General features: G+C 67.7%; 58 protein-coding genes and 1 pseudogene (2 of these 59 cut by a window edge). 40 read left to right on the forward strand and 19 right to left on the reverse strand.

All coding sequences use genetic code 11. The annotated features are described in order from the left end of the window. Positions 1-587: the 5' portion of a serine hydrolase domain-containing protein gene (locus CWC60_RS07375; protein ID WP_109793335.1), read on the reverse strand. 577 nt of this gene lie to the left of the window's left edge; only the first 587 of its 1164 coding nucleotides appear in the window; its start codon is at positions 585-587; its stop codon lies beyond the left edge, outside the window. A 22-nt stretch (positions 588-609) separates the two neighbouring features. Further along, a complete protein-coding gene (locus CWC60_RS23530) occupies positions 610-885 on the reverse strand; it encodes a DUF3572 domain-containing protein (protein WP_164516422.1) in 276 nt (91 codons plus the stop codon). Between the two features lie 170 nt (positions 886-1055). Here CWC60_RS23530 and CWC60_RS07385 point away from each other — a divergent pair, with 170 nt between their 5' ends. Further along, positions 1056-1421: a response regulator gene (locus CWC60_RS07385; RefSeq protein ID WP_109793337.1), complete on the forward strand. Its 366-nt coding sequence runs from the start codon at positions 1056-1058 to the stop codon at positions 1419-1421. 12 nt (positions 1422-1433) lie between these two features. Next, positions 1434-2795 (forward strand): PleD family two-component system response regulator, encoded by a 1362-nt coding sequence (locus tag CWC60_RS07390; protein WP_109793338.1) that lies wholly within the window; start codon positions 1434-1436, stop codon positions 2793-2795. A 76-nt stretch (positions 2796-2871) separates the two neighbouring features. Here the strand turns inward: CWC60_RS07390 and CWC60_RS07395 are convergent, their stop codons facing one another. The 4 genes from CWC60_RS07395 to erpA all read right to left on the reverse strand — a co-directional run bounded on the left by CWC60_RS07395 (position 2872) and on the right by erpA (position 4941). After that, positions 2872-3402 carry a CarD family transcriptional regulator gene (locus CWC60_RS07395; RefSeq protein ID WP_109793425.1) on the reverse strand — a complete coding sequence of 177 codons (531 nt, stop codon included), beginning with the start codon at positions 3400-3402 and terminating at the stop codon, positions 2872-2874. Positions 3403-3742: 340 nt separating this feature from the next. Further along, complete coding sequence (gene fdxA, locus CWC60_RS07400; protein WP_109793339.1) at positions 3743-4081, reverse strand: ferredoxin FdxA; 339 nt, start codon at positions 4079-4081, stop codon at positions 3743-3745. A gap of 55 nt (positions 4082-4136) precedes the next feature. Continuing rightward, positions 4137-4589, reverse strand: coding sequence for a tellurite resistance TerB family protein (locus CWC60_RS07405; RefSeq protein WP_109793340.1), 453 nt, complete (start codon positions 4587-4589; stop codon positions 4137-4139). A gap of 10 nt (positions 4590-4599) precedes the next feature. Next, complete coding sequence (gene erpA / locus CWC60_RS07410) at positions 4600-4941, reverse strand: iron-sulfur cluster insertion protein ErpA (RefSeq protein WP_109793426.1); 342 nt, start codon at positions 4939-4941, stop codon at positions 4600-4602. Between the two features lie 164 nt (positions 4942-5105). Between erpA and argS the strand changes: the two genes are divergently transcribed. From argS to CWC60_RS07485, 15 genes are all read left to right on the forward strand, one after another. Then, on the forward strand, positions 5106-6851 hold the full coding sequence (argS, locus tag CWC60_RS07415; protein WP_109793341.1) for an arginine--tRNA ligase: 1746 nt from the start codon (positions 5106-5108) through the stop codon (positions 6849-6851). Beyond that, positions 6851-7687, forward strand: coding sequence for an SPOR domain-containing protein (locus CWC60_RS07420; protein ID WP_109793342.1), 837 nt, complete (start codon positions 6851-6853; stop codon positions 7685-7687). The genes argS and CWC60_RS07420 overlap by 1 nt, the downstream gene beginning before the upstream one ends. 4 nt (positions 7688-7691) lie before the next feature. Then, a complete protein-coding gene (gene nagZ, locus CWC60_RS07425) occupies positions 7692-8696 on the forward strand; it encodes a beta-N-acetylhexosaminidase (protein WP_109793343.1) in 1005 nt (334 codons plus the stop codon). 45 nt (positions 8697-8741) lie between these two features. Continuing rightward, on the forward strand, positions 8742-9527 hold the full coding sequence (locus tag CWC60_RS07430) for a segregation and condensation protein A (RefSeq protein ID WP_109793344.1): 786 nt from the start codon (positions 8742-8744) through the stop codon (positions 9525-9527). Continuing rightward, positions 9524-10102, forward strand: coding sequence for an SMC-Scp complex subunit ScpB (scpB, locus tag CWC60_RS07435; protein WP_109793345.1), 579 nt, complete (start codon positions 9524-9526; stop codon positions 10100-10102). The genes CWC60_RS07430 and scpB overlap by 4 nt, the downstream gene beginning before the upstream one ends. A gap of 78 nt (positions 10103-10180) precedes the next feature. Beyond that, positions 10181-11221 (forward strand): ABC transporter ATP-binding protein, encoded by a 1041-nt coding sequence (locus CWC60_RS07440; RefSeq protein WP_109793346.1) that lies wholly within the window; start codon positions 10181-10183, stop codon positions 11219-11221. Positions 11222-11305: 84 nt separating this feature from the next. Then, complete coding sequence (locus CWC60_RS07445; protein ID WP_109793347.1) at positions 11306-11527, forward strand: twin-arginine translocase TatA/TatE family subunit; 222 nt, start codon at positions 11306-11308, stop codon at positions 11525-11527. Positions 11528-11579: 52 nt separating this feature from the next. Next, on the forward strand, positions 11580-12008 hold the full coding sequence (gene tatB / locus CWC60_RS07450; protein ID WP_109793348.1) for a Sec-independent protein translocase protein TatB: 429 nt from the start codon (positions 11580-11582) through the stop codon (positions 12006-12008). Positions 12009-12011: 3 nt separating this feature from the next. Continuing rightward, positions 12012-12833: a twin-arginine translocase subunit TatC gene (tatC, locus tag CWC60_RS07455; protein ID WP_109793349.1), complete on the forward strand. Its 822-nt coding sequence runs from the start codon at positions 12012-12014 to the stop codon at positions 12831-12833. A 71-nt stretch (positions 12834-12904) separates the two neighbouring features. Then, a complete protein-coding gene (gene serS / locus CWC60_RS07460) occupies positions 12905-14185 on the forward strand; it encodes a serine--tRNA ligase (protein WP_109793350.1) in 1281 nt (426 codons plus the stop codon). A 10-nt stretch (positions 14186-14195) separates the two neighbouring features. Beyond that, positions 14196-14951, forward strand: a complete 756-nt coding sequence (gene surE / locus CWC60_RS07465) for a 5'/3'-nucleotidase SurE (RefSeq protein ID WP_109793351.1) — start codon at positions 14196-14198, stop codon at positions 14949-14951. A 9-nt stretch (positions 14952-14960) separates the two neighbouring features. Further along, complete coding sequence (locus tag CWC60_RS07470; protein WP_109793352.1) at positions 14961-15608, forward strand: protein-L-isoaspartate(D-aspartate) O-methyltransferase; 648 nt, start codon at positions 14961-14963, stop codon at positions 15606-15608. A 43-nt stretch (positions 15609-15651) separates the two neighbouring features. Further along, positions 15652-16662: a M23 family metallopeptidase gene (locus CWC60_RS07475; RefSeq protein WP_109793353.1), complete on the forward strand. Its 1011-nt coding sequence runs from the start codon at positions 15652-15654 to the stop codon at positions 16660-16662. Further along, positions 16659-17150, forward strand: coding sequence for a GNAT family N-acetyltransferase (locus tag CWC60_RS07480; protein WP_206419812.1), 492 nt, complete (start codon positions 16659-16661; stop codon positions 17148-17150). Before CWC60_RS07475 ends, CWC60_RS07480 begins: the two co-directional genes overlap by 4 nt. A gap of 80 nt (positions 17151-17230) precedes the next feature. Then, a complete protein-coding gene (locus CWC60_RS07485; protein ID WP_109793354.1) occupies positions 17231-17629 on the forward strand; it encodes an LIC_13387 family protein in 399 nt (132 codons plus the stop codon). Here the strand turns inward: CWC60_RS07485 and CWC60_RS07490 are convergent. Together CWC60_RS07490 and aroA are read right to left on the reverse strand one after the other, a co-directional pair. Continuing rightward, positions 17626-18486: an ATP-binding protein gene (locus CWC60_RS07490; protein WP_109793355.1), complete on the reverse strand. Its 861-nt coding sequence runs from the start codon at positions 18484-18486 to the stop codon at positions 17626-17628. The two genes, CWC60_RS07485 and CWC60_RS07490, sit on opposite strands and share 4 nt — an antisense overlap. Positions 18487-18503: 17 nt before the next feature. After that, positions 18504-19835, reverse strand: a complete 1332-nt coding sequence (aroA, locus tag CWC60_RS07495; RefSeq protein ID WP_109793356.1) for a 3-phosphoshikimate 1-carboxyvinyltransferase — start codon at positions 19833-19835, stop codon at positions 18504-18506. Between the two features lie 189 nt (positions 19836-20024). Here aroA and CWC60_RS07500 point away from each other — a divergent pair, with 189 nt between their 5' ends. Both CWC60_RS07500 and CWC60_RS07505 read left to right on the forward strand, forming a co-directional pair. Next, entirely contained in the window at positions 20025-20495 is a 471-nt protein-coding gene (locus CWC60_RS07500; RefSeq protein ID WP_109793357.1) for an Hsp20 family protein, read from the forward strand. After that, positions 20488-20706 (forward strand): DUF1150 family protein, encoded by a 219-nt coding sequence (locus tag CWC60_RS07505; RefSeq protein WP_109793358.1) that lies wholly within the window; start codon positions 20488-20490, stop codon positions 20704-20706. The genes CWC60_RS07500 and CWC60_RS07505 overlap by 8 nt, the downstream gene beginning before the upstream one ends. A gap of 45 nt (positions 20707-20751) precedes the next feature. Here CWC60_RS07505 and CWC60_RS07510 read toward each other — a convergent pair whose 3' ends face one another. The 5 genes from CWC60_RS07510 to CWC60_RS07530 form a co-directional block, all read right to left on the reverse strand. Beyond that, entirely contained in the window at positions 20752-21249 is a 498-nt protein-coding gene (locus CWC60_RS07510) for a PAS domain-containing protein (protein WP_109793359.1), read from the reverse strand. Between the two features lie 131 nt (positions 21250-21380). Continuing rightward, complete coding sequence (locus CWC60_RS07515) at positions 21381-23813, reverse strand: GcvT family protein (RefSeq protein WP_109793360.1); 2433 nt, start codon at positions 23811-23813, stop codon at positions 21381-21383. 16 nt (positions 23814-23829) lie between these two features. Further along, positions 23830-25413 carry a trimethylamine methyltransferase family protein gene (locus CWC60_RS07520; protein WP_109793361.1) on the reverse strand — a complete coding sequence of 528 codons (1584 nt, stop codon included), beginning with the start codon at positions 25411-25413 and terminating at the stop codon, positions 23830-23832. Between the two features lie 149 nt (positions 25414-25562). Next, positions 25563-27182 (reverse strand): acyl-CoA carboxylase subunit beta, encoded by a 1620-nt coding sequence (locus CWC60_RS07525; protein WP_109793362.1) that lies wholly within the window; start codon positions 27180-27182, stop codon positions 25563-25565. Positions 27183-27198: 16 nt separating this feature from the next. Next, a complete protein-coding gene (locus tag CWC60_RS07530) occupies positions 27199-28071 on the reverse strand; it encodes an SDR family oxidoreductase (RefSeq protein ID WP_109793363.1) in 873 nt (290 codons plus the stop codon). 66 nt (positions 28072-28137) lie between these two features. Here CWC60_RS07530 and CWC60_RS07535 point away from each other — a divergent pair, with 66 nt between their 5' ends. Then, positions 28138-28944, forward strand: a complete 807-nt coding sequence (locus CWC60_RS07535) for an enoyl-CoA hydratase/isomerase family protein (protein ID WP_109793364.1) — start codon at positions 28138-28140, stop codon at positions 28942-28944. Between the two features lie 74 nt (positions 28945-29018). Here the strand turns inward: CWC60_RS07535 and CWC60_RS07540 are convergent, their stop codons facing one another. Continuing rightward, on the reverse strand, positions 29019-29642 hold the full coding sequence (locus CWC60_RS07540) for a glutathione S-transferase family protein (RefSeq protein WP_109793365.1): 624 nt from the start codon (positions 29640-29642) through the stop codon (positions 29019-29021). A 134-nt stretch (positions 29643-29776) separates the two neighbouring features. Between CWC60_RS07540 and CWC60_RS07545 the strand changes: the two genes are divergently transcribed. The 4 genes from CWC60_RS07545 (at position 29777) to CWC60_RS07560 (ending at position 34347) form a co-directional block, all read left to right on the forward strand. Continuing rightward, a complete protein-coding gene (locus CWC60_RS07545; RefSeq protein WP_164516423.1) occupies positions 29777-30151 on the forward strand; it encodes an STAS domain-containing protein in 375 nt (124 codons plus the stop codon). Positions 30152-30155: 4 nt separating this feature from the next. After that, positions 30156-31106: an MBL fold metallo-hydrolase gene (locus CWC60_RS07550; protein ID WP_109793367.1), complete on the forward strand. Its 951-nt coding sequence runs from the start codon at positions 30156-30158 to the stop codon at positions 31104-31106. A gap of 5 nt (positions 31107-31111) precedes the next feature. After that, positions 31112-33265 carry a CHASE2 domain-containing protein gene (locus CWC60_RS07555; protein WP_109793368.1) on the forward strand — a complete coding sequence of 718 codons (2154 nt, stop codon included), beginning with the start codon at positions 31112-31114 and terminating at the stop codon, positions 33263-33265. Between the two features lie 68 nt (positions 33266-33333). After that, entirely contained in the window at positions 33334-34347 is a 1014-nt protein-coding gene (locus CWC60_RS07560) for an NADP-dependent oxidoreductase (RefSeq protein ID WP_109793369.1), read from the forward strand. Between the two features lie 162 nt (positions 34348-34509). On the opposite strand, the gene CWC60_RS07565 is transcribed toward CWC60_RS07560, so the two are convergent. From CWC60_RS07565 to CWC60_RS07585, 5 genes are all read right to left on the reverse strand, one after another. Further along, positions 34510-35937 (reverse strand): aldehyde dehydrogenase family protein, encoded by a 1428-nt coding sequence (locus CWC60_RS07565; protein WP_109793370.1) that lies wholly within the window; start codon positions 35935-35937, stop codon positions 34510-34512. A gap of 176 nt (positions 35938-36113) precedes the next feature. Continuing rightward, entirely contained in the window at positions 36114-36665 is a 552-nt protein-coding gene (locus CWC60_RS23870) for a 2OG-Fe(II) oxygenase (protein WP_206419813.1), read from the reverse strand. Between the two features lie 137 nt (positions 36666-36802). Further along, a complete protein-coding gene (phbB, locus tag CWC60_RS07575) occupies positions 36803-37525 on the reverse strand; it encodes an acetoacetyl-CoA reductase (protein WP_109793371.1) in 723 nt (240 codons plus the stop codon). A gap of 106 nt (positions 37526-37631) precedes the next feature. Next, positions 37632-38807 (reverse strand): acetyl-CoA C-acetyltransferase, encoded by a 1176-nt coding sequence (locus CWC60_RS07580; RefSeq protein WP_109793372.1) that lies wholly within the window; start codon positions 38805-38807, stop codon positions 37632-37634. A gap of 174 nt (positions 38808-38981) precedes the next feature. Further along, entirely contained in the window at positions 38982-40145 is a 1164-nt protein-coding gene (locus CWC60_RS07585; protein WP_206419814.1) for an alpha/beta fold hydrolase, read from the reverse strand. Between the two features lie 28 nt (positions 40146-40173). On the opposite strand from CWC60_RS07585, the gene CWC60_RS23535 reads away from it, so the two are divergent. The 16 genes and pseudogenes from CWC60_RS23535 to CWC60_RS07660 all read left to right on the forward strand — a co-directional run. After that, positions 40174-40509 carry a hypothetical protein gene (locus tag CWC60_RS23535; RefSeq protein ID WP_164516394.1) on the forward strand — a complete coding sequence of 112 codons (336 nt, stop codon included), beginning with the start codon at positions 40174-40176 and terminating at the stop codon, positions 40507-40509. Then, positions 40490-41086, forward strand: coding sequence for a polyhydroxyalkanoate synthesis repressor PhaR (gene phaR / locus CWC60_RS07590; RefSeq protein WP_109793429.1), 597 nt, complete (start codon positions 40490-40492; stop codon positions 41084-41086). The genes CWC60_RS23535 and phaR overlap by 20 nt, the downstream gene beginning before the upstream one ends. A 114-nt stretch (positions 41087-41200) precedes the next feature. Continuing rightward, complete coding sequence (locus CWC60_RS07595; RefSeq protein ID WP_109793374.1) at positions 41201-42820, forward strand: FumA C-terminus/TtdB family hydratase beta subunit; 1620 nt, start codon at positions 41201-41203, stop codon at positions 42818-42820. A 221-nt stretch (positions 42821-43041) separates the two neighbouring features. Then, complete coding sequence (locus CWC60_RS07600) at positions 43042-43704, forward strand: cytochrome c3 family protein (protein ID WP_109793375.1); 663 nt, start codon at positions 43042-43044, stop codon at positions 43702-43704. Continuing rightward, a complete protein-coding gene (locus CWC60_RS07605) occupies positions 43701-46658 on the forward strand; it encodes a 4Fe-4S dicluster domain-containing protein (protein WP_109793376.1) in 2958 nt (985 codons plus the stop codon). The genes CWC60_RS07600 and CWC60_RS07605 overlap by 4 nt, the downstream gene beginning before the upstream one ends. Continuing rightward, positions 46651-47973: an NrfD/PsrC family molybdoenzyme membrane anchor subunit gene (nrfD, locus tag CWC60_RS07610; protein ID WP_109793377.1), complete on the forward strand. Its 1323-nt coding sequence runs from the start codon at positions 46651-46653 to the stop codon at positions 47971-47973. The genes CWC60_RS07605 and nrfD overlap by 8 nt, the downstream gene beginning before the upstream one ends. Next, positions 47970-48503, forward strand: coding sequence for a DUF3341 domain-containing protein (locus CWC60_RS07615; RefSeq protein WP_109793378.1), 534 nt, complete (start codon positions 47970-47972; stop codon positions 48501-48503). Before nrfD ends, CWC60_RS07615 begins: the two co-directional genes overlap by 4 nt. Next, positions 48500-49048 carry a c-type cytochrome gene (locus CWC60_RS07620; protein ID WP_109793379.1) on the forward strand — a complete coding sequence of 183 codons (549 nt, stop codon included), beginning with the start codon at positions 48500-48502 and terminating at the stop codon, positions 49046-49048. Before CWC60_RS07615 ends, CWC60_RS07620 begins: the two co-directional genes overlap by 4 nt. Continuing rightward, the gene (locus CWC60_RS07625; protein WP_109793380.1) at positions 49045-50115 is read left to right on the forward strand and encodes a hypothetical protein; all 1071 of its coding nucleotides are present in this window, start codon (positions 49045-49047) and stop codon (positions 50113-50115) included. Before CWC60_RS07620 ends, CWC60_RS07625 begins: the two co-directional genes overlap by 4 nt. Continuing rightward, positions 50112-50471, forward strand: a complete 360-nt coding sequence (locus CWC60_RS07630) for a hypothetical protein (RefSeq protein WP_109793381.1) — start codon at positions 50112-50114, stop codon at positions 50469-50471. The genes CWC60_RS07625 and CWC60_RS07630 overlap by 4 nt, the downstream gene beginning before the upstream one ends. Further along, a complete protein-coding gene (locus CWC60_RS07635) occupies positions 50468-51277 on the forward strand; it encodes an SCO family protein (protein WP_109793382.1) in 810 nt (269 codons plus the stop codon). The genes CWC60_RS07630 and CWC60_RS07635 overlap by 4 nt, the downstream gene beginning before the upstream one ends. Beyond that, a complete protein-coding gene (gene coxB / locus CWC60_RS07640) occupies positions 51274-52260 on the forward strand; it encodes a cytochrome c oxidase subunit II (protein WP_109793383.1) in 987 nt (328 codons plus the stop codon). Before CWC60_RS07635 ends, coxB begins: the two co-directional genes overlap by 4 nt. Then, positions 52257-53886 (forward strand): annotated as a pseudogene (locus tag CWC60_RS07645) (cytochrome c oxidase subunit I). The gene coxB and the pseudogene CWC60_RS07645 overlap by 4 nt, the downstream one beginning before the upstream one ends. A gap of 103 nt (positions 53887-53989) precedes the next feature. After that, on the forward strand, positions 53990-54535 hold the full coding sequence (locus CWC60_RS07650) for a cytochrome c oxidase subunit 3 (protein ID WP_206419817.1): 546 nt from the start codon (positions 53990-53992) through the stop codon (positions 54533-54535). A 3-nt stretch (positions 54536-54538) separates the two neighbouring features. Then, positions 54539-54820 carry a cytochrome C oxidase subunit IV family protein gene (locus tag CWC60_RS07655; RefSeq protein ID WP_109793385.1) on the forward strand — a complete coding sequence of 94 codons (282 nt, stop codon included), beginning with the start codon at positions 54539-54541 and terminating at the stop codon, positions 54818-54820. A 90-nt stretch (positions 54821-54910) separates the two neighbouring features. Beyond that, positions 54911-55419: the 5' end (the start) of an FMN-binding glutamate synthase family protein gene (locus CWC60_RS07660; RefSeq protein WP_206419818.1), read on the forward strand. It continues 1147 nt past the right edge of the window; the window shows 509 of its 1656 coding nt (coding positions 1-509); the start codon lies at positions 54911-54913; its stop codon lies beyond the right edge, outside the window.

Consider the following 55419-nt stretch of genomic DNA (forward strand, 5'->3'; position numbering starts at 1 on the left):
AGGTTGGCCGCCATGAAGGCGCCGAGGCTCATGCCGCTCGCTTCCTCGACCATGACGCCGGCCCAGTCGATTCCGATGCCGTACTGCCAGTCCGTCCCGGGATCGAAGACCAGCGGCATGCGCAGCGAATCGAGCCTGTCCGATCCGTCGCGTTCGCGCATCTGGTTGAAGCGCTTAAGGCCGGCGTTCCAGAAGGTGTAGCCGAAGCCGGAACTGTGGGTGAGCAGGTGGCGCAGCGTGATCTCCCGCGCGGGCGGCCGCAGGCGCGGGGCGCCGTCCGGGCCAAAGCCCTCCAGCACCTGCGCCTCGCCAAGCCAGGGCGCGAGGGTGCGGGCCGGCGCGTCGAGGTCCAGTTCGCCGCGTTCGACCAGTTGCATCGCCGCGGCTGCCGCCATGGGCTTGGTCATGGAAGCGATCCACATCACCGTGTCGGCGGTCATGGGATCGCCGGAGCCCAGCGCCCGTTCGCCGAACTCGCCGGTGTAGAAATTACTCCGGGCGTCGGTCGCCATCGCCACCACGCCGGGCACGACACCGTCCGCCACCCCTTCCGCTAGCAGGCGATCCGCGTCCCGCTGCAACGCCATGAGCCGTCTCCCCGAATTCCGCTCAGTAGTCTTCCGTCGCCGCGCCTGGCAGCGCCTGCCGCGCCTTCGCCGGCGTTTCGGGCGAATGGCCACACGCTTCGCAGAACGCCAGCAGCAGCGATTCGTCGGACAATACGAAGTCCAGCACGCCGGCCTGCGTCTCCGGTTCGCCGGCGGCGCGGCGAAGCTGGTCGGGGCTGACGCCGGCGAACTGGATGAAACGGAGCAGCGCAGCCTCTTCCGCCGCGATGTAAGCCAGCGCTTCAAGCGCCACGACACTCGCCTGATCCTGTTTCACCGCCGCTCCGCCGGTTATTAACGGTTGCTTTACAGCCTGAGCCACATCATCCCGCCCGACGACGGATATCACCAGATACACGTCCGATGGCCGGTCCGTCGACGGTTCCCATCGGCGTGCGCCAGCGCTAGTGTGATCAGCATAGTGGCAGAAGGCCACCAGGGGTAGAGATGACCAAGACCGTCCTCATCGTCGAAGACAACGATCTCAACATGAAACTGTTCCACGATCTGCTCGATGCCCACGGGTATGCGACGGTTCGGACCAAGGACGGCATGGAGGCGTTGAAGCTGGCTCGGGAGCATCATCCCGACCTGATTCTCATGGACATCCAGCTTCCCGAGGTTTCGGGGCTGGAGGTGACCAAGTGGATCAAGGAGGATGATGACCTGCAGAGCATCCCGGTCATTGCCGTGACCGCCTTTGCGATGAAGGGCGACGAGGAGAAGATCCGCGAAGGCGGGTGCGAAGCCTATATCTCGAAGCCGATTTCGGTTGGTACCTTCATCGACACCGTCAAGCAGTTCCTCGGATAGGAGGGAAGGCGGATGTCCGCCCGCGTACTGGTCGTCGACGACGTCGCGCCAAATATCCGCATTCTCGAGGCGAAGCTTTCGAGCGAGTACTACAACGTCCTGACCGCGATGAACGGTCCGGAAGCGCTGGAATCGGTCGAGCGTGACAATCCGGACATCATCCTTCTCGATGTCATGATGCCGGAGATGGACGGCTTCGAGGTCTGCCGCCGGCTCAAGGCGAATCCCGACGTTTCCCACATTCCGGTGGTGATGGTCACTGCGCTCTCCGACGTCTCCGACCGGGTGCAGGGCCTGGAGGCCGGGGCAGACGATTTCCTGACCAAACCCGTCAACGACCTGGCGCTGTTCTCGCGCGTGCGCTCGCTGGTCCGGCTGAAGATGACCATGGACGAACTGAAGCTGCGCCGTCAGACCGGCGAACGCTTCGGCCAGCGTCAGACCGAGGCGGAGATGGAGGTCGACGGCGCGCAGGTCCTGGTCATCGACGACAACGCTTCCGACGCCCGCCTGATCGGCCGCCACATGGGCGAGCGCTTCCACATGACCTACGAAGCCGACCCGGAAAAGGCGATGGCGCTCGCGAACTCCAATCCGCCCGAGCTGATCATCCTGTCGCTGGACCATCGCGGCGCCGATCCGCTCAGGCTGACCGCCGGCATTCGCAATCAGCCGAATTCGCGCCAGACTCCGATCCTGCTGGTGGGCGAGGAGAGCGACGTGCAGCGTGTCGCCAAGGCGCTGGAACTGGGCGTCAACGACTACATCCTGCGCCCCATCGACGCCAACGAACTGCTGGCCCGCGCCAAGACCCAGATCCGCCGCAAGCGTTATCAGGACATGCTGCGCCAGAACGTCGAGGATTCCATCGCCCTGGCGATGACCGATCCGCTGACGGGGCTGCACAACCGGCGCTATTTCGACCAGCACCTCGACACGGCCCTGGAGCGGCAGCGTGCCGCAGCCAAGCCGTTCTCGCTGATCATGCTGGACATCGACCACTTCAAGCACATCAACGACACCCACGGTCATCCGGCCGGCGACCGCATTCTGGAGGAGTTCGCCCGGCGGCTGGAACGCGATATCCGCGGCTTCGACCTGGCGGCGCGCTATGGCGGCGAGGAATTCGTGGTCATGCTGCCTGACGCCGACGCGCCCCTGGCGGAGAAAGTGGCCGAGCGCCTGCGCGGCAATGTCGAGGCCGTGCCGTTCGAGACCGGCGAGGCGGTGGGCAAGGTCGAGATCACCTGTTCGATCGGCGTCACCACGGTCTGCGAGGGCGACGACCGGACCAGCGTGCTCAAACGCGCGGACGAATGCCTCTACAAGGCGAAGGCCGGCGGCCGCAACCGCGTCGTCGTCGCCGCGGCCTGACGGCGGCCGGCGCCGCACACGAAAAGGGCCGGCGCGGCGGCCAGCCCCTTTCCGAACCGTAGCTGCATCCGGTGCGTCAGGCCGCCAGCAGCTTGTTCAGCCTGTTCTGCGCATCTTCGTGGCCGATCTTCTCGACCGCCGCCAGTTCCCGGATCAGCCGCTCCTTCGCCGCCTCGTAGATCTGGCGTTCGGAATAGGACTGATCGGGCTGATCCTCGTTGCGGTGGAGATCGCGCACCACTTCGGCGATGGAAACCGGGTCGCCCGAGTTGATCTTGGCCTCGTATTCCTGAGCGCGGCGCGACCACATGGTGCGCTTCACCCGGGCGCGGCCCTTCAGGGTGTCGAGCGCCTGCTTCATGATCTTGTTGGACGCCAGCGGACGCATGCCCGTGGCCTCGGCCTTGGTGATCGGGACGCGCAGCGTCATTTTTTCGTGCGGGAAGTCGATGACGAACAGCTTCAGCGAGAAGCCGGAGATCTCCTGCTCCTCGATGGCCGTTATCTTGCCCACGCCATGGGAGGGATAGACGACATAGTCGTTGGCCGCGTACTCGCTGCGGGCCTTCTTCTTCTTCACAGCGGAATTCGCCTTCTTATCGCTCATCGTGATCTTCACCGTCCTTCGTATCGGTCCGCCTGGAATGGCGGGCGCTCGTTCATCAATGCAGACGACAACGCCTGCACGCGCCCGAACGGGAGCGCTGCCCTCCTCATCGCCGCCTGGCAATGTCCGGATTCCGGGATGACCGTCAAAAGAGGTCGGCGTTTGACATGAAAAGACGGGCCGCGTACCGCCACCCGTCAATCATGTCGGGGACAGCCGGACCAGCAACAGGCCCTCGTCAACCAGACAGCGATATATATAGCACAAAGATGACGGTTTTCCTACCCGAATCTTCCGATGCGGGCAGGACGGCGGCGGCGCGGCGCGGGATGCGGGGCGGTCAGTTCCCCTTGCCCGGGGCCTCGCTGAAGTGCTTCTCGAACTTGTTCTCGACGTCCCGCCACTCGTCCGCGTCGGGCGGAGACTCGCCCTTGCGGGTGATGTTGGGCCACTTCTCGGAGAAATCCCGGTTGAGCTCCAGCCACTTGTCGGATTCCGGGTCGGTGTCGGGAATGATCGCCTCGATCGGGCATTCGGGCTCGCACACGCCGCAGTCGATGCACTCGTCCGGATGGATCACCAGCATGTTCTCGCCCTCGTAGAAACAATCCACCGGGCACACTTCGACACAGTCCTGAAACTTGCACATGATGCAGTTTTCCGTGACGACGTAGGGCATCAGCCGTATCTCCCCAACTTGAGCGAATTCACGCGGCGGATGCCGCTTGGCATGACTAGCCGAGCCGCGCCAGCACCCTCTGCCGCGCCTCGCCATTCTCGCGATCGGAAACATAGATGAGGCCTCCGACGCGGCGCAACAGATTGGCTTCATAGGCATGCAGATCGCCGTCCGCAAGCACGACTTCCCACAGCATTTCCATAATCTCGATCCGCTGCGGCGGCGGAAGCTGCTTGATGGCGCGCGTGAAGCGGGAAATCTCCACCGCGTCGCCATGCGCCTGCTCGGCGGCGTCCATCAGCGCGCCGACCTCCTCGTCGGAAAGGTCGAAATAGCGGCCCAGCGCGGCCTCGATCGCCCGCCGCTCATCGGGCGAGAAATCGCCGTCCAGATGCGCAGCCTCGACCAGCAGGGTGGCGGCGCCGAGCCGGGTCTCGTCGGGGCCGTCGCCGGGCCGGTCTTCCTCGGTCAGCCGGTTGAACCAGCCTGCGATGCGATTGAGCGCCACGAGCTGAGGGTCACATCACCGAAAAGGACGTGCCGCAGCCGCAGCTCGCGGTGGCGTTCGGATTGCGCACCTGGAAGGAGGAGCCGATCATCTCCTCCACATAGTCGAATTCCGAGCCCTTGAGGTATTCGATCGAAACGGAATCGACCAGCACGGTAACGCCGTCCTTTTCGATCACCAGATCGTCCTCGGCCACGTCCTGGTCGAAACGGAAGTCGTACTGGAAGCCCGAACAGCCGCCGCCCAGCACCTGGACGCGCAGCTTGAGCGCCGGATTGCCCTCGGACTCGATCAACTGCGCCACCTTGGCGGCGGCGGCGTCGGTCACGGTGAAGGTCGTGTTCTGGTTCATCATGTCCGTCAACGGAGTAGGGTTTCGTTGTTGCTTCCTGATGCGCCCGGATTTAGACCGCTGGCCGAGATTGTCAATCGGCCGGCAGGGCGCACGGGTGCCGCCGTTGGCCGCCCGCGCCCGAATTCTATAGTCTGCGGCCCCGTCAGATCGAGCGATTCGCAATGAACATCTTCGAGCAGTTCCGAGAGATGATCCGGGAGGTCGTGCACGCCTGTGGCGCACTGCCCGCCGGCATCGACAGCAGCGTCGTCGGCGTGGAGCCGCCGCGTGACGCCGCCCATGGCGATCTGGCGAGCAACGCGGCGATGGCCCTGGCGCGTCAGGCGGGCATGAAGCCCCGCGACATCGCCGAGGCGCTGAAACCCGGCATCGCGGCGCTGGCCGGCGTCGAGAGTGTGGAGATCGCCGGACCCGGCTTCATCAACATCCGCCTCGATCAGGGTTTCTGGCAGGCGCGGCTGCAGGAGATCCTGCGCCGCGGCCAAGCGTTCGGCGACAGCGAGATGGGCGCCGGGCGGGCGATCAATGTGGAGTACGTCTCGGCCAATCCGACCGGTCCGCTGCATGTCGGCCACGCCCGCGGAGCGGTGTTCGGCGACGCGCTGGCCGGTCTGCTCGACAAGGCCGGGTTCGACGTCACCCGCGAATACTACATCAATGACGCCGGCAACCAGATCGACGCGCTCGCGCGGTCGCTCCACCACCGCTACCGCGAGGCGCTGGGCGTTGACGCGGGCGAGATGCCGGAGGGCCTCTATCCCGGCGACTATCTGATCGAACCGGCCCGGGAACTGGCGGAGCGCGACCAGGACCGCTGGCTCGACCTGCCCGAAAGCGAGTGGCTGGCCCCGCTGAGGAGCTTCGCCGTGGAGCGGATGATGGCGCTGATCCGCGACGATCTCGCCGCCATCGGCATCAAGCAGGAGATCTTCACGTCGGAGCTCAGCCTGCACCGGGACGGCCGTATCCAGGACGTGGTCGACGAACTGGAGAGCCGCGACCAGGTCTACACGGGCGTGCTGGAACCGCCCAAGGGCAAGACGCCGGAAGACTGGGAACCCCGGCCGCAACTGCTGTTCCGGGCGACCGACTGGGGCGACGACGTGGACCGGCCGCTCAGGAAGTCGAACGGTGACTGGACCTATTTCGCCGCCGACATCGCCTATCATCTCGACAAGTACCGTCGCGGCTTCGCCGACATGATCGATGTCTTTGGCGCCGATCACGGGGGCTATGTGAAGCGCATGGTGGCGGCGACGCGGGCCGTGACCAATGACCGGGGGCGGCTGACCATAAAGCTCTGCCAGCTGGTTCATCTCTACGAAAACGGCGAACCGGCGAAGATGTCGAAACGCGCGGGAACCTTCATCACGCTGCGCGACGTGGTCGACCGCGTCGGCCGGGACGCCGTGCGCTTCATGCTGCTGACCCGCAAGAACGAAGCGCCGCTGGACTTCGATTTCGCGAAGGTCATGGAGCAGTCGCGGGACAACCCGGTATTCTACGTGCAGTATGCCCACGCCCGCTGCTGCTCGGTGTTCCGCAACGCCGAACAGGAGATCGCCGGCCTCGATCTGTCGCGGGAGGCGCTGATCGCCGCCGACCTCGCGCCGCTCACCCATCCCGAGGAATTGGCGCTGATCAGGCTGATGGCGGCGTGGCCGCGCACGATCGAACAGGCCGCGGAAGCCTCCGAACCCCATCGGCTCGCCTTCTACCTGCATGATCTGGCTTCGGCGTTCCACGGTTACTGGACCAAGGGGCGCGACGCGGACGAGCTGCGGTTCATCCAGCCCGGCGATCCCGCACTGACCCTGGCGCGGCTGGCCATGGTGGAGGGCGTCAGGACGGTGTTGCGCAGCGGTCTCGGCGTGCTTGGCGTGACGCCGGTGGAGGAGATGCGCTGATGGCCCGCCAGGCGGAGGGCCAGGGCCGGTGGCGGCTGATCGCGGGCTTCGTCCTGCTGATCGCCGTCATGGCCTTCGCCCTCGTCGCCTGGTTCGGTGTCCGGGACGATGGGGACGCGCAGACCGCGGCCGGCGGTCAGGCCGTTCCGATCGTCCGCGCGCCGGATGGTCCTGACCGGGAGAAGCCGGAGGATCCCGGCGGCGTCGATGTTCCGGACAGGGACAAGCAGGTCTACGACACCTTCAAGCCTGCGGCGGAGCGCGGCGAGGCGAGGGTGGAGCGGCTGCTCCCCGCCGTCGAGGCGCCGCTTGCCGAGCCGGAGCCGGAGCCAGAGCCGGAGCCGCAGCCCGCACCGGTCGCGGACACGGCTACGGTCACGGCGCAGGAGGCCGCGCCTGGCGATGCCGGTCCGGAGAGCGCCGAACCTGCGGTCGTGGTCGAAGAACGCCCCGCCGCACCCGCGCTGGAGGAGAAGGAGGTTGCCGACCGTCCGGCGCCGCCGCCGGCCCGGCCCGAACCGGCCGCGAAAGCCGAGCCGAAGCCAGCGCCGCAAGCTTCTGCGGCTGCCCCGGCGGCGGATGCGGACGGCCCCTGGCAGGTGCAGATCGCCGCGTTGCGTGAAGAGGCGGACGCCACGGCCACCTGGCAAAGGGTCCAGGGCCGTCACGAAGCGCTGCTGGGCGACCTGCGGCCCACGGTCACCCGCGTCGACACCGGGGCCAATGGCGTCTTCTACCGCCTGCGCACCGGCAGTTTCGCCTCCAGGGAGGCGGCGCTGGCGTTCTGCGCCCGGCTGAAGGACAGCGGGCAGGACTGTCTTGCGGTGAAGCGGTGACGCCTTGATCCCCGCCGTCTTCGGCATTGCCGGAACCGAACTGAAACCGGAGGAGGCCGCCTTTCTGGCCGATCACAGACCCCTGGGCGTGATCCTGTTCCGCCGCAACGTGGACAATCCCGATCAGGTCCGGCGGCTGACAGACGCGGTGCGCGGCGCGCTGGACGCTGCGGGTCCCTGTCTCTGGGTGGATCAGGAAGGCGGACGCGTCCAGCGCCTGTCGCCGCCGCACTGGGAGGCGCTGCCTTCGGCCCGCCGGATCGGACAGGCGTTCGACCGCGACCCGCAGGACGGCGAGTATGCGGCCTGGCTGCTGGGCCGGATCATCGCCGACCAGGCGGCGGCCGCGGGCTTCGACATTGTCTGCGCGCCGGTGCTCGACCTCGCGCAGACGGGCGGACACGACGTCATCGGCGACCGCGCCTTTCATGCGGACCCGGAGGTCGTCGCGTTGCTGGGCAGGGCCATGGCCGACGGCCTGGCGGCGGGCGGGATCCTGGCCGTCAGCAAGCATTGGCCGGGGCATGGCCGGGCCTGGGTGGACAGCCATCTGGAACTGCCCGTGGTCGAAACCGAGCCGGTGTTGCTGGAAGCCACGGATTTCGCTGCCTTCCGCCGGGCGGCCGACTGCGCGCCGATCGCCATGACCGCCCATATCCGCTATCCGGCGATCGACCCGGACCTGCCGGCCACCCTGTCGACGCAGATCGTCGAAGGGATCATCCGCGGCTGGTGCGGTTTCGACGGCTTTCTCGTCTCCGACGACATCGACATGAAGGCGCTGGACGGCGCGCCGGGCGACCTTGCGCGTGCGGCCCTGTCGGCGGGGTGCGACGCGGTGCTGCAATGCTCCGGCGACTTCGCCGTGATGACTGCCGTGGCCGAGGCGATCGGCGGATTCTCGCCGGCCGCCGTGGAGCGCTGGAGCCGGCTCTCGGCCGCGCGGCAGGCGCCTGACTCCGTGGACCGTGCGCAATTGCTGGCCGAACTGGGTGAAGCCCTCGTCTGAAGCTGCGATAATGACGTTCCGGCGAATCACACGGACCCGACCGCGATGAACCAGAGCGCAGCCGATTTCGAGGAGGACGCCCCGCGCGAGGCCCCCGGTCAGCGGCTCGTCGTCGATCTGGGCGCCTATGAGGGACCGCTCGACCTGCTGCTCGATCTGGCCCGCGACCAGAAGGTCGATCTCGCCCGGATCTCCATGCTCGCGCTGGCGGAGCAGTATCTCGACTATGTCGAGAAAGCCCGCGAACTGCGCCTGGAACTCGCGGCAGACTACCTCGTGATGGCCGCCTGGCTGGCCTATCTGAAATCGCGCCTGCTGATTCCGGATCCGGAGCCCGAGGATGAGCCCTCCGCGCAGGAGATGGCGGCCCGGCTCAACTGGCAGCTTCGGCGCCTTCAGGCCATGCGGCAGGCCGCCGCCAGACTGCTTGAACGCGCCCGCGAGGGCCAGGATTTCCATCGCCGCGGCGCGCCGGAGGGCATCCGGGTCCAGCGCAGTTCGGCATGGACCTGCGACTACTACGACCTTCTGAAAGCCTATTCGGTCCACCTGGAGGCCAGGGGCGACAGCGAGCCGCTGCGTATCCGCCGCGACAAGGTGATCAGCGTGGAGATGGCTCTGGAACGCATGCGCAAGCTGCTCGGCGCGTTGCCCGAATGGTCCAGCCTGCAGGCCTTTCTGCCGCCGGCCATCGCCCATCCCTTCACCCGCCGGTCGGCGACCGCGTCGACCCTGCTGGCGGCGCTGGAACTGGCCAAGCAGGGCGACATCGAGATCCGGCAGGGCCGCAGTTTCGGACCCATCTACATCCGGCGCCGGGACAAGGCATGAGCGTCGACCGCGACCATGTCCGCGTGGTCGAGGCGCTGCTCTTCGCCGCCGCGGAGCCTCTGGATCTGGCGACCATCCAGCGCCGGTTGCCCGAAGGGGTGGACCCGACCGTGGTGCTCGCCGCGCTGGCCGAGGACTACCGGGGGCGTGGCGTGGAGCCTGTCCAGGTCAACGGCAAGTGGCTGTTCCGCACCGCACCGGACCTTGCCGATGCCCTGGCCGAGCACCGGGTGACGCCGAAGAAGCTCTCCCGCGCCGCCGTGGAGACGTTGGCCATCATCGCCTACCATCAGCCCGTCACCCGCGCAGAGATCGAGGAACTGCGCGGCGTCGCGGTCTCCAAGGGCACCATGGACGTGCTGATGGAGACCGGCTGGGTGCGCCCGCGCGGCCGGCGGCAGACGCCGGGGCGTCCGCTGACCTATGGCACCTCCGACGAGTTCCTGATCCATTTCGGGCTCGCCAGCCTGAACGACCTGCCGGGCATCGACGAACTCAAGGCTACCGGTCTGCTTTCGGCGGAGCCGCGCGATCCCGGCCTGTTCGATGACGGCGGAGACGACGGCGCCGCTTGAGACACGCGCCAATTGCGCCGCTGACCGAGACGGACTATCACCGCCGCTCGACGATCTTCACCCGCAGGGGCCTTTCGCTTGGCCAAGCTCCGCTTCTCCGACGTGACCCACCGGTTCGGCCCGCTGAAGGCCGTCGACGGGCTGTCGCTCGACCTTGCCGAGGGTGAGATACTCTGCCTGCTGGGGCCCTCGGGCTGCGGCAAGACGACCAGCCTGCGGCTGGCCGCCGGCCTCGAAGAACTGCAGGCGGGCCGGATCGAGATCGACGGCCGCGTGGTCGCCGAGCCCGGCCGGGCCTTGCCGCCCGAACAGCGTCGCGTCGGCATGGTCTTTCAGGATTACGCGCTGTTCCCTCATCTCACCGTCGCTGGCAACGTCGCCTTCGGCCTGAAGCACATGACTGCGGGCAACCGGCAGGAACGGGCGATGGCGATGCTGGCCAGGGTCGGGCTGACCGGCCGCGCGGACGTCTATCCCCACCAGCTCTCGGGCGGCGAGCAGCAGAGGGTCGCCCTGGCGCGCGCGCTGGCGCCGGAACCGCGGCTGATGCTGATGGACGAGCCCTTTGCCAATCTTGACGTCACGCTGCGCAATTCGGTGCGCGACGAGACGCTCTCCCTGCTGAAGGGCCTGGGCGCCACCGTGCTGCTGGTCACGCACGATCCGGAGGAGGCCATGCGCATGGCCGAACGTATCGCGGTGATGCAGGCGGGCCGGCTGGTCCAGGTGGGACCGGCGGAGGAAGTCTACCTGCGGCCGGCGGATCCGTTCATGGCGCGCTTCTTCGGGCCGGTCAACGAGATCCCGGCGAACGTGGAGGACGGCATCGCGGCGACGCCGCTCGGGTCGTTCCCGGCCGCCGGGGCGGCGGAAGGCCGGGCGCTTGCGGTGATCCGCCCGGAGGCCATGGTGCTCGACGCGGACGGTGCGGGTGACGGTGTGGAGGCGGCGGTGACCGATATCCGTCTGATCGGCGCCTACTGGCGGGTCGCCCTGGAGACGGAAGCCGGGCTGCAGCTGAGGGCCCGCACAACGGAGCGTCCGCCGGGGACCGGCGAGCGAATTCGCGTCACCGTTGACCCGCAGAGGCTGATTCTTTTTCCTGAAAGGGCCATATAGCTCTATAAGGGACCGAACCCCTTGGCGGCGGCGCGTCCATGACGCCGGCCCGCCGCCGGAACCGCAAGTGATGGAGTTTCATCTATGGGTACTTTCAGCATCTGGCACTGGCTGATCGTTCTGGCCGTGGTGCTGCTGCTGTTCGGCGGTCGAGGCAAGATTTCCAGCATCCTCGGCGACGTCGGCAAGGGCATCAAGAGCTTCAAGAAGGGCATCAGCGAAGAAGAGGCCCAGAACAAGGAAGACGCCACGGCGAACGCCAACGCCAAGGTGACCGAGGACAAGGACAAGGCAACCTCGTCCTGACAACGCGTCCCGGGCGCGCCGCTGCGGCGCGCCAACCGACAGGCTTATCCTGATGCTTGATCTCGGATGGTCCGAGCTTCTGGTGGTTGCCGTTCTGACGGTCCTGATCTTCGGGCCGAAGGAACTGCCGACCGTGCTGCGCACCGTCTCCCAGCTTCTCAGCAAGGCGCGAGGCGTCGCCCGCGATTTTCAGCGGACGATGGACGACGTGGCGCGCGAGGCCGAACTGGACAAGCTGAAGAAGGACATCACGGACAGCACGCGGCCGGAGAGCCTGCTGGACCCCTCGGGCAGCGACGACGGCATGTTCGACAGTCCCTTCGCCGAACCACGTGCGACGCCGAAGAAGCCGGCCGACGGCAAGGACCGGGACGTCTCCGAGGGACAGGGCGAGGCCGCGGCCTCCCAGGAACCGCCGGACGCGCTGGAGACGGGGTCCGGACCCCGGACCGAACCCAAGACCGCCGGAAAGGCCGGCTGATCCATGACCGATGCGGCCAACAGCCCCGACGGCGGCGACGCCTATGACGAGGTATCGGACAACAAGCAGCCGCTGATGCAGCACCTGGTGGAGTTGCGCAACCGGCTGATGTACTCGGTCGCGGCGATCATCGTCGCCTTCATCTTCTGCTTCTACTTCGCCGAAGCGATCTACGCCTTCCTGATGCAGCCGCTGGTCGACCTGGTGGGTGCGGAAAAGGGCCGGCGGATGATCTTCACCGCCCTGCACGAGGCCTTCTTCACCTACATCAAGGTGGCCTTCTGGGCGGCGTTCATGCTCGCCTTCCCGATCATCGCCAGCCAGATCTACATGTTCGTGGCGCCCGGGCTCTACCGCAACGAGAAGAAGGCCTTCGCCCCCTTCCTTGTGGCGACTCCGATCCTGTTCCTGATCGGCGGCTCCATGGTCTACTTCCTGGTCATGCCCATGGCGTGGCAGTTCTTCCTGTCCTTCGAGGCGCCGTCGGGCGATTCGTCGCTGGCGATCCAGCTGGAGCCCAAGGTGGGCGAGTATCTTTCGCTGGTGATGAAACTGATCTTCGCCTTCGGGCTCTGCTTCCAGCTCCCGGTCCTGCTGACCCTGCTGGCGCGCGTCGGCCTGGCCACGGCGGCGGGGATGCGGGCGAAGCGGAAATACGCCATCGTCGGCGTCTTCGTGGTCGCCGCGATCATCACGCCGCCGGACCCCATCAGCCAGATCACGCTCGCCATTCCGATCATCATTCTCTACGAACTCTCGATCCTCTGCGCCGTCGTCGTGGAACGGAAACGCACCCGCGCCGAGGCCGAGGAAGAGGACGGCTGACCGGGTGGACGCCGGCCGGACCGGGGCCTATAACCCGGCCAGTCTCAACTCCCTGAAACGACAGTCCCGCCATGCATGACATTCGCTGGATTCGCGACAATCCGGAGGCCTTCGACCGCGGCGTCGCCGCGCGCGGCCTCGACATCCGCGCCGCCGACCTGATCGCGATCTACGAGGCCCGCCTGGCGGTCCAGCAGGAGTTGCAGGCCAGGCAGGCCGAGCGCAATGCGGCCGCAAAGCAGATCGGCAAGGCCAAGGGCTCGGGCGACGAGGCGGAGGCCCAGCGGCTGATGCAGGCGACCGCCGACCTGAAAGCGGCGGTCCAGGGGCTGGAGGAGCAGGACCGCCAGCGTGCCGCCGAACTGGATGAGCGCCTGGCCGGCATACCGAACCTGCCGGCGGCGGACGTGCCCGTCGGTGCCGACGAGGGCGCCAACAAGCTCGTGCGGCAGGTCGGCGAACGCCCCGAATTCGGCTTCGAACCGAAGGAGCACTACGAGATCGGCGAGGGGCTCGGCCTGATGGACTTCGACGCCGCGGCCGCCATTTCGGGTTCGCGCTTCGTGGTGCTGCGCGGCCAGCTTGCCCGGCTGGAGCGCGCCATCGCCAATTTCTTCATCGACTGCCAGACGGAGGAATTCGGCTACACCGAGATCAATCCGCCGCTGCTGGTCCGCGACGAAGCGGCCTTCGGCACCGGCCAGCTTCCGAAATTCTCCGAAGACCTGTTCCGGACCGAGAACGGCTTCTGGCTGATTCCGACCGCCGAACTGCCGCTCACCAACCTGGTGCGGGAGCAGATCCTGGCGCCGGAGGAACTGCCCGTCCGCGTGGCCGCGCTGACGCCCTGCTTCCGCTCGGAGGCGGGGGCGGCTGGACGCGACACCCGCGGCATGATTCGCCAGCACCAGTTCTCGAAGGTGGAAATGGTCTGCGTTACAACGGACGACCGCTCCGACGAGGAACTGGAGCGCATGACCGGCTGCGCAGAGACCCTGCTGCAGCGGCTGGGACTGGCCTATCAGGTGATGCTGCTGTCCAGCGGCGACATGGGCGCGGCGGCGCGCAAGACCTACGACCTGGAAGTCTGGCTGCCCGGACAGGGCCGCTATCGCGAGATTTCGTCGTGCTCCAACTGCGGCGACTATCAGGCCCGGCGGATGAACGCCCGCTATCGCCCCGAGGGCGAGAAGCGGACCCGCTTCGTCCATACGCTCAATGGCTCGGGGCTGGCGGTCGGGCGGACCCTGATCGCAGTGTTGGAGAACTACCAGCAGGAAGACGGGACCGTCCGCGTGCCGGAGGTCCTGAAGCCCTATATGGGCGGCGTCGACGTGATCGGCGGCAAGTGAAGGCGAACCCATGAAGATCCTGCTGACCAATGACGACGGCATTCACGCGCCCGGCCTGAAGACGCTGGAGAATATCGCGCGGGAGCTGACCGACGACATCTGGATCGTCGCGCCGGCGCACGAGCAGAGCGGCGCGGGCCATTCGCTCAGCCTGACCAATCCGCTGCGCATGCAGAAGCTGGACGACCGCCGCTTCGCGGTTGCCGGCACGCCGACCGACTGCGTGATGATGGCACTTCGCAAGGTGGTCCAGGGCGTGCCCGACCTGGTGCTTTCCGGAGTCAACCGCGGCGCCAATCTGGCCGAGGACGTGACCTATTCGGGCACTGTCGCCGCGGCGATGGAGGCGACGCTGTTGGGCGTGCCCTCGATCGCGCTCAGCCAGGTCGGCTATTTCGGCCAGGACATCCGCTGGCAGACGGCGGAACGCCATGCGCCGGACATCATCCGCAAGCTGGTCGACAAGGGCTGGCCGGCCGACGTGCTGATGAACGTCAACTTTCCCGACGTCGAGCCCGACGATGTGAAGGGGGTTCACGTGGTCCCCCATGGCCGGCGCGATCAGTCCGACATCACCATCGACGCCCGTGTCGACGGGCGCAACGTGCCCTATTTCTGGATCGGCCTGCGCCGCCAGCGGCATCTGCCCGAGCCGGGCACGGACATCGGGGTGATCTGGCGCGAAGGCATCTCGGTGACGCCCATCAGCCTCGACCTCACCGATCCCCGGTCCCTGGCAGAGATGGGCCGGGTGTTCGGGGACTGAGCGCCGATCATGGGCGATGCCGACCGCAAGATCAGGCTGATCATGGAACTGCGCCGGGAGGGCATCACGGATGCGGCAGTGCTCGGCGCGATCGAGAAGGTGCCGCGGGAGAAGTTCATCGATCCCGCGCTGCGCCACCAGGCCTATGACAACATGCCCCTGCCGATCCGTCAGGGACAGACCATCAGCCAGCCCTATGTCGTCGCCTTCATGACCGAGAAGCTGAAGCTGGGCCATCGCATGAAGGTGCTGGAGATCGGCACGGGCTCGGGCTACCAGGCCGCGGTGCTGGCGCAGATATGCCGGCGCGTCTACACGATCGAACGCCACCGAGGGCTCTATCTCGAGGCGCGCCGGGTTCTGGAGGAACTCGGGCTGCACAACGTCGTCACCCTGCATGGCGACGGCATGAAGGGCTGGCCCGCCCAGGCCCCCTTCGACCGGATTCTGGTCACGGCCGCCGCCTTCGGCGAGCCACCGAAGGCGCTGATCGATCAGCTCGCGCCCGGCGGCATGATGCTGATCCCGGTGGGCGACAGCTCGACCAGCCAGCAGATCGTGCGCGTGACGAAGGGCGAGAACGGCGAGATCTCCCGGGAGAACATCCTGCCGGTGCGTTTCGTGCCGCTGGTCTCGGGCCTGCCCGGCGAGAGCTGAGGGTTTTCTTGTGCGCCGGGTGGGCCGCCCGTACCTTCCGCCCATGGTGATTCGCCTCGGCCTGTTGCTCGCCCTGTTTGCCGCAGCCGCCTGCGGGCCGCGCACCACGCCCGCGCCGGTGCACGACGCCAACAGCAATCTGGGCGGGGTCGTGCTGGTGCGGCAGGGCGACACCGCCTGGGGCATTGCCCGGAAGACCGGCGTGCCGGTACGCGATCTGATCGAGGCGAATGGCCTCCAGCCGCCCTATACCCTGCACATCGGTCAGCGCCTGTTCGTGCCGGATCTGCGCCTGCACCGTGTCGAGACGGGCGAATCGCTCTCGACCATCGCCGAACGCTATGACGTGGGCCGTTACGAACTGGCGCGGCTGAACGAGATCGGGCCGCCGCATCGCGTCCATCCGCGCCAGATCCTGCGTATTCCGGGGGGATCCCGTGTCGAACCGGCGATCCGTGTTGCGCGGGCCGTCGCGCCGCCGCCGCTGCCGCCGCCAAGGCCGCGGGATTTCGACCCCCGCCCGGCCAGCAGCGTTCAGGTGGCCGAGTTGCCGTCGCGGCCGCCCGAGGCGCAGCCCTCGGTCACGACCTCGCCGGCGGCCGGCCGCACGGATGTCGCCACGGCCCCGCGCCCGCCCGCCACGCCGCCGGCTCCGCCGGGTCTCATCTGGCCCGTTAGCGGTCGCGTGATCTCCGGTTTCGGCCCGAAACCGGGCGGCCTCCACAATGACGGCGTCAACATCGCCGCGCCGCGCGGCGCGCGCGTGATCGCGGCCGAAAGCGGCACGGTGGTCTATGCCGGCAACGAGCTGCGCGGCTTCGGCAACCTGATCCTGATCCGCCACGGCGACGGTCTGACCACCGCCTACGCCCATCTCGACGACATGCTGGTGGAGCGCGGGCGCAAGGTCTCGCGCGGCGATCCGATCGCCACCGTCGGCACATCGGGCGGGGTCAATCCGGCGCAACTCCATTTCGAGATCCGCAAGGGCCGCAAGGCCCTCGATCCCCGCAAGGAACTGGGATCCCTGCCCGTGGCCGCCTCGGCGTCGTGAATCCGACGCTGCGCACGCCCGGACCCGAGAACCATGCGGCGATCCGGCGTGTCCACCTGGAGGCTTTCCCCACGGCGGCGGAGGCCGACCTGGTCGAACGGCTGCGGCTGGATGGCGACGCCGCGATCGAACTTGTCGCCGACCGGGCCGGCGACGTGATCGGTCACGTCATGCTCTCCCGGATGCGCGCGGCGTTCCCCGCTCTGGGTCTCGGTCCGGTCGGCATATTGGCGGCGCATCGCGGCCAGGGAGTCGCGGACCGGCTGATCCGGAAAGCGCTGCGCAGGGCCCGGGAGGGCGGATGGCGGGCCGTCTTCGTGCTGGGTGATCCGGCCTATTATTGCCGCTTCGGCTTCCGGGCCGAACTCGCCGCCGGCTTCGACTGCGCCTGGTCGGGCCCCTATCTGATGGCCCTGCCGCTCGAGGGAACGATGCCGGCCACGACGGGGCGGATCGACTACGCGCCCGCGTTCGCGGAACTCGGCTAGAAGGCTCGCCATTCTTGGCGATAGCGCCATTATCGATCGGGCGTCGGCGGTTGTGCCGCGCAGTTTCCGGAAGTGAGCCGATGGATATCCTCTTCTTCCTCGCCGCGGGGATCTACGCGGCGCTGGGCGGGCTGCACCTGCTCTACGCCCTGAACGACATCGTGCGTGGCCCGAAATACTTCCGCCCCCGGGACCGGGCGCTGCTGGAAGGCATGCAGCAGACGACGACCGCGATCGTGCCGAAGGGGCATGATTTCTGGCGCAACATCCTGGGCTTTCACCTGAGCCACAGCCTGGGCGCAATGTTGTTCGCCCTGTTGATCGTGCTTGCCGCCGGTGACGCGACGCCGTGGCTTGAATATCCCGCATTGGCGGTCAGCGCGCTCTACACGCTGATCGCCTGGCGCTTCTGGTTCAGCGTGCCGCTGATCGGCTGCGCCCTGGCGACCGTTCTGCTGGCCGCCGCTCTGGCATTCTAGTCGAGCGGCTTGCCCTGCCGGCCGGCCAGATCCTGGATGTACTGCCAGGCGACGCGGCCCGACCGCGCGCCGCGCGTGGTCGCCCATTCCACCGCCTCGGCGCGGAGGGTTTCGTCGTCGATCTCCAGTCCGTAGCTGTCGCAATAGCCGCGGACCATCTCCAGGTAGTCCTGCTGGCTGCAGGAATGGAAGCCGAGCCAGAGACCGAAGCGGTCCGAGAGCGAGACTTTCTCCTCCACCGCCTCGGAGGGGTTGATCGCCGTCGAGCGTTCGTTTTCGACCATGTCGCGGGGCATCAGGTGGCGGCGGTTGGAGGTCGCGTAGAAGATCACGTTCGCCGGGCGGCCCTCGATACCGCCTTCCAGCACCGCCTTCAGCGACTTGTAGGCGGTGTCGTCGTGGTCGAAGGAGAGATCGTCGCAGAACAGGATGAAGCGCCGGTCGGGATGGTCCTTCAGCACGCCGAGCAGGCGGGGCAGGGAGGCAATGTCCTCGCGGTGGATCTCGATCAGGACCAGACGGCCGCCGGTCTCTGCATTGACGGCCGCGTGCGCGGCCTTGACCAGCGAACTCTTGCCCATGCCGCGCGCGCCCCAGAGCAGGGCGTTGTTCGCCGGGTGGCCGCTGGCGAAGCGGCGGGTGTTGTCGGTCAGGATGCCGCGCACGTGATCGATGCCGCGCAGCAGGCCCATCTCGACATGGTTGACCACCGGCACCGGCTGCAGCGAGGCGCTCTCCGCATGCCAGACGAAGGCCGAGGCCCGGCTCATGTCCGCCGGCTTCAGCGTCGGCGGCGCGATGCGCTCCAGCGCATCGGCGATGCGGGTCAGCAGGGCGGTCAGCTCGGTATCGCTCATCGTCTCGATCTCGTCCCTCAGCGGCTCTGAATGTCGGCGCCCAGCCGGGCGAAATGGTCGGTGAAGGCCGGGTAGCTGGTGGCGATGGTCTCGGCGCCGGTGACGGCAATGGGCTGCGCGCAGGCCAGACCCAGCACCAGGAAGCTCATGGCGATGCGGTGATCGTGACTGGCGTCGATCTCGCAGCCGCCGGCCGGCGGCCGGCCGCCGGAACCGGAAACGGTCATGCCGTCCTCGTGCTCTTCGACCTCGACGCCTGCGGCGCGCAGGCCGTTGACCATCAGGGCGATGCGGTCGCTCTCCTTGACGCGGAGTTCCTCGATGCCGCGCATCTCCGTCCGGCCCTCCGCCAGCGCCGCCGCGATGCAGAGGATCGGATATTCGTCGATCATCGCCGCCGCATTGGCGGGCGGCGCGCCGGCGCCCTTCAGCGCGCCGCCCCGGACGCGCAGGTCGCCGACGGGCTCGCCGCCTTCCTCGCGCCGGTCCAGGACGTCGATCTCGCCGCCCATCGCCGTCAGCACCTCGAACAGGCCGGCCCGCAGCGGATTGAGCCCGACATTGCGGATCGTGACCTCGCTGCCGGGCAGGATCAGCGCCGCAACCGCCGCGAAGGCGGCCGAGGATGGATCCCCCGGCACGGCGATGTCCTGGGGCGCCAGTTCGGGCTGGCCGTCGACCGTGACCACGATCATTCCGTCCTCGGTCCGGGTCTCGACGGCCGCACCGAAGCTGCGCAGCATGTTTTCGGTGTGATCGCGGGAGGCCGCCGGCTCCCGCACCGTGGTGCGTCCGGCGGCGTTCAGCCCGGCCAGCAGCACCGCGGACTTCACCTGCGCCGAGGCCACCGGGCTTCTGTAATCGATCGGCATGACGTCGGCCGGGCCGGTCAGCGTGATGGGCAGGCGGCCGCCCTCGCGGCCATGAAAGACCGCGCCCATGCGGCTGAGCGGCTCGATGACCCGGCTCATCGGCCGCCGCGAGAGCGAGGCGTCGCCGGTGAATGTCGCCGTGATCGGGCAGCCGGCGACCATGCCCATGAGCAGGCGGGCGCCGGTGCCGGAATTGCCCAGATCGAGCGCGCATTCGGGTTCGGCCAGTCCGCCGACGCCGACGCCATGCACCGTCCAGGCGCCCTCGCCGGTGCGCTCCACTCCGGCGCCGAGCGCGGCGACGGCGCGGGCGGTCGCGCGCACGTCCTCGCCTTCCAGCAGGCCCGTTATCCGGGTCGGGCCTACGGCCAGCGCGCCGAACATCAGCGACCGGTGGGAGATCGACTTGTCGCCCGGCGCTGCGATCTCGCCCTTCAGGGGTATCTTGCCCATGGGGGTAGCGGTCAGGGTGGTCATGAATCCGGCTCGAAAGGTTGGAGAAGCTCCGCCTCGGCGGCGGATAGCACGCCGCCCGCGGACTGGCCAGCCGCTTGAATGCGAACTGGAACGGCTTAAATTAGGCGATGAACGCCTCGATGAGGGTTCGCGCCGGATCCGGCGCCGATCGGGTCCGGTCTGCTCGCTTATGTGCAAGGAGTAGAACACATGACCAGGATGTCGCTGTTCAACAGCCCCCTGTTGCTCGGCTTTGATCATGTCGAGCGCGTGCTCGACCGGGTCGCCAAGTCCGCCAATGACGGCTATCCACCCTACAACATCGAACAGACGTCGGAGAACGCGCTGCGTATCACGCTGGCCGTCGCCGGATTCGAGGAGGACGACCTCACCGTCACGGTGGAGGAGAACCAGCTCGTTATCCGCGGCCGCCGCCAGGAGGACGATTCCGACCGGATCTTCCTGCATCGCGGCATCGCCACGCGGCAGTTCCAGCGCGCTTTCGTGCTGGCCGAGGGCATCGAGGTCGATGACGCCAGGCTCGACAACGGCCTGCTGCACATCGATCTGAGCCGGCCCGCCGCCGAGACGCTGGTAAAGACGATCAGGATCCGTTCAGCCAAGGCCGCTTCAAAGCCGATGCTGAGGACCGAACCCGAAGAGGAGGTTGGCAATGGCTGAGAACATCGACATCCGTGAACTGACGCCCGAGATGCTCGCCGAGATCGGAGCGCCCGCCCTGGCCTATGTCCGCCCCGTGGAGATCGACGGCGGCCAGACTGCCTTCGGCATCTTCTCCGCGAAGGGGCAGCAGATGGGCGTCGCGCCCTCGCGCGAACTGGCCTTCATCGCCGTCCGACAGCACGAGATGTTCCCCGTCAACGTGCACTGACCGTTGCGACCGGAGGGACGGCGCGGCGCGCCGTCCCTCAATGCGTCAGCCCGGTGGCGTCCGGGGATGGAAGTAGAGCCCGCCGAGTACCATGTCGATGACCACGCCGTCGCTCGATAGCGGCAGGTTCAGCGTCTCGTAGCTGTAGAAGTTGCGGTCCGGATAGAACGCCTCGCCATGGGTGCGCAGCGGCCGGCGGTTCGCGAAGATCCATTCGAAGCTCCGGTAGATCGAGGCCAGCAATTCGGGTTCGTAGATCTCGTCGTAGTACTTGCCCGTCGAATCGCGCCCCATGAGCCCGGTAATGCGCGTGCCGATCAGGCGATAGCGCAGCCGCGTGGGCTCGTGTTCGATGTCGATGAGGATGAGATTGCCGAGATGGCGGCGCAGCTCCTGCGGGTCGATGTCCGCACGGGCGGGCATCTCGCGCCCGCCGCGCTTGTCGTTCCAGTAGTCGAGAAGCTGGAAGAGCGCCGGGTCCTCGCAGCGCAGTTCGGCGTCCATGCCGACCCAGAGATCGGGCGTGCGGAGGTTCATCATCATGGTTCGGGCGTTCCAGTCGGGGTTCCGGCGAGGGCCGTTCACTCCACCGATGGCCGGCGCGCATCCTAGCGAACGACGCAGCGCCGTCCAGAATTACACACACAGGGGACGTGAATCGGCCGGGCTGCCCCTCAGGCGCGCATGCGTGCGCCCTGCGGGTCGAACAGCGGCTCTTCCAACAGCCGCGCCGGCCGGCGTTCGCCGATGATCTCCACATCGAATGGCGCTTCGGTCTCGTCGGCGAAGGCGGCCTCGACATAGCCCAGCGCCACGGATGCGTCAGAGGCATGGGCGAAGCCCCCCGACGTGACCCAGCCCCGGACCCGGCCGTCGATCCAGATCGGTTCGTCGCCGATGACATCGGCGTCGCCGGCGTCGACCTTCAGCGCCACCAGCTTGCGCGGCGGTCCTTCCTCGCGTTCGCGGAGCGCGGCATCGCGGCCCGTGAAATCGTTCTTGCGGAAATCGACGAAGCGCGACAGGCCCGCGGCCTCGGGGCCGTAAACCGGGCGGTATTCCCGGGCCCAGGTGCCGAAGTTCTTCTCCAGCCGCAGCCCGTTGAGCGCCCGGGCGCCGAACAGCGTCAGCCCGTGCTCTTCGCCGGCAATCTGCAGCATGTCGTAGAGCTGTGCGAGGAATTCGGGCTTGACCCATATCTCGAAACCCAGATCACCGGTGAAGGTGATCCGGCCCGCCAGCGCCGGGATCATGCCGATCTCGATGCGGCGGAAGTCCATGAAGCGGAAGTTCTCCGCCGAGACGTCATGGTCGGTGACCGCCTGCAGCACGTCCCGCGCTCTCGGCCCGGCGAGCGACAGCCCCGTGAGATCGAGTCCCAGAGGCCGGATGGCGACCCGGCCGTCGTTGGGCAGGTGGGCCTGAAACCAGCGCATGTGGTAGTTCTCGGCAATCCCGGAGCCGAAGACGTAGAACCGCTCATCGCCCGCCCTGGCGACCGTGAAGTCGCCAATCAGCCGGCCGGCGTCGTTGAGCATCGGCGAGAGCACGATCCGGCCGGTCTTCGGCATGCGGTTGGCCAGCATGCGGCTGAGCCAGAGTTCCGCGCCTGGCCCGGTGACCTGGTACTTCGCGAAGCTGGAGATCTCGATCATGCCGACGCCGTCGCGCACGGCGCGGCATTCGCGCGCGACTGGCTCATGGCTGTTGGAGCGCTGGAAGGTGACGTCCTCGACCGGCTGCCTGCCCGGTTCCTGGAACCAGAGCGCGTGCTCGAGGCCATAGCTGGCGCCGAAGACGGCGTTCTCCGCCTTCAGCCGGCCGTGGATCGGCGTCGTGCGCAGCGGTCGCCCGGCGGTCAGTTCCTCGTTGGGGAAGGTGATTGAGAAGCGGCGGGAATAGTTCTCCCGCACCTTGGCCGAGGTGTAGGCCATGGTGGTCCAATCGCCATAGCGGCTGACATCCATGGCCCAGACGTCGAAGCCCGGATCGCCGTTGACGATCCAGTTCGACAGCGCCAGGCCGACGCCGCCGCCCTGGCTGAAACCCGCCATCACCGCGCAGGCGCACCAGAAGTTCCTGAGGCCCCGCACCGGCCCGACCAGCGGATTGCCGTCCGGGGCGAAGGTGAAGGGGCCGTTGATGATCTGCTTGATGCCGGCGCGCTCGAAGGCCGGGAAGTGCCTGAACCCGACTTCCAGCGACGGCGCGATGCGGTCCAGGTCCGGCTGCAGCAGTTCGTGGCCGAAGTCCCAGGGCGTTGCCTTCGGCGACCATGGCCGGCCGGCGCGCTCGTAGGTACCCATCAGCATGCCGCCACGCTCCTGGCGCATGTAGATCTCGCCGCCGAAGTCGATGGCGTGGAGCACTTCCTTGCCGGTGGCGCGGTTGATCTCGGCCACTTCCGGCATGTCCTCGGTCAGCAGGTACATGTGCTCCATGGCCAGCAGGGGCAGTTCCAGACCGACCATGCGGCCGACCTCGCGCGCCCACAGCCCGCCGGCGTTGACGACATGCTCGGCGTGGACCGCCCCCTGTTCGGTGACCACGTTCCAGGTGCCGTCGGGGCGCTGGTTCAGTTCGACGACACGGTTGCGCAGCACGATCTCCGCGCCGTTCAGCCGTGCGGACTTCGCGTAGGCCTGGGTGACGCCGGAGGGGTCGACGTGGCCGTCGACGGGGTCGTACATGGCGCCGACGAAGTACTTCTCCTCCAGCAGGGGGTAGAGCGTCTTGGCCTCGCTGACGCTGATCAGCTCGGTCTCCATGCCCAGATAGCGCCCTCGCGCATGGGCCATCTTCAGCCACTGCATCCGTTCCTGGCTGTCGGCCAGCAGTACGCCGCCGGTCTGGTGCGCGCCGGTGGCCTGGCCCGAGATTTCCTCGATCTCCTTGTAGAGCTCGATGGTGTAGGCTTGGAGTTTGGCGACGTTCGGGTCGCCGTTCAGCGTGTGCATGCCACCCGCCGCGTGCCAGGTCGACCCCGAGGTCAGTTCGGAGCGCTCGATCAGCATCACGTCGCTCCAGCCGAGCCTGGTCAGGTGATAGAGCACGCTGGCACCGACCACCCCGCCGCCGATCACCACCACACGGGCGCTGTCTTTCATCTCTGTCTCCCTGGATTCAGAAATCCGTCGGCGCGCCGCCCTCTTCGATGCGGCGGGCGACGAAGGCTTCCAGTTCCTCTCGCGCGGCCGGGTCCATCGGCGGCGGCTCGTAGGCGGCGACAAGATCTCGATAGATCTGGTTGGCCTTCTCCGGAGCCTGCGGCCGGCCCGCCTCCTCCCAGCTTTCGTAATTGCGCCAGTCGGAGATCAGCGGCTGGTAGAAGGCCGTCTTGTAGCGGGCCCGGGTATGGGCGCAGCCGAAGAAGTGCCCGCCGGGGCCCACCTCCCGCATGGCGTCCATGGCGAGGTCCTCGGGGCTGGTTCCGACGGGGGTCAGGAACCCGGCGACCATCTGCAGCAGGTCGGCGTCCATGACGAACTTCTCGAACGAGGTCTGCAGCCCGCCTTCCATCCAGCCCAGGCCGTGTTTCAGCATGTTCACCCCGCCCATGATCGCGCCCCAGAGCGAGAACACCGCCTCGTAGCCGGCCTGGGCGTCCAGGCTGTTGGCGGCGTTCACGTTGGACGAGCGGTAGGGCAGCCGATAGCGCCGGGCGAGCTGCCCGCCGATGATCGCCGCGCGCATGGCCTCGGGCGTGCCGAAGGCCGGGGCGCCGGACTTCATGTCGACATTGGAGGTGAAGCCGCCATAGACGAAGGGCGCGCCGGGCTCGACGGTCTGGCACAGCACGTAGCCGGCCAGCACTTCCGCGTTCTGCTGCACCAGCGCGCCGGCGATGGTCACCGGCGCCATGGCGCCGGCAAGGGTGAAGGGCGTCAGCACGACGGGCTGGCGGTGACGGGCGAGCTGGATCACACCCTCCAGCATCGGCGTGTCCAGGCGGAGGGGGGAGGAGGAATTGATGATGGAGAGGACCGAGGGTTCACGCAGCAGGGTCTCGCGGTCGACGCCGCGGGCGATGCGGGTCATCTCGATGGCATCGACGACGCGCTCCCGGCCCAGGCTGTAGGCGTGGATCGCCTTGTCGGTCATCACCAGCATGTCGCTGAGCGCTTCGAGATGGCGCACGCCGGGATGGATGTCGATGGGTTCGACCGGGTAGCCGCCGAACATGTGCACGGCGTTGAGCATCTGGCCCAGCTTGAGGAAGTTGCGGTAGTCCGCGCGGTTGCCCGGCCGGCGGCCGCCCTGCAGGTCGAAGGCGTTGGGGGCGCTGGCGGCGGCGCAGAAGGTCACCCGCCCGTCGCCGAAACGCAGCTTGTGGGCCGGATTGCGGCTGTGCAGGTCAAAAGCCGCAGGCGCGCGCCCGATGGTCTCCTCGACCAGGGCCGGGTCGAAGCGCACCCGGTCGCTGCCGGCCTCGACCTCCGCGCCGCCGCGGCGCAGCAGTTCCTTCGCTTCCTCGTGCAGGAAGTCGACGCCGATCTCGGACAGGACCTGCAGCGAGGCGTGGTGAATGGATTCCAGTTCGTCGGCCGAGAGCAATTCGGTGGGCGAAAAGGGAAGCTTCGGCTGGCGGAAGGGCGGCTGCTCGATGACCGCCGCCGCGCCCCCGGTCCCCGCACCGTCCGTGGCAGCGCGCCGCCGGCCGCGCCGACGGCGTCCGCCGCCGGCGGCCGCAGGTGCTTGCTCGCTCATTCCGGACACCCATGGATCGCGGCGGCGCGGAGATCGCGCCGCCCGATTCCAAGTCTGTCACCGCGAAGCCCCGGCGGCCCCCGCCGCTTTGCGCCAAATGATGTCCTGGATGCGACCGTTCGATGTCGCAAGCCCGGGGAGGGGCCGAACTACATCCGCCCGACGCCGAAACTGTTGGGTTTCAGCGGCCGCGTGTCCGCCTCGCGGCAGATGTCGAGACAGAGGCCCAGCACCTTGCGCGTGTCACGCGGGTCGATCAGCCCGTCATCATAGACCAGCGCGGTGTTGTAGAGCGCCTCGCCCTCGCGCTCGAACTGGCTGACGATGCCGTCGAACATCTTCCTGATCCGGTCGTGGTCGGGCTCGACGCCCTTCCGCTTTGCACCCTGCTCGGCGACGATCTTCAGCACCGTCGCCGCCTGCTCGCCGCCCATGACAGACATCTTGTAGTTCGGCCAGCCGAAGATGAAACGCGGCTCGTAGGCCCGCCCGCACATGGCGTAGTTGCCCGCGCCGAAGCTGGCCCCGATCATCATGGTGATCTTCGGCACCCGCACGTTGGAGGTGGCCTGGATCATCTTGGAGCCGTGCTTGACCATGCCGCCGCGTTCCGACTCGGTGCCGACGATGAAGCCCGTGGTGTTGTGCAGGAAGACGATGGGCGTGTCCGACTGGTCGCAGAGCTGCATGAACTGCGCAGCCTTGGTGGCGCCGCCATTGTCGATGGGGCCGTTGTTGCCGATCAGTCCGACGGCCTGGCCCATGATCTCGGCGAAGCCGACCACCGTGCCCGGCCCGTATTCGGCCTTGAAATCGACGAAGTCGGAGCCGTCGACCAGCCGCGCGATCAGTTCGCGGACGTCATAGGGGCGGCGGTAGTCGACCGGGACCAGGCCGCAGATCTCGTCCGGATCATAGAGCGGCTCGCGGAAGGTCTTCGGCGTCGCCGCCGGCAGCCGGTCGTTCCAGCGCAGCTTGCCCATGATCTCGCGCGCCAGCCGGATACCGTCGGCGTCGTCGATGGCCATGTATTCGGAGACGCCGGAAACCAGCGTGTGCATCTCGGCGCCGCCGAGATCCTCGTCGGTTGCCACCTCGCCGGTCGCGGCGAAGAGCAGCGGCGGGCCGGCGAGAAACACCTTGGCACGGTCCTTCACCATGATGGTGTAGTCCGACATGCCCGGAATGTAGGCGCCGCCGGCGGTCGACGAGCCGTGCACCACCGTGATCTGGGGAATGCCGGCGGCCGAGAGCTTCGCCTGGTTGTAGAAGCCCTTGCCGCCCTCGACGAACAGCTCGGCCTGGTACTTCAGGTTGGCGCCGCCCGATTCCACCAGGCTGATGCGCGGCAGCTTGTTCTCCAGCGCGATGTCCTGGGCGCGCAGGCTCTTCTTCGAGCCGAGCGGCGTGATGGTGCCGCCCTTGATGCCGCTGTCGGAGGCGTTGACCATGCAGCGCACGCCCTGGACATAGCCGATGCCGATGATGGCGCCGCCGCCCATGATGTCATTCTCGCCGTCGTCGTCATGGAAGCCGAGCCCGGCCAGCGTCTGCAGCTCCAGGAAGGGCGAGCCCTTGTCGAGCAGCCTGTCGATCCGCTCGCGGGGCGGGATCTGACCGCGCGACTTGAACACGTCGGCCTTGGCGTTGGAGGTGTCGCGCACCTTCTGCTCCAGGCCGCGCACGCGCTCCAGCATCGCCAGCATGTCGGCGCGGTTCTTCCGGAACGCTTCGGAGGCGGTATTCAGATTCGATTTCAGGACGGCCATGGCTCTGTCTTTCCGGTCAGCTCTTGTCTTTCAGGGTCTTCGGCAGGCGGTAGCGGTGGAAGCCCTGCCAGGAACGGTCTTCCCGCGGTCCTTCCTCGGACGGGCGGAAGCCGCGCTCCAGCGGCGCGCCGCCGTCGACGCCGATGCTCTCGCCGGTGATGAAGGCGGCGGCGTCCGAGAGCAGGAAGCAGACGGCGGCCGAGACTTCGGCCTCGGTGCCGTGGCGGCGCATGGGCACGAACTTCGAGCGGCCGGCGATCTCGGCCGCGACCTCTTCCGGATATTTCTCGTAGCCCGAGGAGGCGACCCAGCCCGGCGCCACGGCGTTGACCCGGACGTTCGAATGCGCCCACTCCAGCGCCGCCGTCTTCGTCAGGTTGTCCATGCCCGCGCGCGCGGCGCTGGAATGGCCCATGTCGGGAATGCCACTGCGGAAATCGGCGGTGATGTTGACGATGGCGCCGCCATGGCGCTCCATCCACTGGGTGTAGACTTCGCGCATCATCAGGAAGCCGCCGGTCAGGTTGTTGCGGACCACCGCGTCCCAGCCGCGGACCGAGATGTCCTTCAGCTTGGCCGAGAACTGCCCGCCGGCATTGTTCACCAGCCCGTCGATGCGGCCCAGGTCGCGGATGATCTCGCCGACCATCGCGCGGACGCGCTCCTCGTCGCGGATGTCGGCGGTCCAGGCCCGGGCCTTGCCGCCATCCTCGGTGATTTCCGCGACGGTCTGCTCCAGCGTTTCCAGGGTCCGTCCGACGACGGCGACCGTCGCGCCGAGCGCCGACAGTTCGTGTGCGGTGCAACGCCCCATGCCGGAGCCGCCGCCGGTCACGATCACGACCCGCCCGTCGAATGCGCCGTCCCTGAAAATCGACCGATAGCCCAAGGCGAGCCTCCCCACTTGCCTTCACCCCTCATGCATTAGAGCATCTGGCGCGGGGAGGAAACCGAGATGACCGAAGACGTACTGAAGATCGAGAAGCGCGGGGCCGTGGACTGGGTGACGCTCAACCGGCCCGATGCCTACAACAGCCTGAACGAGGCGATGATCGACGCGCTGCTGGATTACTTCCAGCGGCTCTATACCGATCACGACACGCGCGTCGTGGTGCTGCGGGGCGCGGGACGCGGCTTCTGCGCCGGCCTGGACCTGAAGGCGCGGGCCGGCAGCAACGCCCAGCCCGAATCGCGCAGTTCCGCCGACGGGCTGCGCGCCCAGCGGCGCATCTCGGAGATCGTCATGCGCATGCGGCGCTGCCCGCAGCCGATCGTCTCCCTGATCCACGGCGGCTGCGCCGGCGGCGGCTTCGCCTTCGCGCTGGCCTCCGACATCCGCATCGCCGGCCGCAGCGCGAAGATGAACGCCGCCTTCATCCGCCTCGGCCTGTCGGCCTGCGATATTGGCGTGTCCTACTTCCTGCCCAGGCTGGTCGGCGTCTCGGTGGCCAGCGAACTGATGCTGACCGGGCGGTTCATCGGCGCGGAGCGGGCGCTGATGACCGGCCTGGTCTCCGAAGTGGTGGAGGATGACCGGCTCGAGGAAGCCGCCCAGCCCTTCGTCGAGGATCTGCTCAACGCCACGCCGCTGGGGCTGCGGCTGACCAAGGAGTGCCTCAACATGTCCGTCGATGCGCCGAGCCTGGAATCGGCCATCGCCATGGAGGACCGCAACCAGATCCTCTGCGCCCAGGGGCCAGACTTCCAGGAAGGCATCCGCGCCTTCATGGAGAAGCGCAAGCCGAGCTATTCGGGGAGCTGATCGGCTGCGCAAGTGAGGTTCGAGCCAATCTCCCCCGTCCCGGGGCTTGACCCGGGCCCGGCCGGACGCCGCTGCTACTTCGCCTTCGGCATCAGTTCGTAGGGCGGGACGAAGCCGTCCATCGCCGCGACGGTCCCGGTCCAGCGCCGGATGTTCGGGAAGTCGGGCCAGCCTTCCATGCCGAACTCGTCCGGGTAGTAGAGATAGCCGAGCAGCGAGAAGTCGGCGATGGTCAGCCGGTCGCCCAGGATGAACTCGCGGTCCGCCAGCCGGCGCTCGACCACCTTCAGCGCCTGGATCATGCGGCCCTTCAGGAACTCGTGGACCGCCGGATCGCCGACCCTGGCGAGGAAGGCCATGAAGCGGTAGGTGGCGATGTTCGATGTGAACTTGTGGTTGTCGAACAGCATCCAGCGCAGGACCTCCCGGCGTTCGTCGTCGTCCTGCGGTCCGAACCTGCCGAGCTTCTCCGCCAGATAGTCCAGGATCACGCCGGACTGGCTGAGGACCACGTCGCCGTGGCGCAGCACGGGCACTTCGCCCATCTCGTTCATGGCGAGATATTCGGGCGTGCGGTGCTCGCCGTTGAAGAAGTCGACGAACTGCGGCTGCCAGTCGGCGCCGGCGATGTTCAGCATCAGCGCCGGCTTGTACGAATTGCCCGACTGGGCAAAGCAGCAAAGTTCGAATTCGGCCATCTTGTCCCCCTCCGGAATCCGGGTGCGAGATTGCGCGCTTGCCGAGCCGGGTCAAGCCGCCATCGTCGTTGCCGCCTCTCCCGGTCGTGCCTATGATCGCGTCCGGGGCGTCTGGACGGTACGGGAGCGGCTGCATGGAAGTTTCATCGGATGTCTACGGGGACGCCATCGTCGTCAGGGTCAAGGGCCGGATCGACCAGAATTCGGCGGCGGCGTTCCAGACGGAACTGACCTCACGGGTCGACGCGGCCATCGAGAACCGCCAGCAGATCGTCGTCGATCTCTCCAGGGTCGACTACATTTCCTCGGTCGGTCTGCGCGCGCTGATGATTGCCAACAAGCAGGCGCAACCCAAGGGAGTGACCATACGCGTCGCCTCCCTGCAGGAAGTGGTGAAGGAGGTCTTCACCATCAGTCATTTCGACAAGGTGTTCCCGACCTTCGACGAGATGCCCAAGGCGCTGCAGGCGGTCTCCGCGCTTTCCGCCGCCGCCTATACGGGCGAATAGTCCGATGCTGGTGCGGTTCTGGGGCACCCGCGGCTCGATCCCGACTGCGATGAACAATCACGACATGCGCTCGCGCGTGATGGACGTCGCGCGCCACGTCCTGGATCATGGCGGCGGCGACGTGGAGGCGGCGGTGGACGCCATGCCGTTCCATCTGCGCGGCACCTATGGCGGCGAGAGTTCCTGCGTGCAGATCGACACGGGCGGCGAGGAGTACGTCGTCTGCGACATGGGTTCGGGCGCGCGGCGCTTCGCGCTGGACTGCCTGGGCCGGCACGGGCCGGGCGCGCCGAAGACCTACAACGTCTTCCAGAGCCATGTGCACTGGGACCATATCATGGGCTTTCCCTTCTTCGTGCCCGCCTACATTCCCGGCAACGTCATCCGCATCCACGGCTGCCACGACGTGCTGGAGCAGGCCTATCGCGGGCAGCAGTCCGACCCCTGCTTTCCCGTGCCCTTCGACTTCCTGGGGTCGACGATCGAGTTCGTGAAGCTGGAGCCCGACCGCACCTACAAGGTCGCGGACGTGACGGTGACGCCGTTCCGGCAGCTTCACCACGGCGATTCCTACGGCTACCGCTTCGAGAAGGGTGGCAAGAGCGTGGTCTACTCCACCGATTCCGAGCACAAGCTGGAGGATCACGATCACCTCGACTACGTCGTCGGGCACTTCCGCGCCGCAGACGTGGTGGTGTTCGACAGCATGTATTCCCTGGCCGAGTCGACCTCGTTGAAGGAGGACTGGGGCCATTCGTCGAACATGGTCGGGGTCGAGCTCTGTCACCAGGCAGGTGTCGGTGAGCTTTGCCTGTTCCATCACGAGCCGATCTACTCCGACGCGCAGATCGATCAGGTTCTGGCCGAGACCGTCCGCTACGAGGAGATCGCCCGAGGCGAATATCGTCCGCTGAAGGTCACGGCTTCCTATGACGGGCTGGAAGTCACGGCCTGAGCGGGATGGCCGCAAGGAGCAACGATCCTGGCGGCGACGCTGCCGAACTGGCCGCCGAGCTGGGCCCGGCGCAGCGGGTCGTGACCCTCTGGCGTGGCCGCGCGCTCGGCCTTGCGCTCCTTGTACTCAACCTCCTGATCTACGCGTTCCTCGTCACCGACGATGCGGCGCCACGGCGCTTCCTGTTCGATTTCTACCAGTTCATGGACCCGCGCGAGCCGGTCTCCGCCCTGCCGGCGATCGTCGCCATCGACGAGAAGTCCATTGCCGAACACGGGCAGTGGCCCTGGCCGCGCATCAAGGTGGCCGAACTGATCGACCGGATCGGCGCGGCGGGCGCGCTGGTGATCGGCGTCGACATCCTGTTTCTGGAGCCGGACCGGCAATCGCCGGCGCGGGCGATCCCGGCGCCGCAGGCCCTGCAGCCGGCCGTGCGGGAGTTCCTGGCGACCCTGCCCGACTATGACGAAACGCTGGTCGAAGCCATCGCCCGCAACCCTGTGGTACTGGCGCTGGCGGGCACGCGGCGGGGGGAGGGGCTGAACGGCCCGCCCCGCGTGCCGCCGATCGCCTTCGAGAATGCGGCCCTGCTGGAGCGGCTGCCGCGGTTCCCCGGCGCCGATCAGAGCATCGGGGCCATCAGCGCCGCGGCGCTGGGGCAGGGGCTGGTCAACCCGGTGGAGGATGTCGACGCCATCATCCGGCGCGTGCCGCTGGTCGCGAACGTGAACGGCCGGCCCGCCCCGGGCTTCGCCGCCGAGCTGCTGCGCGTCGCCCTGGGCGGCCGCATGCAGGTACGGGGCGATGCCGACGGGGTCGACGGCGTGATCATCGGCGACTGGTTCGTGCCGAGCCTGAAGGACGGGACGGTCTACGTACCCTTCTCGCCGCCCTATGCCGACCGCTATGTCTCGGCCCATGACGTGCTGACCGATCCTGCCGCCGCGGCCTCGCTGCAGGGCGCCATCGTGCTTGTCGGCCTGACCGGCCAGGGCCTGGTGGATTTCCCGACCTCGCCGCTGCGCGACCGGATGCCTGGCGTCGAGGTGCACGCCCAGTTGATCGAGGCCATCGATGAAGCCTATTCGATTTCCCGGCCCGACCGGGCGCGGATTGCCGAGGCGGCGCTGATCGTGTTGGTGGGCGGGCTGTTCATCTTCGCCGTGCCCAGGCTGCGCCCCGCCATCGGCGCGCCGGTCGTCGCAGCGACCCTGATGACGGTCCTTGCCGGCGGGGCCGTTCTCTACGCGACCACGCGCGTCCTGCTGGACCCGGTCGGCGCGGCGGTCACCGGCGTGGTCGTCGGCATCGCCATGCTGGTCTCCACGCTCACCCTCGCCAACGCCCATCGCCGCGTGCTCGGCGCCAGCCTGCAGCGCGAGCGCGAGGAACAGGCCCGGGTGCAGGGTCAGCTCCAGGCCGCCGGCGACATTCAGGCCAACCTGCTGCCCAGGGTCGAGGGCGAGCATCTCGACGACGTGAGATATTCGCTCTCCGCGATGCTGGAACCGGCCTGGAACGTGGGCGGCGACCTCTATGACTTCTTTCGCGTCGACCGGGACCACCTGTTCGTCGCCGTGGGCGACGTCTCCGGCAAGGGGCTGCCGGCGAGCCTGTTCATGGCCATTTCGAAATCCCTCTACAAGAGCGCGGTGCTCCGCGACAAGGGCACGATCGACGCCATCACATGCGCCGCCAACGCCGAGATCAGCCGGGAGAACCCGGACATGCTGTTCGTGACGCTGTTCGCGGGCGTCCTGGATCTGAATACCGGCGTCCTCCGGTTCTGCAATGCCGGCCACGACCCGCCCATGCTGTTGCGGCCCGGCTCGCCGGAGGTCAGCCAGCTCGAGGGCGGCGGCGGGCCACCGATCTGCGTCGTGGACGATTTCCCCTACATGGCCGCGGAAATTGCGCTGGAGCCGGGGCAGGTGGTTCTGCTGACCACGGATGGCATCGGCGAGGCTATGAACGAGGCGGGCGACCTGTTCGGGCAGGAGCGCCTGCTGGCCCTGCTGCGCGATCTGCCCGCTTGGGCCGACGCCGATGAGGTGAAGCGCCGTATCTACGAAGGCGTGAAGGCCCATGCCGGCGGTGCGGCGCCCTCCGACGACATCACCATCCTCGTGCTGCGCTGGGACGGCCCGCCGGCGGGCTGAGTCCCCGGCTTGCCGGCTCCGGCGCATCGGGGGCAAACTGCGCTCCGCTTTCGGAGGGGGAGAAGCCGATGCCGACCACGCGACAGATCGTGCTGAACAGCCGGCCGCAGGGCTGGGTGACGCCGGAGAATTTCGCCATGCGAGAAGCGGACACACCCGAACTGGCGCCGGGCGACGTGCTGGTCCGCCATCTCTACATGTCGGTCGATCCCTACATGCGCGGACTGATGAACGAGGGCGGGGTGGCCTACGCAGCCGGATTCCGGATCGGCGAGCCCCTGTTCGGCCGCGTCATCGGCCAGGTCGCGCAGAGCCGCAACGAGAAGTTCCGCGAAGGCGACTGCGTCTACGGCATGCTGGACTGGGCCGAGTGGTCGGTGGCGAAGGGCGGCGAGAGCCTGCGCGTCGTCGATCCCCACCTGGCGCCGCTGTCCTACTACCTCGGCACGCTGGGCTTTCCGGGGCTCACCGCCTATGTCGGGATGACGCTGATCGGCAAGCCGAAGGAGGGCGAGACGGTCTATGTCTCCGCCGCCTCCGGCGCCGTGGGGCAGGTCGCCGGCCAGCTCGCCCGGATCGCGGGCGCGCGGGTCGTCGGATCCGCCGGGACCGACGAAAAGGTCCGCTTCATCGTCGGCGAATGCGGCTTCCACGATGGCTTCAACTACCGGCTCTTCTCGATCGCCGAGGCGCTGCGCCTCTACTGCGGCGACGGCATCGACGTCAACTTCGAGAACGTGGGCGGGGCCAACCTGGAGGCCGTGCTGCAGGTCGCCAACGATTTCGCCCGCTTCGCCATGTGCGGCATGATCAGCCAGTACAACCTGACCGAGACCTATCACGTGCGGAACCTGAACGAGATCGTCTCCAAGCGCCTGCACGTCCAGGGCTTCGTCGTCCGCGACCATGCCCATCTGATCGAGCCGTTCATCGAGGAGACGGCCGATCACATCGCCCGGGGCCGCATGTCGGTCGCCGAGGACATCGTCACGGGGCTGGAGAATGCGCCGCAGGCCTTCATCGGCATGCTGCAGGGCGACAATCTGGGCAAGCGCGTGGTCCACATCGCCGACCGGTCATAGGGCGGGCTGCCCTTTCCGCAGGGCGTCCGTCGCTGCCCGGTTCATCCGGGCAGCCGCCTGGATTGCCCGGATGAGCCGGGCAATGACGTCATCGCCCCAAGGAAAAGGGCGTCCCGGCCGAAGCCGGAACGCCCTCATTCATTCGGCGATGCGGGGTTTCGGTCAGGCCGCGTTGTGGCCCTGGATCGCCTTGACCTCGAGATATTCCTCCAGGCCGAACTCACCCCATTCGCGGCCGTTGCCGGACTGCTTGTAGCCGCCGAAGGGCGCGAAGACGTCGACATTGGCGCCGTTCACCTGGATGGAGCCGGCGCGGATCCGCGCCGCGATCCGGTTGGCGTGCTCGGGCTCGCCGGAGACGTAGCCGGCAAGACCGTAGTCGGTGTCGTTGGCGATCGCCACCGCGTCGTCATCGTCCTTGTACCCCAGGATCGACAGCACCGGGCCGAAGATTTCCTCGCGGGCGATGGTCATGTCGTTGGTGACGTTGGTGAACACCGTCGGGCGGGCGTAGTAGCCCTTGTTGAGGTTCTCGGGACGGCCGGGGCCGCCGGCGGCGAGCGTCGCGCCTTCCTGCATGCCCTTCTCGATCAGGGCCTGCACCTTCTTCCACTGTACGTCCGAGGACAGCGGGCCCATGGTGGTGTTCTCGTCGGCCGGATCGCCGACACGCACCTTGGCCGCGGCGGCGGCGGCGATCTCGCCGGCCTCGTCCATGCGGTCCATCGGCACCAGCATGCGGGTCGGCGCGTTGCACGACTGGCCGGTATTGCCGAAGCAGCCCATGGCGCCGCCGAAGACCGCCTTCTGGAAGTCGGCGTCCTCCAGGATGATGTTGGCCGACTTGCCGCCCAGTTCCTGCGCCACGCGCTTGACCGTCGGCGCGGCGTTCTGCGCCACCGAGATGCCGGCGCGGGTGGAGCCGGTGAAGGAAACCATGTCGATGCCGGGGTGGCTCGACAGCGCCTCGCCGACGCCCGGTCCGTCGCCGTTGATCATGTTGTAGACGCCGGCCGGCACGCCCGCGGCGTCCAGGATCTCGGTGAAGATCACGCCGCTCATCGGCGCCACCTCGGAAGGCTTCAGGATCATGGTGCAGCCCGCCGCCAGCGCCGGCGCGACCTTGGCCGCGATCTGGTTGACCGGCCAGTTCCACGGCGTGATCAGGCCGCAGACGCCGATCGGCTCCTTGCATATGCGGGTGGAGCCGCGGTCCTCGTTGAACTCGTAGTTCTGCAGGATCTTGGAAATGGTCTTGAAGTGGCCGATGCCGGTGGCCGCCTGAACCTTTTCCGCCAGCGTTTTCGGCGCGCCCATCTCAAGGCGGATCGCCTCGGCCAGGTCGTTGTATCGCTTCTTGTATTCTTCGAGGATCTTCGCGATCAGCTCCAGTCGCTCTTCCTTGGTGGTCTGCGAATAGCTCTCGAAGGCGCGCCGCGCGGCCTTGACCGCCTTGTCGACGTCCTTGGCGCTGCCCAGCGAGATCCGCGCAAAGGCTTCCTCGGTCGCCGGGTTGATGACGTCCAGGGTCTTCGGCTCGACCGGGTCGACCCACTTGCCGTCGATGTAGAACTGCAGTTTCTCGATCATCGTTCTGTTCTCCTTGATCGGAAGGAGGACGCCCCTCCCCAGGGCCGGTCCCCGCCGGAATTCCGCCGCGCGCGACGCTTGCGCGCTGGATGGAGAATGTTTCACAGAAAGCGCCCGTCAAGGCAAGGGGAGGCGGCGTCGCGGCGACAACAGGCGTTGCCGGTTGCCCCCGACCCTCACCGGAACGCCGGGCCGTGGACCCAGGCCGTCATGGAATAGCGGGAACTCCGCGTCATCGGCGTGACCCGGTGTGGCGTGAAGCTGGGGAACAGCGTCGCCGCGCCGAGCTTCCGCGAGACGGATTTCGGGCGTCCGTCGGCGTTCAGTTCCAGGTCGCCGCCCGCATAGCTGTCGCCGTCGCTCAGCTGCACCACCAGCGTCAGCTTGCGCCGGATGGCGAACTGGCCATCGCCGATGTCGACGTGCCAGTCGAAATGGCCGCCATGGTCCGCATCGTACCAGGCGATCTGCATCTTCTCGTCGAACCCTGTCAGGTCGAAGCCGAAATGCGCCCGGTTCGCCCCGATGACCGTATCGACCAGCCGCTCGAATGCCCATGCCGCCTCGCCGTCCGAGTCCAGCCAGGCGGTGCGCGCGCGCCGGATGTTGTCGTTGATTCCGCCGCGCACCAGCCCGGCGTCGGCGAACAGCCGGCTCTCGACGACGCGGATGATTTCCCCGCATTCGCGCAGGTCGAAGACGTCGTGGATCTGGAGGGGCGTCAGCACGGTGCGGGTTCCCGAATGGATCGGCGTGCCTATACGCCTGTACCGGGAAAAGTGTTGGAAAATCGTAGCGTCACGAAAAGGGCCGCCGCCCGCTGCCGGACGACGGCCCCGTTCGGATTCCCGCTGACGCCGGCGCGTCAGTACATGTGCTGGCCGCCATTGATGGACATGGTCGAGCCGGTCACGAAGGCGGCGTCGTCGCCCACCAGGAACAGCACGCCACGGGCGATCTCGTTGGCCTGGCCCAGGCGGCCGACAGGGATCTTGGCAACGATCTTCTCCAGCACGTTGGCCGGCACGGCGGCCACCATATCGGTGTCGATATAGCCCGGCGCAATGGCGTTCACAGTGATGTTGAAGCGGGCGCCTTCCTGCGCCAGGGCCTTGGTAAAGCCGTGGATGCCGGACTTGGCGGCGGCGTAGTTCACCTGGCCGTACTGGCCGGCCTGGCCGTTGATGGAGCCGATGTTGACGATGCGGCCGAAGCCCCGCTCCTTCATGCCGGCGAAGCAGGCCTTGGCCATGTTGAAGCAGCCGCCCAGATTGGTGTCGACCACCGCCTGCCAGTCTTCGTGGCTCATGCGCATCAGCGTGCCGTCGCGGGTGATGCCGGCGTTGTTCACCAGCACGTCGATCGGGCCGAGGTCTTCGGCGATCTGGGCACAGGCCTGCTGGCAACCATCGTGGTCGGCGACGTCGAACTTGTAGGAGGCGATGCCGGTTTCCTCGGTGAACGCCTTGGCGCGCGCCTCGTTGCCGGCGTAGTTCGCCGCGACCTTGTAGCCCGCGTCGCGAAGGGTTTCGGAGATGGCGCGCCCTATGCCGCGGGTGCCGCCGGTGACGATTGCCACTCGTGCCATGATCGTTTCCTCTGGGGAGTTTCTTTTCTGGGGAGGTTGGGGGAGGGTGCCGTTGCGGCGGTCCCGCCCGGCCGCAGCCGGGCGGGTGGGGAGCCCGCCGCGCGGCCTAGTAGCGCTCGACGCACATGGCGATGCCCATGCCGCCGCCGATGCACAGCGTCGCGAGGCCCTTCTTGGCGTCGCGCTTTTGCATTTCGAACAGCAGCGTGTTCAGCACCCGCGCGCCCGACGCGCCGATGGGATGGCCGATGGCGATGGCGCCGCCATTGACATTCAGCTTCTCGGGATCGAAGCCGAGGTCCTTGCCGACGGCGCAGGCCTGGGCGGCGAAGGCCTCGTTGGCCTCGATCAGGTCCAGGTCGTCGACCGTCCAGCCGGCCTTTTCCAGCGCACGGCGCGTGGCCGGGATCGGCCCGACGCCCATGATCGCCGGATCGACGCCGGCCTGGGCCCAGGAGACGATACGAGCCAGCGGCTCGATGCCGCGGCGGTTCGCCTCCTCCTCGGTCATCATCAGCACCGCGGCGGCGCCGTCATTGATGCCCGACGCGTTGCCGGCGGTCACCGAGCCGTCCTTGGTGAAGGCCGGGCGCAGCTTCTGCAGGCTCTCGAGCGTCGCGCCGTGGCGGATGTATTCGTCGTCCTCGACCACGGTCTCGCCCTTCCGGCCCTTCACGGTGACCGGCACGATCTCGTCCCTGAAGCGGCCGGCCTTCTGGGCGGCCTCGGCCCGCTGCTGGGAGCGCAGTGCGAACTCGTCCTGCGTCTCGCGGGTGATCTGCCACTTCTCGGCGACATTCTCGGCGGTGTTGCCCATGTGGTAGCCGTTGAAGGCGTCCCACAGGCCGTCCTTCAGCATGGTGTCGACGAACTTCAGGTCGCCCATTTTCTGGCCGTTGCGCAGATAGGCCGCGTGCGGCGCCTGGGACATGCTCTCCTGACCGCCCGCCACGACGACCGAACTGTCGCCGTTCTTGATCGCCTGCCAGCCCAGCGCGACCGTGCGCAGGCCGGAGCCGCACAGCATGTTGACGCCCCAGGCAGGGCTTTCCTGCGGCACGCCGGCGTTGATGGAGGCCTGGCGGGCCGGGTTCTGGCCCTGACCGGCGGACAGGATCTGGCCCATGATGACTTCCGACACTTCGGCCGGATCGACGGCGGCGCGATCCAGCACGCCCTTGATCGCGGTGGTGCCCAGGTCGTGCGCGGGCACCGAGCCGAAGGCGCCGTTGAAGGAACCCACCGGCGTGCGCGCGGCGGATGCTATTACGATTTCGGTCATTGGTTTCCTCCCGGGATCGGAACGTCCGAGCGACGCCAAACCGCGGCAGGCGATTTTGCATCGCAGCAATCTTGATATTGCGCTGCCGCGATGATGCGCTTCCGCGACGTCACAGTAAACAGGCCCCTGATTTGTGCTTCAATGTGTCGCGAAGAATGCTGCGTTGCAGCAAAATCATTCCACCGCCGCCAGCCAACGCTCCAGCGGCCGCCAGAGGGTGGTTTCCGCATGGCGTCCCACGACCATGCCGATATGGCCGGCGGGCAGCCGGAGCGTGGTTGCGCCGGGCAGCAGCGCCGCCAGAGCGGCGGCCGAGGCCGGCGGCACGATGCGGTCCTTTTCCGGGATCGCGACGAAGGCCGGGGCGGCGATGCGCGCCGGGTCGATGACAACGCCGTCGATCAGCCAGTGGCCGGTGGCGGCGCGGTTCTGCCCGAACCAGCCGTTCAGGGTTTCCTCGGCGACGCGGGCGGTCAGGGGCACGCCGTCGTTCAGCCAGTCTTCCAGGGCGACGAAGCGGCGGGCTTCGGGGCTGTCCATGTCCAGCCGGCTGAAGGCCTCGAACTTGCGCTGCGCCAGGTTGGGATCCAGGGCGGCGAAGAAGCTCTGCAGCAGATCCACGGGCATCTCGCCGAAGGCTTCCAGCACCGGCCGCCAGAAACCGACCGATCCGGCGTAGACCTTCGCCTGCGGCGACAGGCTGGCGTGGAAATCCCAGGGCGCGGCCAGCAGGCCGAGCGCGGAAACCCGGTCCGGGTAGAGCTGGGCCGCGGCCGCCGACAGCGTGCCCCCCATGCAGTAGCCCACAAGCGGCGCGGGTCCCCCGGCCATCTCCGCAACATGCGCCAGGGCGTCGGCCAGCGGCCCGGTGACATAGTCGGCGGTGCCGTAGCCGCGCACCGGGCCTGCCGGCGCGCCCCAGTCCATCAGCATCGGCCGCACCCGGCCTCGGCCGGCGAGCCAGCGCATCAGGCTGGCGCCCTCGTCCAGGTCCAGCACATGGGCCCGGTTGACCAGCGAGGGCGCAAACAGCACCGGACGGCCGCCGCCGCCGAAGTCGAGCAGCCGCGCCGGTCCCTGTTCCCAGGCGGCCGGCGGCTCGGTCACGCGGCGTGCATAGCCGTGGCCCTGGTAGAGTTCGATCCCCCGCAGCGTGGCCGACAGGCGCTCCTGGACCTGTTCCATGACTGCCAGAGTCAGGTCCGTCTCATCGCTTTCGGCGATCTCCGCCGTCAGGGCTTCGGCTTCGGCGGCGAGCGCCGGATGCCACCGGATCAGCCCCCGCCGCGCCAGCGGCAGGGCCGCCGCCGCCCCGGTCAGCGACATCGCTGCCGACATCAGGTGCAGGCCGAGAGGCCTCGGCGAGATGCGGCGGATCGCCGGCGGCTGGGTTGTCGTCTCCGGGGGTGTCATTACTCAGCCGTTCGATCCATTCCCGCGCGGCCCGGCCGATGACGGGTTCGGCGTTCATCTGCGCGAGCTGTTCCTGCCAGAGCCGGATGAAGCGGACGGCCAGGCGGTCGATGGCGGGCCTTTCGCCAATGCTCATGACGGCACTCTAGTCCGGGCACAGGGTGCGGCCAAGCCGCCCCATCGACTGTGCAGTGCGCAAACTTCTTGCGCGTTGCAGCAATTGGGCGCGATAGTGAAGTTTCATGCAGAACTTGTTTCCGCGGGGTTTCATGGCCAAAAGCGAGCGTAAAGACGACGGTCCGGTGACGATCAAGAAGTACGCGAACCGGCGTCTCTACAACACGTCCACCTCGTCCTATGTCACGCTCGACCATCTCGCGGAGATGGTGCGCGACGATGTGGATTTCCTCGTCTACGACGCCAAGTCCGGCGAAGACATCACCCGTTCGGTGCTCGCCCAGATCATCTTCGAGGCCGAGGGCAAGGGACAGAGCGTGCTGCCGGTCAACTTCCTGCGTCAGCTCATCAGCTTCTACGGCGACAGCCTGCAGAACGTGCTGCCCGGCTATCTGGAGATGTCGATGGAAGCCTTCGCCCGCAATCGCGAGCAGATGAAGGACCAGTTCGGCGGCGCGCTGGAAATGCCGATCAAGCAGTTCGAGGAAGCGGCGCGGCGCAACATGGAACTCTACGAACAGACGATGGCGATGTTCAATCCGTTCGCGGGCGTCACGCGCGGGGCCGGGAAGTCCTCCAGCGCCGAGGAGTCGGGGGACGCCGGCGAGGACGACATCGGTCGGCTCAAGGGCCAGCTCGACGAAATGCAGCGTCAGCTCGACCAGCTCATCAAGACCCGCAAGGACTGAGGCCCCGCCGGCAAGCCCGCAGGGACATCTGGGGGGCTGCCACGGGCGGTCTTTTGTGGTCTTCTAGGGCCGGGACCGGTGGCCGTCCGCGACGGCCGATCGAGGGGGATCGTCATGACCGAATATCAGCCGCTGTTTCCGCTGGGCGCGGACACCGCCGAATACCGCAAGCTCGACGTCGACGGGGTGAAGACCGAAACCCTCGGCGGCCGCAGCTTCACCGTGATCGAACCGCATGCGATCAGCCATCTGGCGGAGACCGCCTTCGCCGACATCAGCCATCTGTTCCGCAAGGCGCACCTGGAGCAGCTGCGCTCCATTCTGGATGATCCCGAGGCGTCGGCGAACGACCGGTTCGTCGCCCTGGAGCTGCTGAAGAACGCCAACATCTCGGCCGCGATGGAGTATCCCTCGTGCCAGGACACGGGCACGGCGATCATCTCCGGCAAGAAGGGCCAGTACGTGCTGGTGGAGGGCGACGATGGCGCCGCGCTCTCCGAGGGCGTGCAGCGCACCTGGGCCAGCCGCAACCTGCGCTACAGCCAGATGGCGCCGCTGTCGATGTTCGAGGAGAAGAATACCGGCTCCAACCTGCCGGCCCAGATCGACATCGAGGCGGTGGGCGGCGACGCCTACAAGTTCCTGTTCGTCGCCAAGGGCGGCGGTTCGGCCAACAAGACCTTCCTCTTTCAGCAGACGCGGCGCGTGCTCGATCCGGAGCGGCTGATGGTGTTCTTCGCGGAAGAACTGCCCAAGCTCGGCACCGCCGCCTGCCCGCCCTATCACCTGGCGATCGTCATCGGCGGCATGTCGGCGGAGCAGACCCTGAAGACCGTCAAGATGGCCTCGACCAAGTACTATGACGAACTGCCGACCGAAGGGTCGATGTCCGGTCACGCCTTCCGCGACATCGGCCTGGAGCAGGAGATCCACAAGCTGACCCAGAATCTGGGCATCGGTGCGCAGTTCGGCGGCAAGTATTTCTGCCACGACGTCCGCGTCATCCGCCTGCCGCGGCACGGCGCCTCGCTGCCCATCGGTATCGGCGTGTCCTGTTCGGCCGACCGTCAGGCCAAGGCCAAGATCACCGGCGAAGGCGTGTTCATGGAGGCTCTGGTGCGCGACCCCTCCGTCTATCTGCCGGAGAAGGAGATCGACATGGGCGACGCCGTCAGCATCGATCTCAACCTGCCCATGAACGAGATCCGTTCGATCCTGACCCGGTTGCCGGTCGAGACGCCGGTGCTGCTGTCGGGCACCATGATCGTGGCGCGCGACATCGTCCATGCCGAGCTGTCGAAGCGCGTTGCCCAGGGGGGCGAACTGCCCGACTACATCAAGAATCATCCGGTCTACTACGCCGGTCCGGCGAAGACTCCGGAAGGCCGCGCCTCCGGCGCCTTCGGTCCGACCACGGCCGCGCGCATGGATCCCTATGTGGCCGAGTTCCAGGCGCTGGGGGGCTCCATGGTCTCCATCGCCAAGGGCAACCGCTCCAAGCAGGTGGTCAATTCCTGCAAGCAGCATGGCGGCTTCTATCTCGGCTCCATCGGCGGCGCCGCTGCGCGTGTCGGCCAGGACGAGATCACCAATGTCGAGGTGCTCGATTTCGAGGAACTGGGCATGGAAGCGGTCTGGAAGATCGACGTGCAGAACTTCCCGGCCTTCGTCGTGATCGACGACAAGGGCAACGATTTCTTCGACTTCAACCGCAAGCGCGAGTCCGACGCCTGAACCGGGCACGCTGACCGCCGCACGCGCGGCATCGGGCCATCGCCGTCTCGGTCGCCGTCCCCCTGTTCGGGGGCGGGTCGATAGGTGCGCGCGGCGCGTTCAACTTGAAATGACCACCGCGGCGCTTAGCTGAATCCAGAGACAAGCCATCCCGCGCCATGCCGGCTACGGCTGTGGCGCCCAAGAAAAAGTCGGCCTCGCCTGCAAGGGGGGAAGTCCGAATGGCGCAAAGGTTTCCGCCCCATGCCAACGTGCTCGCGCGCGCAGTTCTGCTCGTGCTGGCGGTCGGCGCGGCGGTGCTCCTGAGCGGCGGCTTCCTGTTCGTGCATTCCGACGGGTTCACCGGCGAGGGCCGGGTGGTCGAGCAGCCGGTGCCCTTCAGCCACGCCCATCATGTGGGCGGGCTCGGAATCGGCTGCCGCTATTGCCACGCCGGAACCGAGCGCGCGCCGGTCGCCGGCATGCCCTCGACCGAAACCTGCATGACCTGCCATTCGCAGCTCTGGACCGAAGCGGAGATGCTGCGGCCCGTGCGCGCGTCTCTCCGTCTGGACAGGCCGTTGCGCTGGAACCGCCTCCACGACCTCGCCGACTACGTCTATTTCGACCACAGCGTGCACGCCGCGCAGGGCGTCGGCTGCGAGACCTGTCACGGCCGCGTCGACCGCATGCCGCTCACCCGGCAGGCGGCGCCGCTGACCATGGACTGGTGCCTCGAATGCCATCGCGACCCGGCGCCACGGCTGCGGCCGCCGGACGCCGTGTACGCCATGGGCTGGCAGCCGCCGGAGGGGCAGTCACGCCGCGCGGTCGGTGCGGCGGTGATGCGCGCGCGCGGCATCCGCACCGCCGGCCTCACCGACTGCTGGGTCTGTCACCGATGAGCGCGCGGGACGACACCACGGATCCGCCGGACTACTGGCGTTCCCCCGGTGGCGGCTACGTCTCCTCACCGATGCAGGCGGGGCCGGATGCACCGGGCGCAGACCCGACGCCGCCCGTGGATCGGCGCGGCGCGCTGAAGTTGCTCGCCGGGGGCGTGAGCCTCGCCGGGCTGGCTGCCTGCGAGCCGGCCCCGGAGGAAGAGATCGTGCCGCGGGTGACGATGCCGGAATACGATCTACCCGGCCGGCCCACCTATTATGCTACGGCGCTGGAACTCGCCGGCTACGGCATGGGCCTCCTGGGCGAGACCCATTCAGGACGGCCGACGCGGCTGGAAGGCAACCCGGACCACCCGCTGAACGGCCGCGCCACCGACGCCTTCGCCCAGGCGGCGATCCTCGATCTCTACGACCCGGGCCGTTCCCAGGCCGTGCTTCAACGCGGCGATGTGTCGACCTGGGACGACTTTGCCGTCGATCTCGCCGCCAGCCCGCTCGGCGATGGGGCAGGGGTGCGCCTGCTGACGGGCCGGGTTGGTTCGCCCAGCCTGCTGGCGGCGATCGAACGGTTTCTCGAGTACCATCCACGCGCGCGCTGGCATGTTCACGAGCCGGTCGGGCGGACCGCTGCCGCCGACGGCGCCAAAATTGCCTTCGGCGAACGCCTGGAGGCGGTGCATCGCCTGGACGGCGCGCGCGTGATCCTTTCGCTGGACTGTGATTTCCTCTCGCCGGAAGAACCCGCCCACCTGAAACATGCGCGGGATTTCGCCGCCGCGCGTCGGGTATCCGGACCGGATGGCGACCCCCCGGCGCGACTCTATGCGGTCGAGAGCACGCCCGCCCTGGCCGGCGCGGCGGCCGAGCATCGACTGCCGGTCCGCGCCGATCGCATCGAGGCGCTGACGCGCGGCCTCGCCCAGCGGCTGGGAATCGCTGTCGCGGCGCACGGGTTGACGGCCGGAGAGCAGTATTGGCTCGACGCCGTCGTGCGCGATCTCGAAAGCCATCCCGGCCGGGCGCCGGTGCTGGCCGGCGTGACCCAGCCACCGGCGGTTCATGCGCTGGTGTGCGCGATCAATCGGCGGCTCGGCAATGACGGGCGGACGGTCGGCTATATCGCGCCCGTTGCGGCGGAAGGACAGGGCGGCCTGGCCGAGCTGGCCCGAGACATGGAAGCGGGCGCCGTCGGGACACTGATCATGCTGGAGACCAACCCCGTCCACACCGCGCCGGCTGATATCCCCTTCGGTCGTCTGCTGGCGGAGCGCGTCGAGCGCTCGATCCATTGGGGTCAGCAGCGCGACGAAACCGCCGTTCGGGCGCGCTGGCATGCGCCGGCGAGCCACCCGCTCGAAAGCTGGGGCGATGTGCGCGACTTCCTCGGGCATGTGACGCTGCAGCAACCCCTGATCCGCCCGCTCCACCGGGGGCGGACGGCGCTGCAGTTCATGGCTGCGCTGGAGGGCGAATTCGACGCCGATCCGCGGCTCCTGCTGATGGACTACTGGCGCGAGCGCGGCCTGGACGGCGACGATTTCGATACCGCCTGGCGCAGCGCTCTACGGCAAGGCGTCGTCGACGGCACGGCCGAGCCGTGGCGTACGCCGGCCCTGCGTTCGGGATTCATTGCCGAACTGCCATCGCCGAAGGCGGAGCCCGAAGCCCTCGTCCTCCAGTTTCGCGCGGATCCGGCGGCCTTCGATGGCCGCTTCGTCCACAATCCCTGGCTGCAGGAACTGCCGCGTCCGCTGAGCAAACTGGTCTGGGCCAATCCCGCTCTGATCTCGCCGTCGCTCGCGGCGCGGTTGAAGGTGGAGAACGGCGATGTCGTCCGGCTCGAAGTGGGCGGGAGCACGCTTGAAGCGCCGGTCTGGGTGTTGCCCGGTCAACCCGACGAGGCGGTGACACTGACGCTTGGCTATGGCCGGGCTGGTGGACCGCTGGACCGCATCGTCGGCGTCGACGCGTACCGCCTGAGGACATCCGGCGCGGAGTGGGTGCGTCCTGGCGTGCGGATCGCGCCGACCGGCGAGCGGAGGCCGCTGGCCAGCACGCAGCATCACCACGAACCCGAAGGCCGCGGTATCGTCCGGCGGGCCGACTGGGCGGAATTCGTCGCTGACCCGGATTTCGCCCACGCCCACCGCAAGCCGCCGGAGACCTCGCTCTATCCCGAGCCCGTCCCGGGCCCCGCCGCGGGCAGCGGAGACGGCGCAGGACCCCAATGGGGCATGGTGATCGACTTCGACGCCTGCATCGGCTGCAACGCCTGCGTCGCGGCCTGCCAGGCGGAGAACAACATTCCCGTCGTCGGCCCCGAGGAGGTCGCGCGTGGCCGTGAGATGCACTGGCTCAGGATCGACCGCTACCACGCCGGTCCGGCGGAGAACCCGGATACCGTTTTCCAGCCGGTGCCCTGCATGCACTGCGAGAACGCGCCCTGCGAATATGTCTGCCCGGTCGAGGCCACGGTGCACGGCACGGAGGGCCTGAACGAGATGGTCTACAACCGCTGCATCGGCACCCGCTACTGCTCCCAGAACTGTCCCTACAAGGTCCGCCGCTTCAACTGGTTCGACTATGCAGGCCCCGACGCCGGCATTCCGACCCCGGCGGAACAGAAGAACCCGGGCGTCACCGTCCGGGCGCGCGGCGTGATGGAGAAATGCACCTATTGCGTCCAGCGGATCAGCCGCGCCCGGATCGCGGCGAAGCGAGAGGACCGGCCGATCCCCACGGACGCGGTACGCACGGCCTGCCAGGACGCCTGTCCGGCGGAAGCGATCATCTTCGGCGACGTCGCCGATCCGCAAAGCGAGGTGAGCCGGTGGAAGGCCGATCCTCGCAACTACGGCATGCTGGAGGAACTGAATACAAGACCGCGCACGACCTACGTGGCCGGTGTGCGCCACCCGAACCCGGAACTCGACGGGGATGCGGGCAATGGCTGAGCGCGCGGCGGCGGAAGTGCGGGACGAGACCCTGGCCGCGCGCCTGGCCGGTCTGGTGCTCGGGCGGCGGACGCCCGCGGCCATGCTGGTCGCGCTGCTGCTCGCCGGCCTGCTCGCCATGGCGTTTCTGGCCGCCATCCTTGCAGTCGTGATCTGGGGCGTCGGGCTGTTCGGTATGAACATACCCGTCGCCTGGACCTTCCCGATCGTCAACACGATCTGGTGGATCGGCATGGCCCATGCCGGCACCTTGATCTCCGCCATCCTGATGCTCACGCGCCAGGGCTGGCGCGCGCCGGTCACGCGCATGGCCGAAGCGATGGCGATGTTCGCCATCCTCATGGCCGGCATCTTCCCGCTGCTGCATCTCGGGCGGCCCTGGTTCTTCTACTACCTGCTGGCCTATCCGGGGACCACCGGGCTCTGGCCGCAATGGCGCAGTCCGCTGGTCTGGGACTTCGCAGCGATCCTAACCTATCTGGTCTATACGGCGACATTCCTCTACGTCAGCCTGCTGCCCGACCTCGCAACCCTGCGCGACCGCGCGCGCAACGCCAAGGCGCAGATCTTCTACGGACTGCTGGCCATGGGCTGGCGCGATTCCGTCCGCCACTGGCGGCGGCACCGGCAGGCGAGCCATGTGCTCGCCATCCTCGCCGCCCCCATCGTGGTCACCGTGACCGGAATCATCTCGCTGGATCTCGCCGTCAGCATCGTGCCCGGGTATCATTTCACGATCTTCCCGCCCTATTTCGTCGCCGGTGCGATCTTCTCCGGTTTCGCCGCGGTGATCATGATCGCGGTCGTCATGCGGTCGCTGTTCGGGCTGCACGATCTGGTCACGGCCGATCACCTCGACCGACTCGCCCGGCTGATGCTCGGTTTCGGCCTGATCGTGAACTACGCCTATCTGATGGAGATATTCACCGCCTTCTATACCGGCGAGGCGTTCTACCGGAACGTCTATATCGACCGCTGGACCGGGCCCTATGCCCCGGTGTGGTGGACCATGATCGTCTGCAATGTCGTGTTGTTGCAGGCGGCGTGGTTCCGCACCGTCCGTCGCTCGGCGCCGGCGCTGTTCCTGCTGGCGACGGCGGTCAATGTCGGCATGTGGCTGGAACGCTACCAGATCGTGCTGACCAGCACCCATGCGGACTATGTGCCCTCGGCCTGGGGCGAGGCCTGGCCGACGCTCGCGGACGCCGTTGTGCTGGCAGGTTCCATCGGCGCCTTCGTCTTCCTGTTGCTGCTGTTCGCGCGGATCGTGCCGATCGTCTCCATCTCGGAGATGCGAGAGGCGGGCCGATCATGACCGGCGGGCGGGAAATCCATGGCATCGCCGCGCGTTTCGCGGACCGCGATGCGCTGCTGACCGCCGTGCGGCAGGCGCGCGCGGCCGGTTACGAACATGTCGAGGCCCACGCGCCGGCGGCGGAACCGGAGATCGAGCGCGCCCTCGGCGAAAGCGGAAACGCCGTGGCCTGGATCGCTACCGCAGCGGGGGTCGTCTGCGCCCTGGCCGCGTACGCGCTGCAGTACTACGCCGCCGTGGTCGACTTTCCCTTCAACGCCGGGGGGCGGCCACTGCACGCCTGGCCGCCTTTCCTGGTGGTCGCCTTCGCCGTCGGCCTGCTGGGCGCCGTGCTGGCCACGGGGATCGCCCTGTTCGTGCAGAACGGCTTTCCCGCCTACTACCATCCGATCTTCCATGTGGATGGTTTCGTCGCCGGCGAGGGCTACGTGCTCGTGGTGGCGTCGAGCGATTCCGGGTTCGAGCGTGATGCCACCCGGAATTTTCTCGACCGCCTGGGCCCCGTTGCGGTGCAGGAGGTGCCGCGATGACGGGTCGGCGGATGATGGCAATCGTCGTTTCGGCGCTGGCCGCCCTTGCCGCCTGCGATCAGCCCGAAATGCGCGATCAGGCGAAGGTGGAGGCCTATGAGACCGCATCGGACCTGCCCGGGGGGCTGGCGGAGCAGCCCCGTCCCGAGGGCGTCGTCGCCAGGGATGAGCGGATCGCCCCGGCGCCGCCCCGTCCCGAGACGACGCTGGCGCTGCTGCGCCGCGGGCGCACCCTCTACAACAATATCTGCGCGCCCTGCCACAGCTACACGGGCGACGGGCGCGGCATGGTGGTCCGCCGGGGGTTCCCGCCGCCGCCCAGCTTCCACACCGCGGCTCTGCGGCGGGCCGGTGGCGACCACTTCTATCGCGTCATCACCGAGGGCCGGGGCCTGATGTACGCCTATGCCGACCGTGTCGCGCCAGAGGACCGCTGGGCGGTGGTCGCCTATGTCCGCGCCCTGCAACTCAGCCAGCACGTCCAGGCGGCTTCGCTGCCCGCTGCGTTGCGCATGCGACTGCCCGAAGGGGAGGCGGTGCAATGACAGGCTCGGGCGCGCGATATCTCTTCGCTTTCGGCGCCGCATCCGGGGCGGTGCTCTGCATTGTCGGCGCCCTCACCGACCTGGGCGGACTGATGCAGGCGCTCGCCGCCGCCGGCCTGTTCTGGCTGGCGCTGCCGCTGGGCGCGATGGCCATCTGCATCGCTCATGGCCTGACCGGCGGCGCCTGGGGCCGGGCCACGGATGTTCCGGTGCGTGCGCTCCTCGCCACGCTGCCGGCGGCGCTGCTCCCCTTCGCGGTGATCCTTGCCGCCGGCCCCGAACATGTCTTCGCCTGGATCGATCCGCCGGCGGACCTGCGACATCACCTGGCCGACAAGCGGTTCTATCTGGATCAGGGCTTTCTGACCGCCCGGTTCGTCCTCCATGCCGTCATCTGGATCGGTCTTGCATGGGCGTTGGGCGCATGGCGCACCGGATTTCGCCCGGACCGCGGCCTCGCCGCGGCCGGCGCAGTGCTGTGGGCGTTGAGCGTGACCTTCTTCAGCTTCGATTGGGTGATGTCGCTGGATCCGCACTGGTATTCCGATGTTCTTGGTGTGGTCTGCATGGCCGCGTTCACGGCGCCGGCCATGGCTGCCGCCCTGCTGCTTTCTCTCCTTGGCGAGACGCCGATGGACCGAGGCGTCCGCGATTTCGCGACGCTGTTGCTCGGCGTGTTGCTGATCTGGGTCTTCACCTCCTTCGTGCAGTTCCTGATCATCTGGATGGCCAACCTGCCGCACGAGATCGGCTGGTATCTCGACCGCGCTGCCGGCGGCTGGCGTGTCGTCACCGTCGCCATGACCGCCCTGTTCTTCGCCGTTCCCGTTCTGCTTCTGGCCATGCCGGCAGGCCGGCAGAGCCGGCGCGCGGTGCGGCTCGCCGCCGGCGCCGTGCTTTTCGGGCATCTGCTGCAAAGCCTCTGGCTCGTGCTGCCCAGCCTTCACCACAAGGGCCCGGCCCTCTTCTGGCAGACACCGGCGGCGCTGCTGACGGTTGGCGGCCTGGCCGGCCTGAGCGGCAGTCTTCATTACCGGCGGAACGCCGGCGGGGGAGGGGCAGAATGAGCGGCCGGACGGAACAGCGCCGCTATGGATCGACGGAACTTCCCGCCGGCCGGGCGCTGCGCGGCGCGCTGCTGTTCCTGGCCGTCGTTGGCGTGCTTGCCGCCCTGGCCATCTCTCTGGGCAGGTGGATCTGGCCCGCGCCGCCGGGACAGGCGGCGATCGTCGAGGCGCCGCCCGTTGTGGGTCCGGCCTCCCAGCCCGCGCCCGAAGCCGATCTGGAGCGGATGCAGGCACAGGCCCGGGCGCGGCTGGAGAGCTATGGCTGGGTCGACCGCAAGCGGGGCATCGCTCGCATTCCCGTGGAGCGGGCTATGGAACTCCTGGTGCAGCGCCGTGAGGGGGAGGCGGAGCCATGAGCAAGGCGAGGTGGCTGTCCGCCGTGTTCCTGCCGGTGCTGCTTGCAGCGGGCGCGTCTGGGGCGGCGCAAACCCAGCGCGACATGCAGGCGCGGATCGGCTTCGACCAGAAGATAGGCGCGACCGTGCCCGCCGATATCGCCTTTCGCGATCGCCATGGCGAGCGCGCGCGGCTTGGCGATGTTCTGGACGGCAAGCCGGCGGTGCTGGTCATGGGCTGGTACTCCTGCGCCAACATATGCCCGGTGATCTTCCGCAATCTGGGAGACGCCCTGCGCAAGGTGGCGTTCGCCCCGGGCGAGGACTACCGGTTGATCACGCTCAGCATCGATCCCGGTGACGGTCCGGACGAGGCGCGCCGGGCATTGGCCGATCTTGCGGGCGCGGGCAACGCGCCGCCGGCGCACCTGCTTGTCGGTCGCGAGTCCGAGATCTCGGCGCTGTCGGACGCGGTCGGCTTCCGATTCGTTCACGACGCCGAGCGCGACACCTACGGACACCCGGCCGGACTGATCCTGATCGACGGGCAGGGCCGGGTGAACCGCTATCTCGTCGGGATGGAGTTTCAGTCGGAGGACATCGAACTGGCCCTGCTGGAGGCAGGCCGGGGGGAACTGGGTTCGGTCGCCGACCGTCTGGCGCTGCGCTGCTTCACCTTCGATCCGGAGACCGGTCGTTACAGCCTGGCGGTGACGAACATTCTCCGCACTGCCGGGCTGGGGTCGGCGGTTCTGCTGGGAGCCGGGCTGGTCCTGCTGCTTGTCCGCGAACGCCGCGCGCGGCGCCGGCGGGAGGAGGGCGCATGAGCAGGCAGGCGCCCTCCTACATCGCCGATGCGCCGGGCGAGCTGCTGCTCTGGCCGGAGCAGGCCTCCTCGGTGGCGCGGGAACTGGACTACCTGTTCTATTCCCTGGTCGGGGCCTCGGTCCTGGCCGTGGTCCTGATCGGCGGGACGATGTTCTGCTTTACCATCTACTACCGGGCCGGATCGGGCCGCGGCCGCGGTTCCGGCTTCATCGAACGCCATTCGCGCCGGATCGAGATAGGTTCGGTCGTGGCGACGCTGATCATCTTCCTGTCCATATTTGCCTGGGCGGGTTCCCTCTACTTCCGGGAGTTCTCCGGTGCGCCGGGGGCGATGACAGTCAACGTCGTCGCCAAGCAGTGGATGTGGAAGCTCCATCATCCGAACGGCGTACGGGAGATCAACGAGCTTCACGTGCCGGTCGGGCGGAAGATCGAACTGCGCATGACCTCGCAGGACGTCATCCACAGCTTTTACGTGCCCGCCTTCCGGCTGAAGCGGGATGTGCTGCCCCACCGCTATGTCAGCATGTGGTTCGAGGCGACAGAGCCTGGCGTCTATTCACTGTTCTGCGCCGAGTATTGCGGCGCCGATCATTCGCGAATGCGCGGAAAGGTCGTCGCAATGCGCCCCGGCGACTTCCAGCAGTGGCTGGCGGAAAGGGAAGCCCCCCTGTCACCCGCGGAGGCCGGTGAAGCGCTGTTCGCCGCGCTCGGCTGCTCGGGGTGCCACAGTCCGCGGTCCGATGTCCGCGCTCCGTCCCTTGCGGGCCTGCACGGTCAGCCGGTCCCGCTCGCCGGCGGGAGCACGGTGATTGCCGACGACGCCTATCTTCGGGATTCCATTCTGCTGCCGCGCAAGTATGTCGTGGCCGGTTATCAGCCGATCATGCCGAGCTACGAGGGGCAGGTGAGCGAAGCCGAGATCCTCGAACTGATCGCTTATATCCGCTCCCTCGATACGGTCGTGGAGAGCGGCCGATGAGCGCCCGGGGCGAAGATGTGCGCGCCGACACCGGCAGCTATCTCGCCGGCGACCGGTCGATCCGCGCCTGGCTGACGACCACGGACCACAAGCGGATCGCCTGGCTCTACCTCGTCTCCATCACCGCTTTCTTCTTCGTCGGCGCGGCGGCGGCGCTGGCCATCCGGCTCGAATTGCTGACCCCCAATCCGCTGTTCTTCGATTCGGAGGCCTACAACCGCCTGTTCTCGCTGCACGGCATCGTCATGGTCTGGTTCTTCCTGATCCCGTCAATTCCGGCGACGCTGGGCAACTTCCTGCTGCCGATCATGATCGGCGCAAAGGACCTGGCCTTCCCGCGGCTCAACCTGCTGTCCTGGTACATCTACGCCCTGGGCGGGCTGTTCACGGTGCTGACCGTGATCGTCGGCGGTGTCGACACGGGTTGGACCTTCTATACGCCCTACAGCAGCATGTTCGCGCATTCTGCGGTGGTGTTGGCCGCGACCGGGGTCTTCGTCGTCGGTTTCTCCTCGATCCTGACCGGCATCAACTTCATCGTCACCACCCACACCATGCGGGCGCCGGGGCTGAGCTGGTTCCGGCTGCCGCTGTTCGTCTGGGCGAACTACGCCACCGGCCTGATCATGGTGCTGGCGACACCGGTACTCTCGATCACCCTTGTCCTGATCCTGCTGGAACGCACCCTGGGGATCGGCGTCTTCGATCCGGCGCTGGGCGGCGATCCGCTGCTGTTCCAGCACCTGTTCTGGTTCTACTCCCACCCGGCGGTCTACATCATGATCCTGCCGGGCATGGGGGTGGTGAGCGAGATCATCGCCTGCTTCGCGCGCAAGCCGGTCTTCGGTTATCGAGCGATGGCCTACGCAATCCTGGCGATCGCGCTGATCGGCTTCCTGGTCTGGGGACACCACATGTTCATCGCCGGGCAGTCGATGTACGCCAGCCTGGTGTTCTCCTTCTTCAGCTACCTCGTCGCCGTGCCCTCGGCCGTCAAGGTGTTCAACTGGACCGCCACCCTGCACCGCGGCCGCATCAGCCTGACCGCGCCGATGATCTACGCCATGAACTTCGTCGGCTTCTTTCTGGTCGGCGGGCTGACCGGACTGTTCCTGGCAGCCCTGGCGGTGGACGTGCATCTGACCGACACCTATTTCGTGACGGCCCATTTCCACTTCATCATGGTCGGCGGCATGGTCACGGCCTATCTGGGCGGGATACATTTCTGGTGGCCGAAGATGACCGGCCGGCTCTATCCGGAGATCTGGGCCCGCGTCGCGGCCGTGACGCTGTTCGTCGGCTTCAGCGCGACGTTCCTGCCCCAGTTCCTGCTGGGCTTCGCCGGCATGCCGCGCCGCTATCACACCTATCCCGACCAGTATCAGTTGCTGCACGACATCTCGTCGGTCGGCGCCATCGTCCTGGGGGCGGGCTATCTGATGCCGGGGGGCGGGCTATCTGATGCCGGCGGTCTACCTGCTCTGGTCGCTGATCTGGGGCCGCCGCGCAGGATCGAATCCCTGGGAGGCGATCGGCCTCGAGTGGTCGATCCCGTCGCCCCCCGGCAAGCACAATTTCGAGGAGCCGCCGCGTATCGGCGGACCGCCCTATGCCTATCGACGGTGAGCGCGCCAGCAACGAGCCCGGGGCGGCCCATTTCGAGGACGCGGGGCAGGAGCGTCAGGCACATCTGGCGGGCATGTGGCTCTTCCTGGCGACGGAGCTGCTGTTGTTCGGGGGGCTCTTCTGCGCGTACGCCGTCTACCGGGTCAGCTACGGCCCGGCTTTCGCCGCCGCCGCCGGCGAGCTTGATCTCAAGCTGGGTGCCATCAATACCGCCATCCTGATCACCAGCGGTCTGGCCATGGCGCTGACAGAACCGGCGATGGCGGCGGGCCGGCGCAGGGCGGCGCTGACCCTGCTGGCGACGACGGGTGCGCTGGCGCTCGTATTCCTTTCCATCAAGGGCCTGGAATATCACCATGAAATCGGCAAGGGTCTCGCGCCGCTGCCGGGGCTGGCGTTCCGCTATGACGGGCCACGGCCGGAGCAGGCGGAGATGTTCTTCAACTTCTACTTCGCCATGACCGGCCTGCACGCCCTGCACATGGCGATCGGCGTCGGGCTGATCGGCTGGATGGCGGCGCGGATCGCACGCTGGCGGAGGCCGGCGAAGCTGGAGCGCCGGCTGCGGATCGTCGGCCTCTACTGGGCCTTCGTCGATGCGGTCTGGCTGCTGCTCTTTCCCACGCTCTACCTTTTGCGGGGAGGTTGAACGATGCGGGATGTGGCGCGCGGCGTTCTCGCCTGGATCGTGTTGCTGGGTCTGCTCGGCCTGTCGCTGGCGCTGACGGATCTCGACCTCACGCCCTGGCGGGTCGCGGGTCATCTGGGCGTCGCCGCGCTGCAGGCCGCGCTGATATTCGCCGTCTTCATGCGGCTGAGGGAGGCCGGCGGGCTGGTGCGCGTGATGGCGCTCGGCGGGCTGGTCTGGCTTGCCGTGCTCTTCGGCCTGACGTTGCTGGACTATGCCTTCCGCGCGCCCTCCGGCGTTTCGTGAGGCCGGCCCGGACGATCCGCCGCATGGGGTCCGGCGCCGCGGCCCTCAAATGGCATGTCATGCCGCCCGTCGTTGTGTGCAGGAGGCCGCATGAACCGTGACGTTCTGAAACGCTACAGCCTGTTCATCGCCGGCCTGGTTTTTACCGCCCTGTTTGCGGTGCTGGGCTGGCTCGTAAGTCCGTGGTTCCTGACCGGGCTGGTCGTCGCTGCGCCACTCGCTGCGCTGGGCGTGCGCGACTGGCGACAGACGCGCTGGACGCTGACACGGAACTATCCCGTTGCGGCGCGCATCCGCTGGCTGGCGTTGAGCCTCCGGCCCTATCTCAGGGCCTACATCGTCGAAGGAGACCGGGAAGGGAAACCCTTCGACATGCGCGCGCGAAACCTGATCCACGCCCGGGCGCGCGGCTTCAACGACACCATTCCCTTCGGGACCGAACTGGACACGGCCTCGGGGGAATATGAATGGCTCGGTCATTCCATGGAGCCGGCAAACGACCCCGACCGGAACCCTCGCATCGATATAGGTGGTCCACAATGTGGGCGCCCCTACAACGCCTCCGTCTTCAACATCTCGGCGATGAGCTTCGGTTCCCT

Origin of the sequence: Minwuia thermotolerans (assembly GCF_002924445.1) — a bacterium.
In the GTDB taxonomy this organism is placed as follows: domain Bacteria; phylum Pseudomonadota; class Alphaproteobacteria; order Minwuiales; family Minwuiaceae; genus Minwuia; species Minwuia thermotolerans.

Coding starts and splice junctions, on each gene's coding strand:
- CWC60_RS07385 (WP_109793337.1), top strand. CDS start 1,056: ATGACCAAGACCGTCCTCATCGTCGAAGACAACGATCTCAACATGAAA.
- CWC60_RS07390 (WP_109793338.1), top strand. CDS start 1,434: ATGTCCGCCCGCGTACTGGTCGTCGACGACGTCGCGCCAAATATCCGC.
- CWC60_RS07395 (WP_109793425.1), bottom strand. CDS start 3,402: ATGAGCGATAAGAAGGCGAATTCCGCTGTGAAGAAGAAGAAGGCCCGC.
- fdxA (WP_109793339.1), bottom strand. CDS start 4,081: ATGCCCTACGTCGTCACGGAAAACTGCATCATGTGCAAGTTTCAGGAC.
- erpA (WP_109793426.1), bottom strand. CDS start 4,941: ATGAACCAGAACACGACCTTCACCGTGACCGACGCCGCCGCCGCCAAG.
- argS (WP_109793341.1), top strand. CDS start 5,106: ATGAACATCTTCGAGCAGTTCCGAGAGATGATCCGGGAGGTCGTGCAC.
- CWC60_RS07420 (WP_109793342.1), top strand. CDS start 6,851: ATGGCCCGCCAGGCGGAGGGCCAGGGCCGGTGGCGGCTGATCGCGGGC.
- CWC60_RS07430 (WP_109793344.1), top strand. CDS start 8,742: ATGAACCAGAGCGCAGCCGATTTCGAGGAGGACGCCCCGCGCGAGGCC.
- scpB (WP_109793345.1), top strand. CDS start 9,524: ATGAGCGTCGACCGCGACCATGTCCGCGTGGTCGAGGCGCTGCTCTTC.
- CWC60_RS07445 (WP_109793347.1), top strand. CDS start 11,306: ATGGGTACTTTCAGCATCTGGCACTGGCTGATCGTTCTGGCCGTGGTG.
- tatB (WP_109793348.1), top strand. CDS start 11,580: ATGCTTGATCTCGGATGGTCCGAGCTTCTGGTGGTTGCCGTTCTGACG.
- tatC (WP_109793349.1), top strand. CDS start 12,012: ATGACCGATGCGGCCAACAGCCCCGACGGCGGCGACGCCTATGACGAG.
- serS (WP_109793350.1), top strand. CDS start 12,905: ATGCATGACATTCGCTGGATTCGCGACAATCCGGAGGCCTTCGACCGC.
- surE (WP_109793351.1), top strand. CDS start 14,196: ATGAAGATCCTGCTGACCAATGACGACGGCATTCACGCGCCCGGCCTG.
- CWC60_RS07470 (WP_109793352.1), top strand. CDS start 14,961: ATGGGCGATGCCGACCGCAAGATCAGGCTGATCATGGAACTGCGCCGG.
- CWC60_RS07475 (WP_109793353.1), top strand. CDS start 15,652: ATGGTGATTCGCCTCGGCCTGTTGCTCGCCCTGTTTGCCGCAGCCGCC.
- CWC60_RS07485 (WP_109793354.1), top strand. CDS start 17,231: ATGGATATCCTCTTCTTCCTCGCCGCGGGGATCTACGCGGCGCTGGGC.
- CWC60_RS07490 (WP_109793355.1), bottom strand. CDS start 18,486: ATGAGCGATACCGAGCTGACCGCCCTGCTGACCCGCATCGCCGATGCG.
- aroA (WP_109793356.1), bottom strand. CDS start 19,835: ATGACCACCCTGACCGCTACCCCCATGGGCAAGATACCCCTGAAGGGC.
- CWC60_RS07500 (WP_109793357.1), top strand. CDS start 20,025: ATGACCAGGATGTCGCTGTTCAACAGCCCCCTGTTGCTCGGCTTTGAT.
- CWC60_RS07505 (WP_109793358.1), top strand. CDS start 20,488: ATGGCTGAGAACATCGACATCCGTGAACTGACGCCCGAGATGCTCGCC.
- CWC60_RS07510 (WP_109793359.1), bottom strand. CDS start 21,249: ATGATGATGAACCTCCGCACGCCCGATCTCTGGGTCGGCATGGACGCC.
- CWC60_RS07515 (WP_109793360.1), bottom strand. CDS start 23,813: ATGAAAGACAGCGCCCGTGTGGTGGTGATCGGCGGCGGGGTGGTCGGT.
- CWC60_RS07520 (WP_109793361.1), bottom strand. CDS start 25,413: ATGAGCGAGCAAGCACCTGCGGCCGCCGGCGGCGGACGCCGTCGGCGC.
- CWC60_RS07525 (WP_109793362.1), bottom strand. CDS start 27,182: ATGGCCGTCCTGAAATCGAATCTGAATACCGCCTCCGAAGCGTTCCGG.
- CWC60_RS07535 (WP_109793364.1), top strand. CDS start 28,138: ATGACCGAAGACGTACTGAAGATCGAGAAGCGCGGGGCCGTGGACTGG.
- CWC60_RS07540 (WP_109793365.1), bottom strand. CDS start 29,642: ATGGCCGAATTCGAACTTTGCTGCTTTGCCCAGTCGGGCAATTCGTAC.
- CWC60_RS07545 (WP_164516423.1), top strand. CDS start 29,777: ATGGAAGTTTCATCGGATGTCTACGGGGACGCCATCGTCGTCAGGGTC.
- CWC60_RS07550 (WP_109793367.1), top strand. CDS start 30,156: ATGCTGGTGCGGTTCTGGGGCACCCGCGGCTCGATCCCGACTGCGATG.
- CWC60_RS07555 (WP_109793368.1), top strand. CDS start 31,112: ATGGCCGCAAGGAGCAACGATCCTGGCGGCGACGCTGCCGAACTGGCC.
- CWC60_RS07560 (WP_109793369.1), top strand. CDS start 33,334: ATGCCGACCACGCGACAGATCGTGCTGAACAGCCGGCCGCAGGGCTGG.
- CWC60_RS07565 (WP_109793370.1), bottom strand. CDS start 35,937: ATGATCGAGAAACTGCAGTTCTACATCGACGGCAAGTGGGTCGACCCG.
- phbB (WP_109793371.1), bottom strand. CDS start 37,525: ATGGCACGAGTGGCAATCGTCACCGGCGGCACCCGCGGCATAGGGCGC.
- CWC60_RS07580 (WP_109793372.1), bottom strand. CDS start 38,807: ATGACCGAAATCGTAATAGCATCCGCCGCGCGCACGCCGGTGGGTTCC.
- CWC60_RS07585 (WP_206419814.1), bottom strand. CDS start 40,145: ATGTCGGCAGCGATGTCGCTGACCGGGGCGGCGGCGGCCCTGCCGCTG.
- CWC60_RS23535 (WP_164516394.1), top strand. CDS start 40,174: ATGCGGCGGATCGCCGGCGGCTGGGTTGTCGTCTCCGGGGGTGTCATT.
- phaR (WP_109793429.1), top strand. CDS start 40,490: ATGGCCAAAAGCGAGCGTAAAGACGACGGTCCGGTGACGATCAAGAAG.
- CWC60_RS07595 (WP_109793374.1), top strand. CDS start 41,201: ATGACCGAATATCAGCCGCTGTTTCCGCTGGGCGCGGACACCGCCGAA.
- CWC60_RS07600 (WP_109793375.1), top strand. CDS start 43,042: ATGGCGCAAAGGTTTCCGCCCCATGCCAACGTGCTCGCGCGCGCAGTT.
- CWC60_RS07605 (WP_109793376.1), top strand. CDS start 43,701: ATGAGCGCGCGGGACGACACCACGGATCCGCCGGACTACTGGCGTTCC.
- nrfD (WP_109793377.1), top strand. CDS start 46,651: ATGGCTGAGCGCGCGGCGGCGGAAGTGCGGGACGAGACCCTGGCCGCG.
- CWC60_RS07615 (WP_109793378.1), top strand. CDS start 47,970: ATGACCGGCGGGCGGGAAATCCATGGCATCGCCGCGCGTTTCGCGGAC.
- CWC60_RS07620 (WP_109793379.1), top strand. CDS start 48,500: ATGACGGGTCGGCGGATGATGGCAATCGTCGTTTCGGCGCTGGCCGCC.
- CWC60_RS07625 (WP_109793380.1), top strand. CDS start 49,045: ATGACAGGCTCGGGCGCGCGATATCTCTTCGCTTTCGGCGCCGCATCC.
- CWC60_RS07630 (WP_109793381.1), top strand. CDS start 50,112: ATGAGCGGCCGGACGGAACAGCGCCGCTATGGATCGACGGAACTTCCC.
- CWC60_RS07635 (WP_109793382.1), top strand. CDS start 50,468: ATGAGCAAGGCGAGGTGGCTGTCCGCCGTGTTCCTGCCGGTGCTGCTT.
- coxB (WP_109793383.1), top strand. CDS start 51,274: ATGAGCAGGCAGGCGCCCTCCTACATCGCCGATGCGCCGGGCGAGCTG.
- CWC60_RS07655 (WP_109793385.1), top strand. CDS start 54,539: ATGCGGGATGTGGCGCGCGGCGTTCTCGCCTGGATCGTGTTGCTGGGT.